This is a genomic window from Pseudomonas sp. K8, assembly GCF_014889455.1.
Lineage (GTDB): Bacteria > Pseudomonadota > Gammaproteobacteria > Pseudomonadales > Pseudomonadaceae > Aquipseudomonas > Aquipseudomonas veronii.
On the sequence record NZ_VJWO01000011.1, the window covers coordinates 1 to 56,984 of the forward strand.

The 56,984-nt window shown below is 62.7% G+C and carries 56 protein-coding genes and 1 pseudogene; 19 read left to right on the forward strand and 38 right to left on the reverse strand.

Annotated features, from left to right (window positions below):
• The 7 genes and pseudogenes from INT12_RS10480 to INT12_RS10510 form a co-directional block, all read right to left on the reverse strand.
• Positions 1-343: pseudogene (locus tag INT12_RS10480) on the reverse strand (GTP-binding protein); the annotation flags it as partial.
• Between the two features lie 112 nt (positions 344-455).
• A complete protein-coding gene (locus tag INT12_RS10485; protein WP_017844560.1) occupies positions 456-755 on the reverse strand; it encodes a hypothetical protein in 300 nt (99 codons plus the stop codon).
• Positions 756-768: 13 nt separating this feature from the next.
• Complete coding sequence (locus INT12_RS10490) at positions 769-1,518, reverse strand: SDR family NAD(P)-dependent oxidoreductase (protein WP_193058843.1); 750 nt, start codon at positions 1,516-1,518, stop codon at positions 769-771.
• A gap of 37 nt (positions 1,519-1,555) precedes the next feature.
• Positions 1,556-2,317, reverse strand: a complete 762-nt coding sequence (locus INT12_RS10495; RefSeq protein WP_193041113.1) for an SDR family NAD(P)-dependent oxidoreductase — start codon at positions 2,315-2,317, stop codon at positions 1,556-1,558.
• Positions 2,318-2,327: 10 nt separating this feature from the next.
• Entirely contained in the window at positions 2,328-3,668 is a 1,341-nt protein-coding gene (locus INT12_RS10500; RefSeq protein ID WP_193058844.1) for an MFS transporter, read from the reverse strand.
• A 160-nt stretch (positions 3,669-3,828) separates the two neighbouring features.
• Positions 3,829-4,707, reverse strand: coding sequence for a polysaccharide deacetylase family protein (locus tag INT12_RS10505; RefSeq protein ID WP_046384579.1), 879 nt, complete (start codon positions 4,705-4,707; stop codon positions 3,829-3,831).
• Positions 4,708-4,719: 12 nt separating this feature from the next.
• A complete protein-coding gene (locus tag INT12_RS10510; protein ID WP_193041114.1) occupies positions 4,720-6,051 on the reverse strand; it encodes an amidase in 1,332 nt (443 codons plus the stop codon).
• Positions 6,052-6,329: 278 nt separating this feature from the next.
• Between INT12_RS10510 and INT12_RS10515 the strand changes: the two genes are divergently transcribed.
• The 6 genes from INT12_RS10515 to cmoB all read left to right on the forward strand — a co-directional run bounded on the left by INT12_RS10515 (position 6,330) and on the right by cmoB (position 12,865).
• Positions 6,330-7,319: a GntR family transcriptional regulator gene (locus INT12_RS10515; RefSeq protein ID WP_046384581.1), complete on the forward strand. Its 990-nt coding sequence runs from the start codon at positions 6,330-6,332 to the stop codon at positions 7,317-7,319.
• Positions 7,320-7,472: 153 nt separating this feature from the next.
• Entirely contained in the window at positions 7,473-9,893 is a 2,421-nt protein-coding gene (gene lon / locus INT12_RS10520; protein ID WP_193058845.1) for an endopeptidase La, read from the forward strand.
• 191 nt (positions 9,894-10,084) lie between these two features.
• Positions 10,085-10,474 carry a protease inhibitor I42 family protein gene (locus INT12_RS10525; RefSeq protein WP_017844552.1) on the forward strand — a complete coding sequence of 130 codons (390 nt, stop codon included), beginning with the start codon at positions 10,085-10,087 and terminating at the stop codon, positions 10,472-10,474.
• Between the two features lies 1 nt (position 10,475).
• On the forward strand, positions 10,476-11,132 hold the full coding sequence (locus INT12_RS10530; protein WP_017844551.1) for a lysoplasmalogenase: 657 nt from the start codon (positions 10,476-10,478) through the stop codon (positions 11,130-11,132).
• A 36-nt stretch (positions 11,133-11,168) separates the two neighbouring features.
• Positions 11,169-11,912, forward strand: coding sequence for a carboxy-S-adenosyl-L-methionine synthase CmoA (cmoA, locus tag INT12_RS10535; protein WP_193058846.1), 744 nt, complete (start codon positions 11,169-11,171; stop codon positions 11,910-11,912).
• The gene (gene cmoB, locus INT12_RS10540; RefSeq protein ID WP_046488593.1) at positions 11,909-12,865 is read left to right on the forward strand and encodes a tRNA 5-methoxyuridine(34)/uridine 5-oxyacetic acid(34) synthase CmoB; all 957 of its coding nucleotides are present in this window, start codon (positions 11,909-11,911) and stop codon (positions 12,863-12,865) included. Before cmoA ends, cmoB begins: the two co-directional genes overlap by 4 nt.
• A 140-nt stretch (positions 12,866-13,005) precedes the next feature.
• Here the strand turns inward: cmoB and tadA are convergent, their stop codons facing one another.
• The 10 genes from tadA to lptF form a co-directional block, all read right to left on the reverse strand.
• Positions 13,006-13,503 carry a tRNA adenosine(34) deaminase TadA gene (gene tadA / locus INT12_RS10545; protein WP_046488595.1) on the reverse strand — a complete coding sequence of 166 codons (498 nt, stop codon included), beginning with the start codon at positions 13,501-13,503 and terminating at the stop codon, positions 13,006-13,008.
• Positions 13,503-14,885: a multicopper oxidase family protein gene (locus INT12_RS10550; protein ID WP_108525932.1), complete on the reverse strand. Its 1,383-nt coding sequence runs from the start codon at positions 14,883-14,885 to the stop codon at positions 13,503-13,505. The genes tadA and INT12_RS10550 overlap by 1 nt, the downstream gene beginning before the upstream one ends.
• Positions 14,886-15,122: 237 nt before the next feature.
• Positions 15,123-15,866 (reverse strand): pyridoxine 5'-phosphate synthase, encoded by a 744-nt coding sequence (gene pdxJ, locus INT12_RS10555; RefSeq protein ID WP_017844546.1) that lies wholly within the window; start codon positions 15,864-15,866, stop codon positions 15,123-15,125.
• Positions 15,867-15,918: 52 nt separating this feature from the next.
• Entirely contained in the window at positions 15,919-16,608 is a 690-nt protein-coding gene (gene recO, locus INT12_RS10560) for a DNA repair protein RecO (RefSeq protein WP_017844545.1), read from the reverse strand.
• Between the two features lie 156 nt (positions 16,609-16,764).
• Positions 16,765-17,667, reverse strand: coding sequence for a GTPase Era (gene era, locus INT12_RS10565; RefSeq protein ID WP_003210432.1), 903 nt, complete (start codon positions 17,665-17,667; stop codon positions 16,765-16,767).
• Positions 17,660-18,349 (reverse strand): ribonuclease III, encoded by a 690-nt coding sequence (gene rnc / locus INT12_RS10570; RefSeq protein WP_026139742.1) that lies wholly within the window; start codon positions 18,347-18,349, stop codon positions 17,660-17,662. Before rnc ends, era begins: the two co-directional genes overlap by 8 nt.
• 147 nt (positions 18,350-18,496) lie before the next feature.
• On the reverse strand, positions 18,497-19,351 hold the full coding sequence (lepB, locus tag INT12_RS10575) for a signal peptidase I (RefSeq protein WP_046488601.1): 855 nt from the start codon (positions 19,349-19,351) through the stop codon (positions 18,497-18,499).
• A gap of 5 nt (positions 19,352-19,356) precedes the next feature.
• On the reverse strand, positions 19,357-21,156 hold the full coding sequence (gene lepA, locus INT12_RS10580) for a translation elongation factor 4 (RefSeq protein WP_017844542.1): 1,800 nt from the start codon (positions 21,154-21,156) through the stop codon (positions 19,357-19,359).
• A 151-nt stretch (positions 21,157-21,307) separates the two neighbouring features.
• Positions 21,308-22,387 carry an LPS export ABC transporter permease LptG gene (gene lptG / locus INT12_RS10585; protein ID WP_017844541.1) on the reverse strand — a complete coding sequence of 360 codons (1,080 nt, stop codon included), beginning with the start codon at positions 22,385-22,387 and terminating at the stop codon, positions 21,308-21,310.
• Positions 22,380-23,498: an LPS export ABC transporter permease LptF gene (lptF, locus tag INT12_RS10590; protein ID WP_193040447.1), complete on the reverse strand. Its 1,119-nt coding sequence runs from the start codon at positions 23,496-23,498 to the stop codon at positions 22,380-22,382. The genes lptG and lptF overlap by 8 nt, the downstream gene beginning before the upstream one ends.
• A 286-nt stretch (positions 23,499-23,784) precedes the next feature.
• Here lptF and INT12_RS10595 point away from each other — a divergent pair, with 286 nt between their 5' ends.
• The 5 genes from INT12_RS10595 (at position 23,785) to rlmF (ending at position 30,368) form a co-directional block, all read left to right on the forward strand.
• On the forward strand, positions 23,785-25,275 hold the full coding sequence (locus INT12_RS10595; RefSeq protein ID WP_017844539.1) for a leucyl aminopeptidase: 1,491 nt from the start codon (positions 23,785-23,787) through the stop codon (positions 25,273-25,275).
• 52 nt (positions 25,276-25,327) lie between these two features.
• Positions 25,328-25,756 carry a DNA polymerase III subunit chi gene (locus INT12_RS10600; protein WP_017844538.1) on the forward strand — a complete coding sequence of 143 codons (429 nt, stop codon included), beginning with the start codon at positions 25,328-25,330 and terminating at the stop codon, positions 25,754-25,756.
• A 7-nt stretch (positions 25,757-25,763) separates the two neighbouring features.
• Positions 25,764-26,168 carry a hypothetical protein gene (locus tag INT12_RS10605; protein WP_017844537.1) on the forward strand — a complete coding sequence of 135 codons (405 nt, stop codon included), beginning with the start codon at positions 25,764-25,766 and terminating at the stop codon, positions 26,166-26,168.
• Between the two features lie 174 nt (positions 26,169-26,342).
• Entirely contained in the window at positions 26,343-29,189 is a 2,847-nt protein-coding gene (locus INT12_RS10610; RefSeq protein WP_017844535.1) for a valine--tRNA ligase, read from the forward strand.
• A 156-nt stretch (positions 29,190-29,345) separates the two neighbouring features.
• Entirely contained in the window at positions 29,346-30,368 is a 1,023-nt protein-coding gene (gene rlmF / locus INT12_RS10615; RefSeq protein WP_079442914.1) for a 23S rRNA (adenine(1618)-N(6))-methyltransferase RlmF, read from the forward strand.
• A gap of 67 nt (positions 30,369-30,435) precedes the next feature.
• On the opposite strand, the gene INT12_RS10620 is transcribed toward rlmF, so the two are convergent.
• Positions 30,436-30,717, reverse strand: coding sequence for an HU family DNA-binding protein (locus tag INT12_RS10620; RefSeq protein ID WP_003188840.1), 282 nt, complete (start codon positions 30,715-30,717; stop codon positions 30,436-30,438).
• Between the two features lie 397 nt (positions 30,718-31,114).
• Between INT12_RS10620 and yejK the strand changes: the two genes are divergently transcribed.
• Together yejK and INT12_RS10630 are read left to right on the forward strand one after the other, a co-directional pair.
• The gene (yejK, locus tag INT12_RS10625) at positions 31,115-32,119 is read left to right on the forward strand and encodes a nucleoid-associated protein YejK (RefSeq protein ID WP_017844533.1); all 1,005 of its coding nucleotides are present in this window, start codon (positions 31,115-31,117) and stop codon (positions 32,117-32,119) included.
• A complete protein-coding gene (locus INT12_RS10630) occupies positions 32,119-32,469 on the forward strand; it encodes a glutaredoxin family protein (protein WP_017844532.1) in 351 nt (116 codons plus the stop codon). Before yejK ends, INT12_RS10630 begins: the two co-directional genes overlap by 1 nt.
• Here the strand turns inward: INT12_RS10630 and INT12_RS10635 are convergent, their stop codons facing one another.
• The 6 genes from INT12_RS10635 to INT12_RS10660 all read right to left on the reverse strand — a co-directional run bounded on the left by INT12_RS10635 (position 32,470) and on the right by INT12_RS10660 (position 37,237).
• Entirely contained in the window at positions 32,470-33,447 is a 978-nt protein-coding gene (locus INT12_RS10635) for a FecR family protein (RefSeq protein ID WP_193040446.1), read from the reverse strand.
• Entirely contained in the window at positions 33,444-34,022 is a 579-nt protein-coding gene (locus INT12_RS10640) for an RNA polymerase sigma factor (protein ID WP_079442912.1), read from the reverse strand. Before INT12_RS10640 ends, INT12_RS10635 begins: the two co-directional genes overlap by 4 nt.
• A 7-nt stretch (positions 34,023-34,029) precedes the next feature.
• Positions 34,030-34,356 carry a DUF3325 domain-containing protein gene (locus INT12_RS10645; RefSeq protein WP_193040445.1) on the reverse strand — a complete coding sequence of 109 codons (327 nt, stop codon included), beginning with the start codon at positions 34,354-34,356 and terminating at the stop codon, positions 34,030-34,032.
• Positions 34,357-35,931 carry a PepSY domain-containing protein gene (locus INT12_RS10650; RefSeq protein WP_046488612.1) on the reverse strand — a complete coding sequence of 525 codons (1,575 nt, stop codon included), beginning with the start codon at positions 35,929-35,931 and terminating at the stop codon, positions 34,357-34,359. It abuts the gene before it with no gap.
• On the reverse strand, positions 35,928-36,230 hold the full coding sequence (locus INT12_RS10655) for a DUF3649 domain-containing protein (protein WP_046384598.1): 303 nt from the start codon (positions 36,228-36,230) through the stop codon (positions 35,928-35,930). Before INT12_RS10655 ends, INT12_RS10650 begins: the two co-directional genes overlap by 4 nt.
• Positions 36,231-36,325: 95 nt before the next feature.
• Positions 36,326-37,237, reverse strand: coding sequence for a LysR family transcriptional regulator (locus INT12_RS10660; protein ID WP_026139741.1), 912 nt, complete (start codon positions 37,235-37,237; stop codon positions 36,326-36,328).
• A 106-nt stretch (positions 37,238-37,343) separates the two neighbouring features.
• On the opposite strand from INT12_RS10660, the gene INT12_RS10665 reads away from it, so the two are divergent.
• A complete protein-coding gene (locus INT12_RS10665; RefSeq protein WP_193040080.1) occupies positions 37,344-38,864 on the forward strand; it encodes an MFS transporter in 1,521 nt (506 codons plus the stop codon).
• A 54-nt stretch (positions 38,865-38,918) separates the two neighbouring features.
• On the opposite strand, the gene INT12_RS10670 is transcribed toward INT12_RS10665, so the two are convergent.
• Entirely contained in the window at positions 38,919-39,329 is a 411-nt protein-coding gene (locus tag INT12_RS10670; protein ID WP_017844524.1) for an HPF/RaiA family ribosome-associated protein, read from the reverse strand.
• A 568-nt stretch (positions 39,330-39,897) separates the two neighbouring features.
• Between INT12_RS10670 and INT12_RS10675 the strand changes: the two genes are divergently transcribed.
• Positions 39,898-40,215, forward strand: a complete 318-nt coding sequence (locus INT12_RS10675) for a DUF3509 domain-containing protein (RefSeq protein ID WP_017844523.1) — start codon at positions 39,898-39,900, stop codon at positions 40,213-40,215.
• Here INT12_RS10675 and INT12_RS10680 read toward each other — a convergent pair.
• Complete coding sequence (locus INT12_RS10680; protein WP_046488615.1) at positions 40,212-40,697, reverse strand: phosphate-starvation-inducible protein PsiE; 486 nt, start codon at positions 40,695-40,697, stop codon at positions 40,212-40,214. The two genes, INT12_RS10675 and INT12_RS10680, sit on opposite strands and share 4 nt — an antisense overlap.
• A gap of 248 nt (positions 40,698-40,945) precedes the next feature.
• On the opposite strand from INT12_RS10680, the gene INT12_RS10685 reads away from it, so the two are divergent.
• Entirely contained in the window at positions 40,946-41,206 is a 261-nt protein-coding gene (locus INT12_RS10685) for a YebG family protein (protein WP_017848679.1), read from the forward strand.
• A gap of 55 nt (positions 41,207-41,261) precedes the next feature.
• Here the strand turns inward: INT12_RS10685 and INT12_RS10690 are convergent, their stop codons facing one another.
• Positions 41,262-42,281: a Leu/Phe/Val dehydrogenase gene (locus tag INT12_RS10690; RefSeq protein ID WP_017848678.1), complete on the reverse strand. Its 1,020-nt coding sequence runs from the start codon at positions 42,279-42,281 to the stop codon at positions 41,262-41,264.
• Between the two features lie 185 nt (positions 42,282-42,466).
• Here INT12_RS10690 and INT12_RS10695 point away from each other — a divergent pair, with 185 nt between their 5' ends.
• Positions 42,467-43,270: a SirB1 family protein gene (locus INT12_RS10695; protein WP_046488617.1), complete on the forward strand. Its 804-nt coding sequence runs from the start codon at positions 42,467-42,469 to the stop codon at positions 43,268-43,270.
• Between the two features lie 15 nt (positions 43,271-43,285).
• On the opposite strand, the gene maiA is transcribed toward INT12_RS10695, so the two are convergent.
• The 3 genes from maiA to hmgA are packed head-to-tail and all read right to left on the reverse strand — an operon-like array spanning position 43,286 to position 46,507.
• Positions 43,286-43,921, reverse strand: a complete 636-nt coding sequence (gene maiA, locus INT12_RS10700; RefSeq protein WP_079442905.1) for a maleylacetoacetate isomerase — start codon at positions 43,919-43,921, stop codon at positions 43,286-43,288.
• A gap of 12 nt (positions 43,922-43,933) precedes the next feature.
• Positions 43,934-45,220: a fumarylacetoacetase gene (fahA, locus tag INT12_RS10705; RefSeq protein WP_193040081.1), complete on the reverse strand. Its 1,287-nt coding sequence runs from the start codon at positions 45,218-45,220 to the stop codon at positions 43,934-43,936.
• 3 nt (positions 45,221-45,223) lie between these two features.
• On the reverse strand, positions 45,224-46,507 hold the full coding sequence (gene hmgA, locus INT12_RS10710; protein ID WP_193040082.1) for a homogentisate 1,2-dioxygenase: 1,284 nt from the start codon (positions 46,505-46,507) through the stop codon (positions 45,224-45,226).
• A 119-nt stretch (positions 46,508-46,626) separates the two neighbouring features.
• On the opposite strand from hmgA, the gene INT12_RS10715 reads away from it, so the two are divergent.
• Entirely contained in the window at positions 46,627-47,406 is a 780-nt protein-coding gene (locus INT12_RS10715; RefSeq protein ID WP_046384607.1) for an IclR family transcriptional regulator, read from the forward strand.
• A gap of 1 nt (position 47,407) precedes the next feature.
• On the opposite strand, the gene dacB is transcribed toward INT12_RS10715, so the two are convergent.
• The 8 genes from dacB to INT12_RS10755 all read right to left on the reverse strand — a co-directional run bounded on the left by dacB (position 47,408) and on the right by INT12_RS10755 (position 55,927).
• A complete protein-coding gene (dacB, locus tag INT12_RS10720; RefSeq protein ID WP_193040083.1) occupies positions 47,408-48,865 on the reverse strand; it encodes a D-alanyl-D-alanine carboxypeptidase/D-alanyl-D-alanine-endopeptidase in 1,458 nt (485 codons plus the stop codon).
• A gap of 130 nt (positions 48,866-48,995) precedes the next feature.
• Positions 48,996-51,410, reverse strand: a complete 2,415-nt coding sequence (locus INT12_RS10725; protein ID WP_193040084.1) for a TonB-dependent siderophore receptor — start codon at positions 51,408-51,410, stop codon at positions 48,996-48,998.
• Positions 51,411-51,521: 111 nt separating this feature from the next.
• Positions 51,522-52,457 (reverse strand): glutathione S-transferase family protein, encoded by a 936-nt coding sequence (locus INT12_RS10730; protein ID WP_193040085.1) that lies wholly within the window; start codon positions 52,455-52,457, stop codon positions 51,522-51,524.
• Between the two features lie 76 nt (positions 52,458-52,533).
• On the reverse strand, positions 52,534-52,809 hold the full coding sequence (locus INT12_RS10735) for a GIY-YIG nuclease family protein (protein ID WP_026140234.1): 276 nt from the start codon (positions 52,807-52,809) through the stop codon (positions 52,534-52,536).
• 36 nt (positions 52,810-52,845) lie between these two features.
• Positions 52,846-53,316, reverse strand: a complete 471-nt coding sequence (locus INT12_RS10740; RefSeq protein WP_046385353.1) for a nuclear transport factor 2 family protein — start codon at positions 53,314-53,316, stop codon at positions 52,846-52,848.
• 100 nt (positions 53,317-53,416) lie between these two features.
• Positions 53,417-54,055 carry a DUF1120 domain-containing protein gene (locus tag INT12_RS10745; RefSeq protein ID WP_226926121.1) on the reverse strand — a complete coding sequence of 213 codons (639 nt, stop codon included), beginning with the start codon at positions 54,053-54,055 and terminating at the stop codon, positions 53,417-53,419.
• Between the two features lie 227 nt (positions 54,056-54,282).
• Entirely contained in the window at positions 54,283-54,918 is a 636-nt protein-coding gene (locus tag INT12_RS10750) for a response regulator transcription factor (protein ID WP_026140231.1), read from the reverse strand.
• A gap of 181 nt (positions 54,919-55,099) precedes the next feature.
• Positions 55,100-55,927, reverse strand: a complete 828-nt coding sequence (locus tag INT12_RS10755) for a response regulator (protein WP_226926128.1) — start codon at positions 55,925-55,927, stop codon at positions 55,100-55,102.
• Between the two features lie 414 nt (positions 55,928-56,341).
• Between INT12_RS10755 and INT12_RS10760 the strand changes: the two genes are divergently transcribed.
• On the forward strand, positions 56,342-56,971 hold the full coding sequence (locus INT12_RS10760; protein ID WP_017848664.1) for a DUF1120 domain-containing protein: 630 nt from the start codon (positions 56,342-56,344) through the stop codon (positions 56,969-56,971).
• Positions 56,972-56,984: the final 13 nt, after the last annotated feature.

A 56,984-nucleotide genomic window follows, 5' to 3' on the forward strand; every position in this document is an offset into this window, starting at 1 on the left:
TGGCGCCCGAGCATGGTTTCGGCCGCTTGCCAGAGTTGATCCAGGCCGATATGAACACGCCCGCGCAGTTGCACGTCGTTGTTGAAGGTCGCGAGGATCGGCGCCGCAGGCTGAGCAATGCGTCTTTAAGTTCGCCGCGAATCGAGCAGCATACGCAGCCGCCGGGCAGTAGCACCGTGTCCGGCGCCACCTCTTCCACCAGCAAGTGGTCGATGCCGACGTCGCCGAACTCATTGATCAGCAGCGCCGTGTCGCCGAGGCTTGCGCCCTGCAGCAGGCGCGTGAGCAAGCTGGTCTTGCCTCTGCCGAGGAAGCCGGTGATGACGTTGAGGGCAATACTCATATGTTACCTCCGCCCCCTGTAGGAGCGAGCTTGCTCGCGAAAATCGTCAACGATGACGCGGGCATCCTGGATGCACGCGGCGTTCTCGGGCTTTTCGCGAGCAAGCTCGCTCCTACAGGGGGCATTCCAAGTGATCGAGTAGTTGCGGGTCGAGGGGATCCAGCTGGCGCCCGAGCATGGTTTCGGCCGCTTGCCAGAGTTGATCCAGGCCACTGGCCAACGCCTGCTTGCCGGTCGCGCCGAGCAGCAGGTACGACGCGCCCTGGAAGTCTTCGACCTTGAGCCGGAACACCGCCAGCACCTGGTTGATCGCGGCGATCCGGCGCAGGCGTTCGCGGCGCCGGGGCAACTCGTCGCCCAGGGGGTCGCTCCAGTGCAGGTCTTCGCCGAGCAGCCCGCAGAGTCCGCACATGGCTATACCCCGCTCATGGCATGACATCGCCGGAGTTCGGGCCCAGGGTCTGGCCGACGAACAGGTTGCCGCCCGGCTCGCTGGCCAGCAGCACAGCGGTCGGCGCCACTTCGTCGGCCAGGCCGAAGCGGCCCAGGGGCAGTTCGGCGGCCTTGGCGCGCTTCCAGGTGTCGCTGATGCCGCCCACCAGCGGCGTTTCGATGGGCCCCGGCGCGATGGCGTTGACCAGCACGTTGTCCTTGGCGACTTCCAGCGCCAGGGATTTGGTAAAGCCAATCACCCCGGCCTTGGCCGCGGCGTAGTGGGTCAGCTCGGCGCCGCCCTTGATCCCCAGTTGCGAGGCGACGTTGATGATCCGTCCCCAGCCCTGCGCCAGCATGTGCGGCAAGGCGCGCTGGCTGGCGACGAAGACGCTGGTGAGGTCGACGCGCAGCATGTCGTTCCACATTTCGATGGAGAGGTCGACGCAGCGCGCCTGGGTGAGCATGCCGGCGTTGTTGACCAGGATATCGATGCCGCCGAAATGTTCGACGCAACGGTCGACACTGGCCTGGGCGCCTTCGACGGTGCCGACATCGGCCAGGCACTCGACCACTTGCGCGCCGAGGTTGCGGCAGGTGACGGCGGTTTCGGCGAGGCTGACGGCATTGCGGTCGGCCAGCAGCAGGCGCGCGCCCTCAGCGGCATAGGCACGGGCGATGGCGGCACCGATGCCGCTGCCGGCGCCGGTGATCACGGCGCGGCGTTTAGTCAGTTGGGGCATACACAAACTCCTGAAAAAACACAGTACCCAGGTGGGGTCAGTCGGGCCAGCGCACGGTCAGGCCACCGTCGATGACGATGCTTTGCCCGGTCAGATAGCTCGACGCGTCACTGGTCAAAAACTGCACCAGCGACGCCACTTCATCCGCCCTGCCCACCCGGCCCAGCGGAATCGCCCGCGCCGCCTTGGCTAGGCCTCGCGGCCCGAGGGAGTTCTGCGCATCCAGCGATTGCGGCGTCTCGATCAAGCCCGGGATCACCGCATTGCAGCGAATCCCCAACGGCGCCAGTTCCACCGCCAGCGAGCGGCACAACCCCGGCACACCGGCCTTGGCCGCCGCGTAATGGCTGTGCTCCTGCCAGCCATATACGCCGCCGGCAATCGACGAAATCGCCACCAGCGCACCGCCTGCGGGCATATGCCGGGTCGCTGCGCGGAAGGTACGCATCACCCCGGTCAGGTCGACATTGAGCATTTCGTCCCACACCTGATCGGTCATTTCCAGCAGCGGCGCCCGACGCAGCAGACCGGCATTGGCCACCGCGTAATCGAGGCGGCCAAAATGCTGCACGGCCTGGGCCGCCAAGGCGTCCACCGAGGCGCTGTCGCCGACGTCCAGCGGCAGCATCAGGCACTCGCCGCCCGCTTGCTCCACCAAGGACACAGTGGTGCGCGGGTCATGGGGATCGGCCGGGTAATACCCGCCCACCACGGCCACGCCGCAACGCGCATAGGCCACGGCGAGGGCTTGGCCAATGCCGCTGGCGGCACCGGTAATCAAGGCAACTTTACGGTTCATCGAACACTCCTTACTGCACGGTTTCCGGGCGCACATGGCGTGCGGCGAACAGCAGCACGCCGGACAAAAAGCACGGCACGGCGCCGAACCACAGGGCGGCGGTCTGCCAGTCGCTGCCGGCGGACAACACTTGCGTCGCGCCGAACCCCGCGACCACCGCACCGATCGGGCCCATGGCATGGATGATCGCGCCGCCGGTGGCGCGGATGCTGGTGGGGAAACTTTCGCTGATAAAAAACAACGCCGCCGAATACGGCCCGATCAGGAAGAACAGGCCCAGGCTGTACAGCCCGACCACCATCGCCATGTTGCTCGGGCCGAACAGCATCCCGGCGAACGACAGCCCGCCGAGCATCCAGCCCAGGCCGATGACATTGCGACGGCCGATCTTGTCGCCCATCCAGCCGTGGCTGAGGTAACCGCAGTAACCCACCAGGTTCGACAGCACGAGGATGATCAGTGAGTTCTCGAACGAGATGTGGTGAACGCTGACGATCACCGACGTGCCGAGCACGCTGAACACCTGGATCGCCGCCCAGTTGAGCAACAGCGCGGCGCCGATCACCAGGGTGGCGCGGCGGGCCGGGCCTCGGAAGGCGGCTTTGAGGCCGGCTTTGCTGTGCTCGTCGTAGTCCACGCCATAGGTCACGGCAACGTTTTGCGCTTCACTCACCGCGCCGCTTTTACGCAGCTCGCTGATGCGCTGGTGGATCTGGAACTGCGGGCTCTCCTTGAGCTTGCGCGCCATGATCGCAATCACGATGGCCGGGATCGCAGCAAAAATGAAGCACCCCTGCCAGCCGATGATCGGCAGCAACAGCGCGGTCAAACCGGCGGCAATCAATGCACCGACCGGCCAGCCGCCCTGCACCAGGCTGTAGATAAACCCGCGACGCTTGGTCAGTCGAGGGTCTTCCGAGGCGCCATACAGCTCGCTCAAATACGTGGCGTTGACGGTTTCCTCGGCATAGCCCAGACCGCCCAACGAACGGATCAGAATCAGCGGCGACTTGCCCCACGCCCCACCGATCGCGGTCAGCGCCGAGCACACTGCGGAACCGGCCACGGTGAAGATGATCCCTTTGCGTCGCCCCAACTTGTCGACGACGGGGCCAATGGCAAATGCCACCACCGCTGTGCCCACGGCCACCCAGGTTGCGATTTCAGCTTGCTCCACCTCGCCCCAGCCGAAGTGCCGGCCGATCTCCGGCAGCAACGTGCCGAACAGGATGAAGTCGTACACCGCAAACACCCAGGCGAAAAACGCGATCCAGGTGGCGAAGCGCACTTCCTGGGACGTCAGTTGCCGGGGTTTCCAGCCAGTCAGGTCAAGCTTGTTGTAGATGGACATGAATCGCGCCTCAAAGGTGGGGGGGCAGCTACGCGGTTTGAACCCATCTTGTAGGAGCGAGCTTGCTCGCGAAAATCATCAACGATGACGCGGGCATCCTGGATGCACGCGGCGTTCTCAGGTTTTTCGCGAGCAAGCTCGCTCCTACAAGGGGTGGGGATCAGGTACGCGGTTGCCGACGGATAAAGTCATCAGCGATTTCGTCGAAGGTGACGAAGCGCACGCCGGCATGGCTCTGGATGTGTTCGATCAAGCGTTCGAGCATCAGCAGCACTTGCGGGCGGCCGGACACGTCGGGGTGGATGGTCATGGTGAACACCGCGTGTTCGTGTTCGCGGTAGACCCAGTCGAACTGGTCGCGCCACATTTCTTCGAGGTGACGCGGGTTGACGAAGCCGTGGCTGTTGGGCGCCTTTTTGATGAACATCATCGGCGGCAGGTCGTCGAGGTACCAGTTGGCCGGGATCTCCACCAGGTCGGTTTCTTCGCCGCGTACCAGGGGTTTCATCCAGGTGTCGGGGTGCTGGCTGTAGTCGATCTTGGTCCAGCTGTCGCCCTTGCGCACGTAGTAGGGGTGGAAGTCGTTGTGCATCAGGCTGTGGTCGTACTTGATGCCTTTTTTCAGCAGCAGCTCGTTGGTGACCTTGCTGAATTCCCACCACGGTGCGACGTAGCCGGTCGGGCGTTTGCCCGTCACTTGGGTGATCAGTTCGATGGACTTGTCGAGCACGATTTCTTCTTGCTCGGCGGTCATCGCGATCGGGTTTTCGTGGCTGTAGCCGTGTACGCCGATTTCGTGACCGGCGTCGGCCACCGCCTTCATCTGCGCGGGAAAGGTTTCCATCGAGTGGCCGGGGATGAACCAGGTGGTGCGCAGGCCGTAGCGCTCGAACAGTTTGAGCAGGCGCGGCGCGCCGATTTCACCGGCGAACAGGCCGCGGGAAATGTCGTCGGGCGAGTCTTCGCCGCCGTAGGAACCGAGCCAGCCGGCGACGGCGTCAACGTCGACGCCGAATGCACAGAGGATGTCTTTAGCCATGGGGGTGTCTCCTTAGATAGTCAGTTGGGATTCGACGGACAGCGCCGCCCGCAACAGGCGTGCGTCTTCCCCCGTCGGGGCGCTGAGCAGCAGCCCGGTGGGCAAGCCCAGGGCGTCGCAGCCGCTGGGCAAGGTGACGCCGGGCATGTCGAGCAAACTGCCGGGCATGGTCAGGCGCAGGGTGGCGAGGTTGGTGCTTGCAAAGCGTTCGTCGTCGACTTCCAGCGCTGCCAGCGCCGGGGCGACATGGGCAACGGTCGGGGTGATCAACAGGGCGCCGTCGAGTTCGTCGACCAGTTGCTGTTGCAGGCGGCGACGCGCGTCGATCAGTTGGAGCAGGCGGCTGGCCGGCAGCGACCGCGCCGCTTCGAGGCGGCGCCGGACACGCGGGTCGAGCCGGGTGGCGTCGGGGCTGTCGAGCAGCGCTTCGTGCAGGGCGAAGGCTTCGAACGCGCCGAGCCAGCCTTGCTGCTGGATCAGTTGCAGGGTGGCCTGGAAAGTGGCGCACGGGCGCACGTCGATCAGCGCACCGGCGGCGTTGAGTTGCTCGACGGCGCGCAGCAGGTTGTTGCGCACCGCCGGTTGCACGTCATCCAGCAGGCGTTGCTCAAGCACCAGGCGCAGGCCCTTGAGGCTGCGGGCGCGGTGGGTTTGCCGGCGGCCGTTGAGCAGGTCGTCGATGGCCAGCACATCACGCACGCTGCGGGTCAGCGGGCCGAGGCTGTCGAGGGTGCGGGCCAGCGGGAACACGCCGTCGCGGCTGTAGCGCCGACTGCTGCTGCGGTAACCGACCAGGCCGTTGAAGGCGGCGGGGATGCGGATCGAACCAGCGGTGTCGGTGCCCATGGCGATGGGCACGATGCCAGCGGCGACGGCCACCGCCGAACCGGACGACGAACCGCCGGGAATCCGCGGCTGGTCACGCCCATGGGGGTTGTGCGGCGTGCCGAAATGCGGGTTCAGGCCAAGGCCGGAATAGGCCAGCTCGCTAAGGTTGGTCTTGCCCACGCTGACCATCCCGGCGCGGCACAACAGGCCCACGCTCGGCGCATCGAGCAAGGCGGCGGGCGCGTCGCGGCGGTAGGCGGCGCCAGCGGTGGTGATGCTGCCGGCCACGTCGAACAGGTCTTTCCAGGCCAGGGGCACGCCGTCGAACACACTCAAGGGCTGGCCGGCGCGCCACCGGGCGGCGGCGGCTTCGGCTTCGCGGCGGGCGCGGTCGGCAGTCAGGGTGATAAACACCGCGGCCGCGCGGCTCGCGTGGTCGAGCGCCTGTTCGAGGGCTTGCACCGGGTCGCTGCGACCGCTGGCGAAATCCTCGGCCATTGAAGTGGCGTCTGACATCAGGTTGACCCTCATAAAACGTACATATTAATAAAATGTACATTTAATAAAGGCAGCTTTCGTGCCAGTCTGTGTCGATGGTCTTTCCGGCGATTGCGCTTTATCGACCAGAGCGCCGGGCTAGATGGTTTTGTAGGAAGCAAAAAAACCTGGCGCGGACTCTGCAACGCACGCCCAAACCAAGTGCCACCGACGTGGCGCGGAGTGACAGGCGCATCTATGAGAGAATCCCCGGCTTCGTCCTACATACACCAGACCTCTTTACCTCAGAGAACACGATGAAAGCAGTGTCCGCCTCGGCCTCCCGTTACGCGATGATTCACCAGCTTTTGCGTGACGCGATCGTCAACGGCACCGCCCGCCACGGCTTGGTCCTGCTCGAAGCGCCGCTGGCCGAATTGTTCGGCACCAGCCGCGTGCCGGTGCGCAAGGCGCTGGACCTGCTGCATGCCGAAGGGTTGATCTGCCGTTTCAACGGGCGCGGTTACCTGATCAACCCCGAGGGCGTGGCCATGGAACCGCTGCGCCTGCCGCTGAGCGCTGCGCACCTGGGCCTGAACGACGAGGACGAGTTGGTGGATACACGGCCGTTGGGCGAGCGGATCGTCGAGGAAATCGGCGCGGCACTGTCCACCTGCATAGCCTTTGGCCATTACCGCTTGGATGAGCAAGCCGCCGCCGACCACTACGGCGTCAGCCGCGCAGTGGTGCGTGAAGCGCTGATGCGCCTGCGCGACCGTGGCCTGGTGGAAAAAGAGCCCTATTCCCAATGGTTGGCCGGGCCGTTGACGGCGCGGGAAGTCACCGAAGACTACGAACTGCGCGCCTGCCTGGAGCCCGAAGCGCTGCGTCAGAGCGCGCCGAACCTTGACCGCGCGCTGCTCGAAGCCATGTTGCAACGCGTGCTCGACGCCCAGGACAGCCCGCAGTGCAGCCTGGAAGCCATCGAGCAGATCGAAGAAGACTTGCACCAACGCTGCCTGGCCGGCCTGCAGAACCGCAAGATCGCCGCGCTGATCCGCCAGGGCCAGAGCCCGATGATCATCAGTCGGATTTTCTATCGCTTGCTGGGGATCGGCGCCGACCCGGCGATGCTCGCCGAACACCGCTTGATCCTTGAATTGTTGCTGCACGGCGCGTTCGATGCGGCGGCGCTGAACCTGCGCGAGCACCTGCAACGGGCGCGGCAGCGGATGTTGCAGCGGTTGAAGGTGTTGTCGGTGTTGCCGGAACAGCCCCTGCCCGCCTACCTGCACAAAATCAGCTGACGGCATGCGGTTAACCTTGTGGGAGCAAGCCCCCTCCCACCTTGACCGGGTCTCTGCAGTAATTTCATGCAATATGTTGCTTCTAGCCCCCGCCATTGAAACCGCCGCTGGCCCGCCCCATCTAACTTGCATACTTCCTGATGCAGGTGCCCCATGAGCGACCAGCAAGATACCCCCGATTACGACGCCAACGAATACGCCGACCCTGAAAACGCCGAGGTTCACTCGTCCAATACCGGCCTGGCCCTGCCTGGGCAGAACCTGCCGGACAAGGTCTACAGCATCCCGATTCACAATCGACCGTTCTTCCCGGCGCAAGTATTGCCGGTGATCGTCAATGAAGAGCCGTGGGCCGAAACCCTGGAGTTGGTGAGCAAATCCGACCATCACTCCCTGGCCCTGTTCTTCATGGACACGCCGCCCGAAGACCCGCGGCATTTCGACACCTCCGCGCTGCCGCTGTACGGCACCCTGGTCAAGGTCCACCACGCCAGCCGCGAAAACGGCAAACTGCAATTCGTCGCCCAGGGCCTGACCCGCGTGCGGATTCGCACCTGGCTCAAGCACCATCGCCCACCGTACCTGGTGGAAGTCGAATACCCGCACCAGCCGACCGAGCCGACCGATGAGGTCAAGGCCTACGGCATGGCGCTGATCAATGCGATCAAGGAACTGCTGCCGCTCAACCCGCTGTACAGCGAAGAGTTGAAGAACTACCTCAACCGCTTCAGCCCCAACGACCCGTCGCCGCTGACCGACTTCGCCGCCGCCCTCACCTCCGCCACCGGCAATGAGTTGCAGGAAGTGCTGGACTGCGTGCCCATGCTCAAACGCATGGAAAAAGTCCTGCCGATGCTGCGCAAGGAAGTTGAAGTCGCGCGCCTGCAAAAAGAACTCTCCGCCGAGGTGAACCGCAAGATCGGCGAGCACCAGCGCGAATTCTTCCTCAAGGAACAGCTCAAGGTCATCCAGCAGGAGCTGGGCCTGACCAAGGACGACCGCAGCGCCGACGTCGAACAGTTCGAACAGCGCCTGGAAGGCAAAGTGCTGCCAGCCCAGGCGCAGAAACGCATTGATGAAGAACTGAACAAACTGTCGATCCTTGAAACCGGTTCGCCGGAATACGCGGTGACGCGCAACTACCTGGACTGGGCAACCTCGGTGCCGTGGGGCGTGTACGGCAAGGACAAGCTCGACCTGAAACACGCGCGCAAGGTCCTGGACAAACACCATGCCGGGCTGGACGACATCAAGAGTCGTATCCTCGAATTCCTCGCGGTGGGCGCCTATAAAGGCGAAGTCGCCGGTTCCATCGTGCTGCTGGTCGGCCCGCCGGGCGTGGGCAAGACCAGCGTGGGTAAATCGATTGCCGAATCCCTCGGGCGGCCGTTCTATCGCTTCAGCGTCGGCGGCATGCGCGACGAGGCCGAGATCAAGGGCCATCGCCGCACCTACATCGGCGCCCTGCCCGGCAAGCTGGTGCAGGCGCTCAAAGATGTGGAAGTGATGAACCCGGTGATCATGCTCGACGAGATCGACAAGATGGGCCAGAGCTTCCAGGGCGACCCGGCTTCGGCGCTGCTGGAAACCCTCGACCCGGAACAGAACGTCGAATTCCTCGACCACTACCTGGACCTGCGCCTGGACCTGTCGAAAGTGCTGTTCGTGTGTACCGCCAACACCCTCGACTCGATCCCCGGCCCCCTGCTGGACCGCATGGAAGTGATTCGCCTGTCGGGCTATATCACCGAAGAAAAAGTCGCCATCGCCAAGCGCCACCTGTGGCCTAAGCAGTTGGAAAAAGCCGGCGTGTCGAAAAACAGCCTGACCATCAGCGACGGCGCCCTGCGCGCACTGATCGACGGCTACGCCCGCGAAGCCGGGGTGCGCCAGTTGGAGAAACAACTGGGCAAGCTGGTACGCAAGGCGGTGGTCAAGCTGCTGGATGAACCGGACGCGGTGATCAAGATCGGCACCAAGGACCTGGAAAGCTCCCTGGGCATCCCGGTGTTCCGCAACGAACAAGTGCTGTCTGGCGTCGGCGTGATCACCGGCCTGGCCTGGACCAGCATGGGCGGCGCGACCCTGCCGATCGAGGCGACCCGCATCCACACGCTCAACCGCGGCTTCAAGCTCACCGGGCAGTTGGGTGAGGTGATGAAAGAATCCGCTGAAATCGCCTACAGCTACGTCAGCTCCAACCTGAAATCGTTTGGCGGTGATCCGAAGTTCTTCGATGAAGCCTTCGTCCACCTGCACGTCCCCGAAGGCGCCACACCGAAGGACGGCCCCAGCGCTGGCGTGACCATGGCCAGTGCGCTGTTGTCGCTGGCGCGCAACCAGCCACCGAAGAAAGGCGTGGCCATGACCGGCGAGCTGACGCTGACCGGGCATGTCCTGCCGATTGGTGGGGTGCGTGAGAAGGTGATCGCGGCGCGGCGCCAGAAGATTCACGAGCTGATCTTGCCGGAGCCGAATCGCGGCAGCTTTGAGGAATTGCCGGAGTATCTGAAGGAAGGGATGACCGTCCACTTCGCCAAGCGCTTTGCGGACGTGGCCAAGGTGCTGTTCTGATCGTCCTTTAGCGCTTGGGCGGGCGTCATCGCGCGCAAGCCCGCTCCCACACTTGACCGAGTACATCCTTTGGAAGGCGGCCAAGATGTGGGAGCGGGCTTGCGCGCGATGGCGTCCGTCGCCGCCCTCTTGTCACACCCTGTCGCATCTTCGGTTATGCTCGCCCTTCGTCGCACATCAACGGAGTCTTCATGACCGCTGCCCGCCTGCTTCTCCCCTTGAGCCTTGCCCTGCTGGCCGCGTGCGCCAGTGCCCCGCAGCAAAACGTCAGCGTGGAAAAACAGAGCGCCTGCCCGCTCCAGCTCAAAAACGGACAAAACCTGATCCTGACCCTGCCAAGCAACCCCACCACCGGCTACCGCTGGGCCATCCAGGATTCCGCCGGCGGCGTGCTGCGCGCCCTGGGGCCCGAGGTCTACAGCAGCACGGAATCCGGCGTGATCGGCGGCGGCGGCCAGTCCACCTGGCGCTTCCAGGCCTTTGCGGCCGGCCAGGGCCGTTTGCGCCTGACCTCCCAGCAACCCTGGGAACCGGAAGCCGAACCGGCCGAGACCTTCGACTGCGCCATCACGGTGAACTGATATGCCATGGCTGATTCTTGCGTTGATGGGCGCCGGCACCTTTATCTACGGCCTGACCGTCCACGCGGCGTTACTGTGCCTGCTGGTCAAACCGTTGCCGGTGCTGGCGCTGCTGGGCTGGCTGCATGACGCGCCGCCGAGCGACTATCGACGCTGGATCAGCCTGGGGCTGATTTTCTCCCTGGTCGGCGATGTGTTGCTGGCGTGGCCGGGCGACTTGTTTATCTTTGGCCTGGGCGCGTTTCTGTGCGCGCACCTGGCGTACCTCAAAGCCTATTTCAGCGACTGCCGACGCTTGGCGTGGCTGCCGTTGGTGCTGGCGCTGGGCGTCGGCGCGATGCTGCTGAGCATCCTGATCGCCCATGGCCTTGGCGACTTGCTGATGCCAGTGGTGGTCTACGCCTTGGTGATCAGCGCGATGCTCTGGCGGGCGCTGGCGCGACTGGGCAGCGCGGTGCCCAAGCGTTCGGCGCTACTGGCGGCGGCGGGGGCCGTATCGTTTGTGGTTTCCGACACGCTGATCGGTATCAATCGCTTTGTGCTGAGCTTCGACGCGGCGCCGTATCTGCTGATCGCCACTTACTGGCTCGGCCAGTGGGGCATCACCGCCTCGGCGTTCCATCAGACAACCCGCGCATCCAAGGAGCAACTTGGCTAAAATGCCCGCCTTTCCCCCCTCGTCGCCGGAACAACCGTGAGCAAAGAACCCGATCGCCTATTCGCCCAGCCCCTGCCCCAGGTGCCGGACTTCGCCTTTAACGAAGACGTGGTGCGGGTGTTCCCGGACATGATCAAGCGCTCGGTGCCCGGTTATCCGACCATCGTCGAAAACCTCGGCGTGCTCGCCGCGCAGTTCGCCCAGCCCAACAGTGTGCTGTACGACCTGGGGTCCTCCCTCGGCGCGGTCACCCAGGCGTTGCGCCGCCACGTGCGTACCGACGGCTGCCACGTCATCGCGGTGGATAACTCGACGGCGATGGTCGAGCGCTGCCGCGAGTACCTCAATGGCCAGGACTCGATGTTCCAGGAGTTGCTGCCGGTCCAGGTGATCGAGGGCGATATCCTCGCGCTGCAGTTCCAGCCGGCCTCGGTGGTGGCGCTGAACTTCACCCTGCAATTCATCGCCCCCGATCAGCGCCTGGCGTTGCTCGGGCGCATCCGCCAGGCGTTGTTGCCCGGCGGTGCGCTGATCCTCTCGGAAAAGCTGCGCTTCAATGACCTTGAAGAACACGCGCTGCTCACCGACCTGCACATCGCGTTCAAACGCGCCAACGGCTACAGCGAGCTGGAAATCGCCCAGAAGCGCAGCGCCATCGAAAACGTCATGAAGCCCGACAGCCTCGAAGAACACCGCGAACGCCTGCTGGCGGCCGGGTTCTCGAAAGTCGTGTCGTGGTTCCAGTGTCTTAACTTTGCCTCGTTGATTGCCTTGCCATGATTGATCTGTCCCCCCTCGCCCGCCATCTGGTCGGCACTCCCCTGGCCGTGTGGGCCCAGGGCCTGCAAGCGCAACTCGATAGCAAGATGGAAAAGGGGCATGGCGACCTGGAGCGCTGGCAGAGCGCGCTGGATGCATTGCCGAAGATCCAGCCCAGCGAAGTCGATTTGCTCAATGGCCTGACCCTCGACAGCGATTGCGACGACGCCACGCGCGCGCAGATGCACAGCGCATTGATGGGCCTGTGCCCGTGGCGCAAGGGCCCGTTCCACTTGTTCGGCGTGCATGTGGACACCGAATGGCGTTCGGACTGGAAGTGGTCGCGGGTCGCGCCGCACCTGGACCTGAAGGGCAAGCGCATTCTCGATGTAGGCTGCGGCAATGGGTATTACATGTGGCGCATGCTCGGCGCCGGTGCCGACAGTGTGATCGGCGTGGACCCGAACTGGCTGTTCTTCTGCCAGTTCCAGGCGGTGCAACGTTACCTGTCGGCGCCGAACGCGTGGCACCTGCCGTTCCCGTTCGAGGACTTGCCGGCGAACCTGGAAGGCTTCGACACTGTGTTTTCCATGGGCGTGTTCTACCACCGTCGCTCACCGATCGAGCATTTGCTGGCGCTGAAAGACTGCCTGGTCAAAGGCGGTGAACTGGTGCTGGAAACGCTGGTGATCGAAGGCGATCAGCAACAGGTGCTGGTGCCGGAAGACCGCTACGCGCAGATGCGCAACGTGTGGTTCCTGCCATCGGTGCCGGCGTTGATGCTGTGGCTGCGCCGGGCCGGGTTCAGTGAGGTGCGCTGTGTGGATGTGAGTGTGACCACGGTTGAAGAACAGCGCGGGACGGAGTGGATGAAGTATCAGTCGCTGAGTGACTTCCTCGACCCGGAAGACCATAGCAAGACGATTGAAGGGCTGCCGGCGCCGATGCGGGCGGTGATCATCGCCAAAAAGTAACCCCGATCCCCATGAAAAAATGGAGATCAATAATGTGGGAGGGGGCTTGCCCCCGATAGCAGTGTGTAAGTCAGCTTATCTATAATTGACCCACCGCCATCGGGGGCAAGCCCCCTCCCACATTTGTTCATCAGTGTTCTTTAGAGGGCTGGTTTGGCTCTGCGGGCCTTGAAGAACTCGCTCAACACCGCCCCGCATTCCTCGGCCAGTACCCCGCCTTCAAACAGCACCCGATGGTTGAGAAAGCCCTGGGTAAAAAACTGCCCCTGGCTTTGCACAATCCCCGCCTTCGGCTCCAGTGCGCCGTAGACCACCCGCGCAATGCGCGAATGCACGATCAGGCCGGCGCACATGCTGCACGGTTCCAGCGTCACATACAGCGTGCTGCCGGGCAGGCGATAGTTGCTCAGCGCCTGGGCGGCGGCGCGGATGGCGACCATTTCGGCATGGGCGCTGGGGTCGTTGCCGCTGATTGGGCAATTGAAGCCACGGCCGATGATCACACCGTCCTGCACCAGCACCGCGCCCACCGGCACTTCGCCCAACGCCGCGCCCTGTGCCGCCAGGGCCAGGGCTTCGCGCATGAAGTCCTGGTCGCGGCTGCGGTCGATGATCGCCGTGGGGCGAAACTGGCGCATCACGCTACCTCGATGGCGGCCATCAGGCCGGTTTCCATGTGGTCGATCACATGGCAGTGGAACATCCACACGCCCGGGTTATCCGCCACTAGCGCGACGCGGGCGCGTTCGTTCTTGCCCAGCAGGTAGGTGTCGGTGAAGTACGGAATCACCGTGTGGCGGTTCGAAGCGATCACCTTGAAGCTCATGCCGTGCAGGTGGATCGGGTGCTGGTATTGGGTCATGTTTTTCAGTTCGAAAATGTAGCTTTTGCCCTTCTCCAGCTTGGCAATCGGGCGGTCGGCGCAGGCCTTGTCGGTGATGTCCCAGGCCTGGCCGTTGATCTGCCACAGGCTCGGCGGTTTGCCGTTGTCGACGTTGACCGACACCGAACCGACCCATTCGAAATTGAAGTTGAGTTTCTCGGCGTTGGCCAGGTCCGGCTCGCTGATCGGATTGGCGGGCAGCGCCGGCGGCCATGCGCTCGGCGCGTCGGCGTTGGCCACCGAACGGAACGTGCCCAGGCGCACCGGGCCGTTGCGGATCGACAATTCTTCGCCCGCCGGCGGGGCCTTGATCGCCAGGCAGAGGCGCATGCCCGGGCCGAGCCAGTATTCCTTGCCCAAGGGGCGCGGCTCGATGGGGTTGCCGTCCAGCGCATAGATCTGCGCGTCGGCGTCGGGAATATTAAGGCGATAGGTCAGCGTGTTGTCGAGGTTGAGCAAGCGCACACGGGTGATCTGCCCGGCCGGCAAATCGATCACCGCCTGGGCCACGCCATTGATGGTCGACAGGCGCCCGGCCGTACCGCCACGCGCCGCTTCACGGGGCACGCTGAAGGCGACAAAGGCGCCCTCTTCGTCGACGTGCCAGCTTTTCAGGCTGAGGGTGCGTTCGTGCTTGAAACCGGTGGGTTCGCGCTCTTCCACGATCAGCGGGCCGACCAGGCCACGGCCGAGTTCTTCGCTGCTGTTCACATGGGGGTGATACCAGTAACTGCCGGCGTCGGGCACGCGGAACTTGTAGTCGAAGTATTCGCCGGGCAACACCGGCAATTGCGAGACGTAGGGCACGCCGTCCATTTCCAGCGGCAGGCGGATGCCATGCCAATGGATGGTGGTGGCGACCGGCAGGTGGTTGATGAAACGCACCCGCAGCCATTCGCCCTGGCGCACGCGCAGCTCGGTGCCGGGGGCCGACGGGCCGAACGCCCAGGCTTGGGTCTTGTGCCCCGGCACCAGTTCCACATCGAGGGGCGCGGCGATCAGTTCGTAGTCGTGTCCCGCCTCGGCCTCGGCGACTTTCCCCAGCCAGTAGCGGTAGCCGCCACCGGCACCGACGCCCACTACGGCCAAGCCGGCAAGACCACCCAGGATTTGTCGACGGGAAAAGGATCGGGACACAACAACCTCACGTATCTGCTGCCGGCCGGGGGCCTGCAAAGGGCAGATACGATACACCTGCGACGGCTAAACAGTAAGACTTCGCATTGCCGCATGCCAAAAACACTGAGGACTGATGTGGGAGGGGCGGTGCGACGATTCGACTTGCTCCCGATTGCGGTGGGTCAGCTATAGATGAGTTGACTGACACATCGCTATCGGGGGCAAGCCCCCTCCCACATTGGATTTTCATTGCTTTTAGTGTTTGGCAGCGGCCAGGATCAGGGCCTTCATCTCGGCGACCGCACCTTTGAAACCGACGAACAGCGCATGCGCCACCAGCGCATGGCCGATGTTCAGCTCGTTGATGCCCTTGATCGCCGCCACGGCTTCGACGTTGTGGTAATGCAGGCCATGGCCGGCGTTGACGATCAGGCCTTCACGCAGACCTTGGGCCACGCCGTCGATAATGCGCTGCAACTCGGCGGCGACTTCGCTCGGCGTGGTCGCATCGGCATAACGCCCGGTGTGCAATTCGATGGCCGGCGCACCGACCCGGTGCGCGGCTTCGATCTGGCGCTCGTCGGCGTCGATGAACAGCGAGACTTCGCTGCCGATCTGCGACAGACGCTCCACCGCAGCCTTGATCCGCGCTTCCTGGCCGGCCACGTCGAGGCCGCCTTCGGTGGTCAGCTCCTGACGGGTCTCCGGCACCAGGCAGATATGCGCCGGACGGATGCGCTCGGCGAACGCCATCATTTCTTCGGTGACGCCCATTTCGAAGTTCATGCGGGTTTGCAGCACGTCCTTGAGCAGCAGCACGTCGCGCTCCTGGATGTGACGGCGGTCTTCGCGCAGGTGTACGGTGATGCCGTCGGCGCCCGCTTCTTCGGCGTCCAGCGCGGCTTTGACCGGGTCTGGGTAACGGGTGCCCCGGGCCTGGCGCAGCGTGGCGACGTGGTCGATATTGACGCCGAGAAGAATGCGATTGCTGGTGGTCACGGAAGCGCTCCTGAAAAGGGGAAAGAAACGCTGCACAGCATACACGGGGTTGTCAGGGCTTTCGAAACAACTCGCGACTGACCAGCGGCCGCCCGCCCAGATGCACGGCCAGGGCCTGGCGCATCAGGCGCTTGGCGGCGGACAAGGCGCCGGGGGCGCTCCAGTCGGCCTCGCTCATGGCCAGCAGCTCGGTGCCCTGGAACAGGCCGGGTTGCAGCAGGTACACACGCTCCAGGCCGGCGTCGACCTGCAGACGATACATGCCGTCGGCGGCAATGGGTTCGCCATGCAGGTCGTTACTCAGTTCGAAGCCATAGCCGAGGTCGTCGAGCAGGCGCCATTCGAACGCGCGCAACAGCGGCTCCAGCGGGCGGCCTTCGGCCAGGGCCAGCAGCGTCGCGGCATAGTGATCGAAGACCGCGGGATGCGGGTCTTCGGCCGGCAGCAGGCGGATCAGCAATTCATTGAGATAGAGGCCACTGAACAGCGCTTCGCCATTGAGCCAGGCAGAGTTGCCGACGCTTTCCAGGCGGCCGACGTTTTTCAGCTCGCCCTTGCCACGAAACTCCACGTCCAGCGCCACGAATGGCCGCGCCAAAGTGCCCGCCTTGCCCCGCGCACTGCGCAACACCGCGCGCAGGCGACCTTGGGGCGTGAGGAAGTCCACCAAGGCGCTGGTCTCGCGGTAGGCGCGGCTGTGCAGCACGTAGGCGGGCTGGCTGGGAGGCGGGGTTGAGGACATGGGTTCTCGTTGCTGGAATGCACTAGTGAAAACGACACAAACCTAATGTGGGAGGGGGCTTGCCCCCGATGGCGGTGGCTCAGTCAAAATATTTAGTGACTGACACTCTGCTATCGGGGGCAAGCCCCCTCCCACATTTTTTGCCCTGCGGTGTTCTTACAGGTCGCCGTAACCCAGGGAGCGCAATGCGCGCTCATCATCGGACCAGCCACCCTTCACCTTCACCCACAGGTTCAGCATGATCTTGGAATCGAACAGCAATTCCATGTCCTTGCGCGCTTCGGTGCCGATGCGCTTGATGCGCTCGCCCTTGTCGCCAATGATGATTTTCTTCTGGCCGTCACGTTCGACGAGGATCAGCGCATGGATATGCAGGGTTTTGCCCTGCTGCTTGAACTCTTCGATTTCGACGGTGATCTGGTACGGCAGCTCGGCGCCCATCTGGCGCATGATTTTCTCGCGTACCAGTTCGGCGGCGAGGAAACGGCTGCTGCGGTCGGTGATCTGGTCTTCCGGGAAGAAGTGCTCGTTCTCCGGCAGGTAGCCGGCGATCACGCGCTCCAGGGCTTCGAGGTTGTGCCCGTGCTGGGCCGAGATCGGCATGATCTGGGCATTCGGCAGTTGTTCCTGCAGCCAGCTCAGGTGCGGCATCAGCTCGGCTTTGTCTTCGATGCGGTCGGTCTTGTTCAGCGCGACGATCAACGGGCCGGTGACATATTGCACACGTTCGAGAACCATCTGGTCTTCGTCGGTCCACTTGGTGCGGTCGACCACGAAGATCACCACGTCGACGTCTTTCAACGCGGCCGAGGCGGTCTTGTTCATGTAGCGGTTCAGGGCTTTCTCGCCGCCTTTGTGCATGCCCGGGGTGTCGACGTAGACCGCTTGTACGGCGCCTTCGGTCTTGATGCCCAGCATGTTGTGGCGGGTGGTCTGCGGCTTGCGTGAGGTGATCGCAAGCTTCTGGCCGAGGATGTGGTTGAGCAGCGTGGACTTGCCCACGTTGGGACGGCCGACGATGGCGACATAGCCACAGCGTGTTGCGGTTGAATCAGTCATGGCCATTCTCCACGCCCAGGGCAATCAGTGCTGCAGCGGCCGCTACCTGTTCGGCAATACGACGGCTCACACCCTGACCTCGGCTTTTTTCATTCAATAAGGTGATTTCACATTCCACGAAAAAGACGCGGCAATGGGGCTCACCCTGGATATCCACCACTTCGTAGCGTGGCAGTTCGCACCCGCGGGACTGCAGGAATTCCTGCAGGCGGGTCTTGGGATCTTTGTTGGTATCGACCAGGGTCAGGGTTTCGATCTCGGACGTCAGCCAGGCGGTGACGCGCGCCTTGGCCGCTTCCATGCCCGCATCCAGATAGATGGCGCCGATCAGCGCTTCAAGGGCGTCGGCCAGGATCGACTCGCGACGGAAACCGCCGCTTTTCAACTCACCGGAGCCCAGGCGCAGGTACTCGCCCAGGCCAAAACCACGGGCCAGCACGGCCAGGGTCTCGCCCTTCACCAGCCGCGCACGCAAGCGCGACAACTGGCCTTCACGGGCTTGCGGGAAGCGTTCGAAGAGCGCTTCACCGGCAACGAAATTGAGGATGGCGTCACCGAGGAATTCCAGGCGTTCGTTGTTACGCCCAGCAAAACTGCGGTGTGTGAGGGCAAGGACCATCAGTTCCTGGTCCTTGAAGGTGTAGCCGAGCAGGTGCTCGAGACGGCTTAGAGAAACGCTCACGGTTTACCCATATCTGTTTGGTGGCACCGGCGGCCATCGACGATTGACGCAGTGTTCAAATTCAAATCCTGATTGGTGCTGCATGAGGCCGGAAATTGTCCCAGCCCCAGAAAAGCATTCGGCGCTGTGATCACAGCGCCGTCTGTATTACTTGATCAGCCCGACCCGCGAGAAGTTCGGCAGGTGGCTGAGCTTGGGTTCCGGCCAGCTCATCCAGACCGCGAAGGCCTTGCCGACGATATTCTGGTCGGGAACCATGCCCAGCAGTTCCTTGGGAATGGTGGGGTCATCCCAATAGCGGCTGTCGTTGGAGTTGTCGCGGTTGTCGCCCATCATGAAGTAGTGCCCGGCCGGCACTTTCCATTCGCCATCGGGCATTGCGCGGTAGCGACTCATTTCCTTGCGGATTTCGTGCTCCACCGCACCGAGTTTTTCCTGATACAGCTCGGCACTGCCCAGGGTGTTCGGCTCGGTGCCCAGCAGCTTCTCGGCCACCGACTCACCGTTGATCAACAGCCGCTTGTCGCTGGTGTAGCGAATCACGTCACCCGGCAGGCCGACCACACGCTTGATGTAGTTGACGTTCGGATCGCTCGGGTAGCGGAACACCATCACATCGCCGCGCTGCGGGTCACCGATCTCGATGACTTTCTTGTCGATCACCGGCAAGCGGATCCCGTAGGAAAACTTGTTCACCAGGATGAAGTCGCCCACGTCCAGGGTCGGTTTCATCGACCCCGACGGAATCTGGAACGGCTCCACCAGGAACGAACGCAGTACCAGCACGATGAACAGCACCGGAAAGAACGATTTGCCGTATTCAACCAGCAAAGGCTCTTTGTTCAGCTTCTCGATCACCACGACATCGGGCTGGCTGACGCTGCCCTGATAGGACGCGATAGCCGCCCGCCGACGCGGGGCGAAGAACACCAGATCGAGCAACGCCAGGAGTCCGCAAACGGCAACGGCGATGACCAGCAACAGCGGGAAATTTAGCGACATAGGACCTAACTATCCAACCTGAGCACCGCAAGGAAGGCTTCTTGTGGAATTTCCACGTTGCCCACTTGCTTCATGCGTTTTTTACCGGCCTTTTGCTTCTCAAGCAGCTTGCGCTTACGGCTGACGTCGCCACCGTAGCATTTGGCCAGTACGTTCTTTCTGAGTGCCTTGACGGAAGTCCGCGCAATGATCTGCCCGCCGATGGCGGCCTGGATCGCGACGTCGAACATCTGGCGCGGAATCAGTTCTTTCATCTTCTCGGTCAACTGTCGACCTTTGTAGTGCGCGTTGTCCTTGTGCACGATCAGTGCCAGGGCATCGACCTTGTCGCCGTTGATCAACACATCCAGTTTCACCAGATTAGCCGATTGGTAACGATCGAAATGGTAATCCAGCGAAGCATAGCCGCGACTGGTGGATTTGAGACGGTCGAAGAAGTCCAGGACCACTTCGTTCATCGGCAAATCGTAGGTCACTTGTACCTGGGTTCCGAGGAACAGCATGTCGTGCTGGATGCCGCGCTTCTCGATACACAGGGTAATGACGTTGCCCAGGTGCTCCTGCGGCACAAGAATATTGGCGCGCACGATCGGCTCACGCATGTCTTCGATGGAAGACAGGTCCGGGAGCTTGGACGGGTTGTCGACGTAAATCGTTTCACCGTTTTTCAGCAACAGCTCAAAAATAACGGTTGGCGCGGTGGTGATCAGGTCCAGGTCGTATTCGCGCTCAAGGCGCTCCTGGATGATCTCCATGTGCAGCATGCCGAGGAAGCCGCAACGGAAGCCGAAGCCCAGGGCGTCGGAGCTTTCCGGGGTGTACTGCAACGACGAGTCGTTGAGGGTCAGCTTCTGCAGGGCTTCGCGGAAGTCTTCGAAGTCGTCGGAACTGACCGGGAACAGGCCGGCGTAGACCTGCGGCTGGATGCGTTTGAAGCCCGGCAGCACGTCGACGTCAGGGGTGCTGCTCAAGGTCAGGGTGTCACCCACCGGCGCGCCGTGGATGTCCTTGATGCCGGCGATGATGAAGCCGACTTCACCGGCTTTCAGATCAACGGTGGCAGTATGTTTCGGGTTGAACACACCGACGCTGTCCACCAGGTGGATCTTGCCGGTGGACTTGACCAGGATCTTGTCGCCTTTCTTCACACGGCCATGGCGCACGCGCACCAGGGAGACAACCCCCAGGTAGTTGTCGAACCAGGAGTCGATGATCAACGCCTGCAGCGGATCTTCGATGTTGCCGGTAGGCGCGGGGATGGTCTTGACCAGGCGCTCGAGCACTTCGTCGACGCCCAGGCCTGTCTTGGCGCTGCACTCGACGGCGTCGGTGGCGTCAATGCCGATGATTTTTTCGATTTCTTCCTTCACGCGGTCCGGATCGGCCTGCGGCAGGTCGATCTTGTTCAGCACCGGCATGACTTCCAGGCCTTGCTCGATGGCGGTGTAGCAGTTGGCCACGGACTGGGCTTCGACGCCCTGCCCCGCGTCCACCACCAGCAGCGCGCCTTCGCAGGCCGCCAGGGAACGGCTGACTTCATAGGTGAAGTCGACGTGGCCGGGGGTGTCGATGAAGTTCAGCTGGTACTTGATACCGTCTTTGGCGGTGTAGTACAGAGTCACGCTGTGGGCCTTGATGGTGATCCCGCGCTCGCGCTCGAGGTCCATGGAGTCCAGTACCTGGGCTTCCATTTCACGCTCGGCAAGGCCGCCGCACATCTGGATGAATCGATCGGCCAGCGTCGACTTGCCATGGTCAATGTGGGCGATGATGGAGAAATTGCGGATATGACTCAAATCACTCACGGATCAACACTCAAAAAGGCTGCAGGCAGACTGCCCGCTGAAAAATAGCCGGGAATTGTACCTGATGCTCGGGCAGGACGTCATCTTTGCTGACCAGAACAAAAATGCCCCGATCTCTCGAACGGGGCATTTTTTGCTCATAAGCGCAGGCTCACCCGGCGCGGCGCAGCAGCCAGAACCCGGCCAGGGCGCAGATCGCGGTCGGCACCAGCACCGCAAACAGCGGCGAGAAGCCGAACACCAGGCTCGACGGGCCAAGCAAATCCTGGGCAATACGGAAGGCAAAGCCCACCAGCACGCCGGTAAAGACCCGCTGACCGAGGGTCACGGAGCGCAACGGGCCGAAGATGAATGAGATCGCCATCAGCACCAGCGCGGCGGTGACCACCGGCTGCAGCACCTTGACCCAGAACGCCAGCCAGTAGCGACCGTTGCTCAGTCCCTGGTCCTTGAGGTAGTGGATATAGCTCCACAGCCCGGAGATCGGCAGGCTTTCCGGGATCATCACTACCGTATTGAGCAGTTCCGGCTTCAGGGCGATGTCCCATTGCTCGGTCGGCACATTGATCACTTCGGTGCTGGCCTTGGTGCCCTGGCCGACATTGCGGAAGTAGGTGGTGGTGACGTCGGTCAGTTGCCATTGCTCGGCGCTGTATTGGGCGCGCTTGGCGAAACTGGAGGACAACATGTGGCGTTCTTTGTCGAACGTGTAGCGCGTCACACCAATCAGCAGGCCGTCGGGCTGCACGGCGTTGATGTGGATGAATTCATCACCCTGACGGTGCCACAGGCCGTGCCTGGCGCTTTGCGCATCGCCCGAACCCTGGGCCAGGGCACGATTGGCCTGGGCAGTGGCTTCGGACGGTGGCGCCACGTACTCGCCGATCAGCACGCTGCACGCCATCAGCAACAGCATCGGTTTCATGACGGCCCAGACGATACGGCCGATGGAAACCCCGGCCGCACGCATGATCGTCAGCTCGCTGTTGCTGGCCAGGCTGCCGAGGCCGATCAGGCAGCCGATCAGCGCAGCCATCGGCATCATGTCGTAGAGACGACGCGGCGCGGTCAATGCCACGTAGCTCAGCACGTCCCACACGGTATACGTGTCGGTGACGTTACCCACTTCATCGATAAAGGCGAACAACGACGCCAACCCTAGAATGATGCCCAACACCGCCAGGATGGCGATCAGTACGCTGCTACCAATGTAGCGATCGAGCTTAGCCACGAGCCAACTCCTTCTGGCCAAGACGGCTCTTCATTTTCAGACGGATAGGTTCCCAATAGAGCAGCCCGAGGCCGATCATCAGGAAGATCCCGTGTACCCACCACAGGCCCAGGGTCGGTGACAGCTTGCCCTTTTCCAGGGAGCCACGGGCGGAGATCAGGATGGTCAGGTAGGCCATGTACAGCAGGATCGCCGGCAGCAGCTTGAGGAAGCGGCCCTGGCGCGGGTTGACGCGGGACAACGGCACGGCCATCAGGGTCACGATGAACACCAGCAACGGCAGGGAAATACGCCATTGCAGCTCGGCGATGGAGCGCAACTCCGTGCTGCCCAACAGCGCCTGGGTCGGGATCGCATCGCGGTCGGTGACCTCGTTGCTGATGTCCGGGCGGGCGAGCATCACGCCATAGGTGTCGTACTTGATGGCGCGGTAATCGGCCTGGCCGGGGCTGCCGTCATAGCGATAGCCGTTTTCCAGGATCAGGTATCGGCTGCCGTCGGGGCGCACTTCCTGGCGCCCGGAATCGGCGACCAGGACGGAGATGCCACGGTCTTTCTTGTCCTGCCCCAGGCGTTTCTCGGAGATGAACACCCCGCCGAGGTTGGCGCGGTCGTCAGTGAGGGTTTCGGTGTAGGTCACCCGTGTACCGTCACTGAGTGCCTGGAAGCGGCCCGGTTCGAGGGTGTCGAACTCGGTCATGGCGTCCTGTTTGTTCAGCACCAGTTCGAACTGCATGGCGCCCTGGGGGGCCAGGCTCAGGCTCAGCCAGGCGACGATCAGCGCCACGCCGGCGGCCGGGATCATGGTCATGCCCAGCAGGCGTTGCTGGCTCATGCCGGTGGCCGAGAGCACGGTCATTTCGCTTTCAAGGTACAGCCGGCCATAGGCCAGCAGAATCCCGAGGAACAGGCCCAACGGCAGGATCAGTTGCAAAAAGCCCGGCAGACGAAAGCCCATGATCAGGAACAGTGAGCCGGGGTCCAGAGCACCGGAAGCAGCCTGGGCCAGGTATTTGACGAAACGACCACTCATGATGATGACCAGCAATACCGCGCTCACGGCACTCAGGGTCAACAGGACTTCGCGGGACAGATAACGGAAGACAATCAAACCAGACACTCCAGGGTTGTCAGGCTAAGGCGGCCAAACAAGCAAGCATAACGAGTCGGCCCGTTTAAACAGGCCGGCTAAAAAGATTGCGCATTATCCTGTGATTGACCGCGCCTGTCACGGAGCTTACTCATGCGCGTACACAAAGCCTGCGGCAAGGGTTGTCAGGCTCCGCCGCCGAGGTTCAAACTGCGGCCTTTGTCGCTGGCGGTTTACACGGCTGCCAGGCTTTAAAAGCCGGAGCACACAGACTCCAGGCTCACAGACCTTTATAAGGGACCCGAACATGGAATTGGTTGTAAAAAGCGTTAGCCCCGAAACGTTGAAAACCGCCACCCTCGTGGTCGCTGTCGGCGAAGGCCGCAAGCTCGGCGTTGCGGCCAAACAACTCGACGAACTGAGCGGCGGCGCCATCAGCGCGGTCCTCAAGCGCGGCGACCTGGCCGGCAAGGTCGGCCAGAGCCTGCTGCTGCAAAGCCTGCCGAACCTGAAGGCCGAGCGCGTATTGCTGGTGGGCGTGGGCAAGGACGCCGAACTCGGCGACCGCCCGTTCCGCAAGATCATCAGCGGCATTCTCACCACCCTCAAGGGCCTGGGCGGCAGCGACGCGACGCTGGCACTCGATGAAATCGTGGTCAAGGGCCGTGACAGCTACGGCAAGACCCGCCTGCTGGCCGAAAGCCTGCTCGACGGCGGCTACATCTTCGACCAGTTCAAGAGCCAGAAAGCCGAACCGCGTGCTTTGAAGAAAGTCACCCTGCTGACCATCAAGGCCGCCCAGGCCGAAGTCGAACGCGCCGTGAGCCACGCCCAGGCCATCGCCGCCGGCATGTCGTTCACCCGCGACCTCGGCAACCTGCCGCCGAACATCTGCCACCCGACCTACCTGGGCGAGCAGGCCAAGGCGCTGGGCAAGGAATTCAAAAGCCTGAAAGTCGAAGTGCTGGATGAGAAGAAGATCAAGGAACTGGGCATGGGCTCGTTCTATGCGGTCGGCCAGGGCAGCGACCAGCCGCCACGCCTGATCGTGATGCAATACAACGGCGGCAAGAAGGCCGAGAAGCCTTACGCCCTGGTCGGTAAAGGCATCACCTTCGACACCGGCGGCATCAGCCTCAAGCCGGGCCTGGGCATGGATGAGATGAAGTACGACATGGGCGGCGCCGCCAGCGTGTTCGGCACCCTGCGCGCGGTGCTGGAGCTCAAGCTGCCGATCAACCTGGTGTGCATCCTGGCCTGCGCCGAGAACATGCCGAGCGGCGGCGCGGCCCGTCCGGGCGATATCGTCACCACCCTGAGCGGCCAGACCGTCGAAATCCTCAACACCGACGCCGAAGGCCGCCTGGTGCTGTGCGATGCGCTGACCTACGCCGAACGCTTCAAGCCACAGGCGGTGATCGACATCGCCACCCTGACCGGTGCCTGCATCGTCGCCCTCGGCTCCCACACTTCGGGCCTGCTGGGCAACAACGACGAGTTGATCGAGCAACTGCTCAGCGCCGGCAAGGCCGCCGACGACCGCGCCTGGCAACTGCCGCTGTTCGATGAGTACCAGGAACAGCTGGACAGCCCATTCGCCGACATCGCCAACATCGGCGGCCCGAAAGCCGGCACCATCACTGCAGCCTGCTTCCTGTCGCGGTTCGCCAAGAACTTCAACTGGGCGCACCTGGACATCGCCGGCACCGCCTGGACCAGCGGCGGCAAGGACAAGGGCGCTACCGGCCGTCCGGTGCCTCTGCTGACCCAGTACCTGCTGGATCGCGCCAAGGCCTGAAAACCGTGACTCCGGGGCGGCGTTACCGCCGCCTCGGGCTCCAGGAACCGCAATGACCCAAGTTGACTTCTATATACTGCCCAGCGCCGATCCGCTCGCGCGCCTGGACTTTGCCTGCAAACTCACCGAAAAAGCCTGGCGCATGGGCCACCGCATCTACCTGCATTGCAGCGATGCCGCCCAACGCGACGAGCTCGACGCACGCCTGTGGCGCTTCAAGGGCGAAAGTTTCGTGCCCCACGGCCCCGCAGAAGCTGAACCCGACGGCCAGGTGGTCCTGGGCGTGGGCGACAGCTGCGGCGATCACCATGACCTGCTGGTCAACCTCGACCTGAAAGTCCCGGCCTTTGCCAAGGCGTTCGCCCGTGTGGCGGAAGTGGTGGTGGAAGATCCGGCTATTCGTCAGGCCGCGCGGGAGAGTTTCCGTTTCTATCGCGAACAGGGCTATCCTTTGCAGGATCACCGGCTACAACGACTTTGAGTGCATGATGGACACCCCGAACACGATAAAAAAAGACGGCCACCTGTTGGACGACCTGGAGTCGATCCGTCAGTTGCTGGGTGATGACAACCTTCAACCGCCGTTATTGACAGAAACCGTCAATGGCGACGTGCAGATCCCCTTGTTGTTCGACATGGTCGGCGCCAAGCCGGTTGAACCGCTCGAACCGCAACCTGCGCCGGCCCCACCGGTTGTCGAAGCGGCACCCGCTGCCGCGCCTGCCGAAAAAACCCCGGATGCCTTGCTGCTGCACCTGGACAACGAACTGCGCGCCGCCGCGCAACTGATCATGCAAGACGTGATCGACGACTTCGCCCCGCATATCGAAACCGAGATCAAGCGCCGGATGGATGCGCGGATGGAGCGGTTGCTCAGCCAGTACCAGAATTAGCGCCCCTGTAGGAGCGAGCTTGCTCGCGAAAATCGTCAATGATGGCGCGGACATCCTGAATGAACGCGCGGCCCTTCAGGTTTTCGCGAGCAAGCTCGCTCCTACCCCTCGCCCCTATCCCCCGTTATACTTGCCGGCTTTCCTGAATTAATGCCAACTAGGGTCCCGCCGCGCATGGATAAGACCTACCAGCCGCACGCTATTGAAACTTCCTGGTACCAGACCTGGGAGTCCGAGAATTATTTCGCTCCGCAAGGCGCGGGCGATTCCTACACCATTATGATTCCGCCACCGAACGTCACTGGCAGCCTGCACATGGGCCATGGCTTCAACAATGCGATCATGGATGCGTTGATCCGTTTCCGCCGCATGCAGGGCCGCAACACCCTGTGGCAACCGGGCACCGACCACGCCGGTATCGCCACGCAGATGCTGGTGGAGCGCCAACTCGAAGCCACCGGCCAGAGCCGTCACGACCTGGGCCGCGAGAAATTCCTGGAGAAAGTCTGGGAATGGAAGGATCAGTCCGGCGGCAACATCAGCCGTCAGATCCGTCGCCTGGGTTCGTCCGTCGACTGGAGCCGCGAGCGCTTCACCATGGACGACGGCCTGTCGGAAGCCGTGAAAGAAGCCTTCGTGCGCCTGCATGAAGACGGCCTGATCTACCGCGGCAAGCGCCTGGTCAACTGGGACACCAAGCTGCACACGGCGATTTCCGACCTCGAAGTGGAAAACCACGACGAGAAAGGCTTCCTGTGGAACCTCAAGTACCCGCTGGCTGACGGCGCCAAGACCGCTGAAGGCCACGACTACCTGATCGTCGCCACCACCCGTCCGGAAACCATGCTCGGCGATGCCGCCGTGGCCGTGAACCCGAACGATGAGCGCTATCAGGCCCTGATCGGCAAGTTCGTCGAGCTGCCGCTGGTCGGCCGCCGCATCCCGATCATCGCCGACGACTACTGCGACCCCGAATTCGGCACCGGCTGCGTGAAAATCACCCCGGCCCACGATTTCAACGACTACGAAGTCGGCAAGCGCCACAACCTGCCGCTGCTGAACATCTTCGACAAGAATGCTGCCGTACTGCCGGCCTGCCAGGTCTTCAATCTGGACGGCACGCTGAACGAGAGCATCGACGGCAAGATCCCGGCCGAATACGTCGGCCTCGACCGTTTCGAAGCGCGCAAGCAGATCGTTGCCGCCTTCGACGCCGCCGGCCTGCTGGTCAGCGTCGACGACCACAACCTGAAAGTGCCGAAGGGCGACCGCTCCGGCACCATCATCGAACCGTGGCTGACCGACCAGTGGTACGTGTCTACCAAGCCGCTGGCCGAGCCTGCGATTGCAGCCGTGGAAGATGGCCGCATCCAGTTCGTGCCTAAACAGTATGAAAACATGTACTTCTCGTGGATGCGCGACATCCAGGACTGGTGCATCAGCCGTCAGCTATGGTGGGGCCACCGCATTCCGGCCTGGTACGACGAGTCGGGCAAGGTCTATGTCGGCCGCGACGAAGCCGAAGTGCGCGCCAAGCACAACCTCGGCCCGGACGTAGCGCTGCAGCAGGACAATGACGTACTGGACACCTGGTTCAGCTCGGGCCTGTGGACCTTCTCTACCCTGGGCTGGCCGCAGCAGACCGAGTTCCTGAAGACATTCCACTCCACCGACGTGCTGGTCACCGGCTTCGACATCATTTTCTTCTGGGTTGCCCGGATGATCATGCTGACCATGCACCTGGTGAAGAACGAAGACGGCACGCCGCAAGTACCGTTCAAGACCGTGTACGTCCATGGCCTGGTGCGTGATGGCCAGGGCCAGAAGATGTCCAAGTCCAAGGGCAACGTTCTGGACCCGCTGGACATCATCGACGGCATCGACCTGGAAACCCTGGTGCAGAAACGCACCTCGGGCCTGATGCAGCCGAAACTGGCGAAGAAGATCGAGAAGCAGACCCGCGACGAGTTCGCCGACGGCATCGCCAGCTACGGCACCGACGCCCTGCGCTTCACCTTCTGCTCGCTGGCGTCCACCGGTCGCGACATCAAGTTCGACATGGGCCGCGTCGAAGGCTATCGCAACTTCTGCAACAAGATCTGGAACGCGGCGCGCTACGTCCTGGATAAAGGCGAAGACTGCGGGCAGAACGGCGAAGAAGTCGAACTGACCCTGGCCGACCGCTGGATCATCTCGCAACTGCAGCGTACCGAAGCCGAAGTGACCCGCCAACTCGACCAGTTCCGTTTCGACCTGGCTGCACAGGCCTTGTACGAGTTCATCTGGAACCAGTATTGCGACTGGTACCTGGAACTGTCCAAGCCGGTGCTGTGGGACGAGAACGCGCCGATCGAACGTCAGCGCGGCACCCGTCGCACCCTGGTGCGCGTCCTCGAAGTGGCACTGCGCCTGGCGCACCCATTCATGCCGTTCATCACCGAAGAAATCTGGCAGCGCCTCGCGCCGCTGGCCGGTATCCAAGGCAAGACCATCATGCTGCAACCTTGGCCGGTGGCCAACGAAGCCCGCATTGATGAGGCTGCCGAAAGCGATATCGAATGGCTCAAGACCCTGATGCTCGGCACGCGCAACATCCGCGCCGAGATGAACATCGGCCCGGGCAAGCCACTGGCGGTGTTCGTGAAGAACGCCAGCGCCGAAGACCAGCGTCGTCTCAGCGAGAACGATGCGCTGCTCAAGAAGCTGGCCAAGCTCGAATCGATCACCGTATTGGCGGATGACGCCGAAGCGCCACTGTCGGCGACCGCACTGGTCGGCGACATGGAAGTGCTGGTGCCGATGGCCGGCCTGATCGACAAAGGCGCAGAACTGGCCCGTCTCGACAAGGAAATTGCACGCCTGCAAGGCGAAGTGCAGCGGGTCGGCGGCAAGCTGTCCAACGCGGCATTCGTCGACAAGGCACCGGCTGAAGTAATCGACAAAGAACGCGCCAAACTGGCCGAGGCCGAACAGGCCCTGGGCAAGCTGGCGGAGCAACATGCGCGGATTTCCAGCCTGTAAGGGCTAGCCGTGTGAAAAAAGAGACCTGCGGGTCTCTTTTTTTTCCTTTGCAAACCCGATCAATGTGGGAGGGGGCTTGCTCCCTTCCACATTTGATCGAGTTGACCTCAGGATGTGTGACAATGCCCACCACTTTGAGCCAACACCAGAATCAACATGACCGCCCCCAGCACACCGAAACCTCCGCGCAAGAAGCCCAAGACCGCCACCACGGCCAAACCCGTCGTGCCGCGCAAAGAGGCCAGCCTGCACCCGCGCAACCGCCACCAGGGCCGTTACGACTTCCCGGCGCTGATCAAGACCACGCCGGAACTGGCGCAATTCGTGATCATCAACCCCTACGGCAAGGAAAGCATCGACTTCGCCAGCCCGGACGCCGTGCGCGTGTTCAACCGGGCGCTGTTGAAGTCCTTCTATGGCGTGCAGCATTGGGACATCCCGGCGGATTACCTGTGCCCGCCGGTGCCGGGGCGTGCCGACTACGTCCACTTCCTCGCCGACCTGCTGGCCAGCGTCAATGACGGCGAAATTCCCCGCGGCGCGCCGGTCAAGGTGCTGGACATCGGCATGGGCGCCAACTGCGTCTACCCGCTGATCGGCTACAGCGAATACCGCTGGCACTTCCTCGGCTCGGAAGTCGACCCTACTGCCGTCGCCGCCGCCAAGGCCATCGTGCAGTCCAACGGCCTGAACAAGGCGATCCAGCTTCGCCAGCAAAGCAACCCCAAACAGATCCTGCTGGGCCTGCTGGAACCGGGCGAGCGCTTTGACCTGACCATGTGCAACCCGCCGTTCCATGCGTCCATGGACGAAGCCACCAAAGGCAGCGAACGCAAATGGCGCGCCCTGGGCAAGGCTGACCCAAAACGCAAGTTGCCGGTGCTGAACTTCGGCGGCCAATCGGCCGAACTGTGGTGTGAAGGCGGTGAAGCGCGCTTCGTGACGCAATTGATCGCCGAGAGCGCGCACTTTGCCCACAAGGTGTTGTGGTTCAGCACCCTGGTGTCGAAAGCCTCGAACCTGCCCGCGATCGAGACCGCGCTGAGAAAAGCCGGCGTGCTGCAAAGCCAGGTGGTGGAAATGTCCCAGGGCCAGAAACAGAGCCGCTTTGTCGCCTGGACCTTCCAGACCCCGTCCGAGCAGCAGGTATGGCGCCAGCGCTGGGCGCGCAAAGACTGAGCCTAAATCCCGGGCAACAAAAAACCGTGCCCGGATCGCTCCGGCGCACGGTTTTTTTTGCTGCGTCTTACTTGTTAACAGCGTCGGTCAGGCCTTTGGCCACAACCAGCTTGATAACTTTCTTGGCAGCGATTTCGATGGCAGCGCCAGTCGAAGGGTTACGGCCAGTACGGGCAGGACGCTCGGTCACTTTCAGTTTGCCAACGCCTGGCAGAGTGATTTCGCCGCCGTTTTCCAGCTGATCAGCAACAACTTGGCTCAGTTGGTCCAGCAGAGCGCGCACGGTGGTTTTCGGTGCGTCTACTGCTTCAGCCAGGTCAGCGATCAGTTGGTCTTTAGTAATAGCCATTGTGGTGTTCCTTCCCTATCAAATTCATATGGATTGCAGAGTGCAGTGTCAGCCGTCGAGCCCGACCGTCAAGGCCTGGCATCCCCGGCTATAACCTCGGAGATCGGGGTTATAGATGCTTGAAACGAGGATTGGTTCGACCTGACAAATACTGAATGCACGCTTAACGCCGAGTCTTGGGCGTAAGACCGGGCAAAACTAGCACAGAGACGGGGAAATATCCGCTTCTACCTACCCATTTGGTCAGCTTTATCGCTCTAAACCGTGAAAAAAAGGCATATGGCCCGTCAGAGGCCTTCCAAAACACCTTCGAAGCACGTCTTGGCCAATGGGTGCGGTACACTGGGCGACTTTTCGGGGAGGCCAACCGCTCCCCTATCAACCAGCCGAGAAGCCTATGCCGATCCGTCATTGCATCGTCCACCTGATCGACAAAAAACCCGACGGCACACCCGCAGTTCTCCACGCCCGCGACTCCGAACTTGCCGAGTCGGCCGCGATCGAGAACATGCTTGCCGACCTCAACGAGAGCTACAACGCCAAACAAGGCAAGGCCTGGGGTTTCTTCCATGCCGAGTCGGGCGCGCACCCGTTCAGCGGCTGGTTGAAGGAGTATTTCGACGGGGGCCAGGATTTCACCACGTTCAGCCGCACCGCCGTCGAACACCTGCAGAAGCTGATGGAAGAGTCCAACCTGTCCACCGGCGGCCACGTGCTGTTTGCCCACTACCAGCAAGGCATGACCGACTACCTGGCCATCGCCCTGCTGCACCACAGCGAAGGCGTGGCGGTCACCGACGAACTGGACGTAACGCCATCGCGCCACCTGGACCTGGGCCAGTTGCACCTGGCGGCGCGGATCAACGTGTCCGAGTGGCAGAACAACAAGCAGTCCAAGCAGTACATCTCGTTCATCAAGGGCAAGAACGGCAAGAAAGTCTCGGAGTACTTCCGCGACTTCATCGGCTGCCAGGAAGGCGTCGACGGCCCGGGCGAAACGCGCACCCTGCTCAAGGCGTTCAGCGACTTCGTTGAAAGCGAGGACCTGCCGGACGAAACCGCCCGCGAAAAGACCAAGACCCTGGTGGACTACGCCAGCAGCCAGGCCAAGCTCGGCGAGCCGATGGGCCTGGAAGAACTGTCGGGTCTGATCGATGAAGATCGGCCTAAGGCGTTTTATGACCACATCCGCAACAAGGACTATGGGCTGTCGCCGGAGATCCCGGCCGACAAACGCACCCTCAACCAGTTCCGCCGCTTCACCGGGCGCGCCGAAGGGCTGTCGATCAGCTTTGAAGCGCACCTGCTGGGCGACAAGATTGAGTACGACGAAGCCGCCGGCACCTTGATCATCAAGGGCCTGCCGACCCAACTGACCGACCAGCTCAAGCGCCGCAACTGATGCTCGGCGGGGTCCTTAAAAAAGTCCTGCTGGTGTTGCTGGTGGTGGTGGCGATCCAGAACTGGGGCAAGGTCGAACGGCTGTTCAACCCGTCCCAGGTGGTCCCGGAGCAAACGCGGGCTTCGGCGCGCGTGGTGCTCTACTCCACCGAGTGGTGTGGCTACTGCAAACAGATCCGCCGCTTCCTCGACCAGAAAGGCATTCCGTACCAGGCGCTCGATATCGAAAAAGACGCCCAGGCGCGCAAGGCCTATGAAGCGTTGGGCGGCGGCGGGATTCCGTTCGTGGACGTGAATGGCACGTTGATTCGCGATTACAGCCCCGAGAAGATCATGGCGGCGCTGAAGTAATCAGCGCACCACGATCAGCCGCCCCAGCAGCGTGTGCTGCTCGAACCCCAGCACCGCTTGCAAGCCATTCAGCACGGCTAGCGGATCGTTGCTCGGGAAGCTGCCGCTGACACGCCGGGAGCCCACTTCGTCGTTGAGCAGCAGGATGCGCCCAGGGTAGTAACGCTGCAGATCCTCGATCACCTCGGCCAGCGGTGCCTTGTAGTAGTTGAGCCAGCCGTCGCGCCAGGCCAGGCGTGATTCGCTGTCGACCGCGTGCAGGGGCTCGGCCACGCCCTCGGCGTAGCTCATTTGCTGGCCCGCCGTAAGAATTTGCTGCGCACCCTGCTTGGCCGGCGTGACGCCAACCCGCCCCGACAACACTGTCACCTGCGCGCCCGCCGGTTGCAGACGCACTTCGAACTGCGTGCCCAGCACCCGTGTTTCACCACTGCCCGCGCCCACCACAAATGCCGCGCCGGTGTGAGTCACGCTGAAAAAGCCCGCGCCGCGCCGCAGTTGGACATGCCGCTCACCCTGGCTGAAATCCACGGCGATGGCGCTGTCGGCATCCAGGGTGACGCGGGATTGATCGGCCAGGGTCACGGTTTTCACCTCGCCCGGCGCCGTCACGTAGTCCGCCCCCAGGTCATCGACCCAGCGCGACGGTTGCCAGCCGCCGCCCATGCACACCATCAACACCAGGCACGCGGCTATGGCCAGGGCACCCACCCCGCGCATGGCCCGTGAGCGCTGCGAGGTGTGCATCGCATTCAGGTAGCCCTGTAAGGCCAACGCGTCTTCGTCCGCCAGTTTACGCGCCGGCACTTCGCTCAACTCCCATAGCACCTGGGCCTGGGAATAGGCCTCGACGTGTGCCGGATCAGCCCGCAGCCAAAGGCTGAAGGTGGCCTGGTCGCCGCTGCTGGGCTGGTCGTGCAACAGGCTCAGCCAGGCCAGTGCGGCCTGTTGCTGGTCGGGCGTGGGAGTGACGTTCACGGTGCTTTCCCTGGCGTGCGTGGAGGCAATGGCTCGCGAAGGCTGGCTTTGCAGGCTTCGAGGGCACGCATCATATGTTTTTCCACGGCACTTTGGGACAGCCCCATGGCCTTGGCGATTTGCGCGTATTTGCGGCCATGGATGCGGTTGAGCAGGAAGATCTGGCGGGTGCGCTCGGGCAAGCTGCGCAAGGCCGCCTCGACGTGGCGCAGGTCGTTGCCGGCCTCCAGTGCAGCCTGGGGTTCGGAGCCTTGATTGTCCTGCTGCTCGGGCAACCAGCCTTCGTTGCTGCGCACCCGCGCGCCTTCGCTGCGCAGGTGGTCGATGGCGATATTGCCGGCGCAGCGCAGCAGGTACGTGCTGAGTTCTTCGACCTGCACCAGCGGCCGGCGCCAGAAGCGCAGGAACAAGTCCTGCACCAGGTCGGCTGCAGTGGCACGACAGCCCACGCGCCGGCTGACCAGCGCTTCCATCTGCGAACGCTGGGACAAAAACACCTGCAGGAAATGCGCGCGCCCACCCGCCGCGTCCGCGTGCGGGCTGTCCTGGGGTTCCGGTGGCGTACTGATCATCATGCGCGGCTCACAGGGTGGCAAAGGCTGCGACGGGACCGGCCAGCAGGCCGACGCCCGCCAGGCTCAAGACCAACCTCGGCCAATACGGCAACAGCAGCACCAGCAGCAGCGCGCTGAGCATCAACACCGCGCACCACTCCACCAGGCCTTGGGCCCACCCCGAGGCAGCCACCGCTGGCCAGATCGATAGCGTCAAGCACCCCCCGCCGACCGCGCGCAACCCCAGGCGGCGGCGCGGCGACGGCTTGCTGCGCAGCAGTTCGCCATGGTGACGGTCGGTGGACAGGCACAGTGCGGTAAACCCGACGTAGCACATCAGCCATGCAAGCAGCATTCAATGCGCCTCCGGTTTGAGAGTGAGCGCGCGCGCCCGTTCGGCCCTGGGCTGGGGCGCCGTGCGGTGGTGCATCTTCCAGGCGGCCCAGGCGAGGAATACCCCGCTGCCCAGGCACGTCAGGTCGAAGCCGGCCATGGCCCAGTCGCCCGTCGCCAGTGACACGCCCAAGTGGTGCGAGGTGGTCAGCGCGTTGAGCGCAGGGATCGCGCCAAACAACAGCGCGCCAACGCTCAGTTGCTCGACCCAGGCCTGGCGCCCTCGGCGCAGCATGGCGTGCAACAGGCTCAGGCCCCACGCGATAAAGAACATTTGCACTTCCCAGTCGGCGCGCTGGGCGAAGCTCACCGGCAACAAACGGTTGGCCCAGAAGAACGCCGCGATGGCGATCAACAACCCGGACATGCTGGCAATATTGAGCACTTCGACCAGGCGCAGCTCAAACGGCATGCCGCCGGTTTTGGCGTGCTTGAGCTGGCGCTTGCCGAGCCAGATCACCAGGCCGGTGCCGATCATCGCGGTGCCCGCCAGCCCACAGATAAAGTACAGCCAGCGCAACACCGGGCCGGCGAAACGGCCCATGTGCAGGCCATAGAAACTGCCACCGATCGCCGCCGGCAGCGATTGCTCGGCGCTGACCCGCAGCCGCTCGCCGGTACTGCCGTTGAACGACACGGTGCTGCCGAAATCATGCACCACGCGGTCGGCGCCGGCGCGGACCACATTGACCGAGGCATTCGCATCACTCGGGTTATTCACCACCAAGCGCCCGACATGCCCGCCCGCCCACTGCGCCCGCGCCTGTTCGTACATCGGCAGCAACGGCAACAATGTGCCGGGCTGGCCCAGCGCCGGGGCGTTGTCGGTGGCGGGGAACACCTCGTTGAAGAAGGCCCGGCTGTCGTTGCCGTAAGAGGCCACGATCGGGGCCGGCATGACCATGCTCATGAAGATCACCAGGCTGCTGTAGGTGATCATCAAATGAAACGGCAGCACCAGCACGCCCACGGCGTTATGCCCATCGAGCCAGGAGCGCTGGCCCTTGCGGGGGCGGAAGGTGAAGAAGTCCTTGAAGATTTTTTTGTGGGTGATGATGCCGGTGATCAACGCGACCAACATCACCATCGCGGCGAAGGTGGATAACCAGCGGCCCCAGGGGTACGGCATTTGCAGCTGGAAGTGGAAGCGATAGAAGAACTCGCCGCCCATGCTTTCGCGGGCTTGCACGGCTTGGCCGCTGACCGGGTCGAGGACTTTCTGGATGAAGTTGCCGCGCTTGCCCGGGTCGACCTTGTCTTGCCACATCACCGACAGGCCAGGGTCGCGGCTGTTCGGCAAGGTGATAATCCAGCGCGCGGCGGTGGGCGCCTGCTGCTGCAGGTAGGCTTGGGCCACCGCGAGGCTGCGCCCATCGTCCAACGGCCTGGCCTGCACTTCGGGCTGGGTCCAATGGCTGATTTCATCCTTGAAATACGACAAGGTGCCCGTCAGGAAAATCGCAAACAGCAGCCAGCCAAAGATCAGTCCGGCCCAAGTGTGCAACCAGGCCATGGCCTGGCGGAATCCTTCTTTCATGTGCGTGCCATCCATACACCCACACCTGCCAGGGTCGCGAACAACGCGCTCGGCAGCATCACGCCACACCAGGCACGCCATGCGGTGCGGCAGGCAAAGCACCACAGCACCGCCAACAGGTAGAACACAAACGAACTCATCATCCCGGTGATCACTGCGTCGGCGCGGGACGTGGGCAGCCACAGCGCCAGGCAGACGGCGGCCAGAGACGCCATCAGATAGCCGCCGACCACAGCGGCCAATGCGCGTGACGTGACAGCGAGGCGGTAAGCGGCGGGAAGCGAGGTTTTGCTTTTCATGCGGGGAGCGCCAGGTTCATCAGAGCGCAATATTAATGATAAATATTCTCATAAGCAAAAGAGAACGAATGAATCACCTGCTCGAAGGCGTAGATCTAGCTGCCCGCCAGGCAACTCGGGGTGCCCGCGACCAGGGCGTCGATGGCGCAGCGCGTCTTGGCCGGCATGTGCGCCGCGGTGGGCCAGATCACATGAATCGGCGCGGGTTGCTCGCGGTAGCTCGGCAGTACCGCTTCCAGCTGCCCGCGCAGCACATAGTGCGCGATCAGCCAGCTCGGCAACCAGGCCAGGCCCACGCCAGCGATGGCGGCATCGGCCACGGCCTGGAGGTCGTCCATCATCAGCGGCGAGGCGACCCGCGCACGGTGCGGGCGGCCTTGGGCATCATTGAGTTCCCACTCCAGGCGCGGCGCATTGCAGCGGTAGGCAATGCCGCGGTGCCCGGCCAAATCCTCGAGACACTCGATTCGACCGACGCGGCGCAAATACGCCGGCGCCGCCGCCAGGCCGATGGCCTGTTCGCCCAGGCGCCGGGCGCTCAAGCGGTCAGTGTCGGGTAACGCGCCGATTCGCACCGCCAGGTCGAAGCCTTCCTGGGCCACGTCGATCAGCCGGTCAGAAAACGAAATATCAATCTCCAACTGCGCAAAACGGTCCAGCAAGCCCCACAACGCCGGCGCCGCGTAGTGATGCCCGAAAGCCAGCGGCAAGCTCGCCCTCAAGCGCCCGCGAGGCTGCTGCCGACCGCTTTCGAGCACGGATTCGGCCGCTTCCAGCTCGGCCAGCGCGCGCAGGCAATGCTCGTAATAAGCCTGCCCGTCCTCAGTCAACCGCTGGCGGCGGGTGGAACGCTGCAACAGGCACGTGCCCAGGCGCGCCTCGAGGCGCGCCAAGCCTTTGCCCACGGCCGAACGGGTGAGGTTCAGCCGTTCGGCGGCTTCGGTCAGGTTGCCGCTCTCGACGATCTGCAGAAAGAGTTCAACGCCATCAAAACGTGGGGTGGCCATGCTGTAATTGTCGCCTTTGATTCCCTGATTGAAGGAAAATTTGTCACGAATAAAGAATCTACTTCCCGCGAGAATGACACGCTCCACCTCTCGAAAGGAAGACCCCATGCCTCCCGCCGTCGCTGTATCGGCTGTCAGCCCATCAAGCTCCGCCAGAAACGCGCTCGCCCTCACCGCCGTGTGCCTGGTGGCGCTGATGTTCGGCCTGGAAATCTCCAGCGTGCCGGTGATCCTGCCCACGCTGGAACAACAATTGGGCACGGGTTTCCAGGATGCCCAATGGATCATGAACGCCTACACCCTGGCCTGCACCAGCGTACTGATGGCTGCCGGCACGCTGGCCGACCGCTTTGGCCGGCGACGCATGCTGGTGCTGTGCCTGTGGCTGTTTGGCTTGGCCTCGCTGGCCTGCGGGCTGGCTGAAGACGCGTCCCTGCTGATCACGGCGCGTTTCGTCCAGGGCATGGGCGCCGGGGCGATGATGATCTGCCAGTTCGCGATTTTGTCGCACCAGTTCCGTGAACCGGCGGCGCGGGCGCGGGCTTTTGCGGTGTGGGGCGTGATCGCGGGCCTGGGCCTGGGCTTCGGGCCGATGGTCGGGGCGTTGATCCTGGCGGTGGCGGACTGGCGCTGGGTGTTTCTCGTACATGTGCCGCTGACCTTGCTGACTCTGGTGCTGCTGCATGTCAGCGTGCAGGAGTCGCGCGACCCGGCCAGCCATCGCCTCGATATCGCCGGCATGCTCACCTTGACGCTGTCGGTGTTTGCGTTGGTTTATTTCATCACCCAAGGCACCGAGAATGGCTTTGGCGCACCGGCCATGCTGGGCTGGGCCGGCCTGTCGCTGGCAGCGCTGCTGCTGTTCAGCTTGATTGAGCGGCGCAGTGCCCATCCGATGTTCGATTTTTCGGTGTTTCGCATCCAACGCTTCAACGGCGCGTTGATGGGGTCGATCGGCATGAACTTCAGCTTCTGGCCGTTCATGATCTACCTGCCGTTGTACTTCCAGGCGGGCCTGGGCTACGACACCCTGACCACCGGCAGCGCCCTGCTCGCCTATACCCTGCCCACCTTGCTGGTACCGCCGCTGGCCGAACGCCTGGCCCTGCGCTACGGCGCCGCACGCATCATCCCGCTGGGCCTGGGGGTGATGGGCAGCGGTTTTCTGGCCATGGCCGCCGCCAATGGCGCCGCGCATCCAAACATCGTGCTGGTGCTGTTCAGTTGCGCGATGGCCGGCGTGGGCTTGGCGCTGACCAACTCACCGACTACCAACACCACCACCGGCTCGGTCTCGGCGGATCGCGCCGGCATGGCCTCGGGTATCGACCTCAGTGCGCGGCTGATCACCCTGGCGCTGAATATTGCGCTGATGGGTTTGGTGCTCTTGCTGGGGATCAGCCATCAACTGGCCGAAGTGCTGCCCGAAACCAGCGCACTGGATTGGCCCGCGATCAGTCAGCACATTGCAGCGGGCAAGCTGGAAGTGCTGAGCTCGATGGGGCTGGCGCGCGCGGATGCCCAAGCGGCGCTGCGCCACGGCGCAGGTTGGGCGATGTTGTTTGCGGGCGTAGGGGCGTGTGGGTTGGCGTGGTTGAGCGGGTATTTTTTCCGACGCAGCAGGTAAACAAAAACGGGCCTGCATCTGCAGGCCCGTTCTCAGTGGGGAATGAAAAAACTGTCAGCTGTTAATTGCAGCGTTTTCGTTTTCCAGGAATTCCTCTTCAAGCGCGTCATCATTCACTTTGTTGGCCGGCACATTTTTCGCGGCAGCGCGTGGCTTGCCTTGCAGTTTGCCGAACAAGTGTTCCAACGCATGGTCCAGCTTGGTCGCGGCACCGTCGATCGCCAGTTCCAGCGTATCGGCTTTATGCAGCACCGAAAGCGGTTGATGGCCCTTTGGCCGTGCTTCCAGGCGGCAGCTTAAATCGTGGGGACCGGGCTTGTCGCCGTTCTCATCCCGCAGGTAGACCTCAACGCGGGTCAGGTCTTCGTCATAACGTTCGAGCGTGCTTTCAATGGTATTACGTACCCACTCCTCCAGTCGGATGCTGCTTTCAATATGGTTATCGCTATTGACTTGGATTTGCATAGTTCTTCCCTTATTTCAGCTAGCTCGCGAGAGGTCACAAACTGCAACACCGGGGTGGTGAAACCATGACCTCTTGATTACACAATTGAGCAGTCAGAGAAACAATTCAACCCCTTTGCAAAGATAAATCCCACATTACAAATTAACCCTGACTACAAGCAAAAACGCTGGTAGGGTGGGGAGTTAGTTACATCTTCCTACCCCCCGCAATCTTCATCGTTGCCCCGCGCGCGCCTGCTTGCGCCGCCGACCAATCATGCACCGCATTCTCGCTATTGCCCTGAAACAAAGCACGACGCCAACCCATGTGGGAACCGGCTCGCCCGCGATAGCCGTCTCTCAGCCGAGGATTCATCAGTTGATCCACCGCAATCGCGGGCAAGCCCCCTCCTACAGGTGATTCCAGCGTCAGACAGGTCGCTGTACGGCACGGCCCTTGCTGTACAACTGATGAGGCAAACGGATGTTGTGAACCCTCAGCGACGGAGTGGCCGGTGGTCAGGCAACGCGAACTAATCCAGACCTCGGTCGTCAATGACTGCATGTTCTTATCAGGCGGTAACGCACCATGGACAATCCTTTTCAGATCATCACCGACACCTTCACCCCACAATACCGGGTCAACCTGAGCATCCAGCGCCTGGATGGCAGCATCATGCTGACCCTCTCGAATGAGCAGGGCGTGGTGGTCAAGCGCATGATCAGCGCCGCACAACGCAACGACCCGCAACGGCTCAAGCGCCTGGTGCAAAGCATTCAGTTCGGCATTGCCATCGAGCAGGGCCACAGCGCCATGGAGATCCTGGCGGTGATGACGGACGGGGACAGTCACAAGCTGTTGCAGCGACCGCCCACCCGCGCCCTGCCCTTGAGCGTCAGGCTTTAAAGCTCGCCTTTCTCTGTTTCAGGGCTCTCGCCCTTGCGGTGCGGGCCTTGCACCTTCACCGAGGGAAACGCCGACGACGCGTAGCGCACCACCAGAATCGAGAACGCCAACAACAGAATCCCGCCGCACAGGTAAATGATGCCGATGTCCGGCGGGTTGTGGTGGGACACGTTGGAGATCAGCAGACGCGTCAGCGCGGTGATCGCCACGTAGATCAGGAAGCGCACCGGCATGTGGTTGGTCTTGAAGTAAATCCCGACCATGGCGCCCAATTCCAGGTAGATGAACAACAGCAAGATGTCATCGATCTTGATGTGCCCGTTCTCCAGCATCCCCAGAAATTCCATCACCGCCGCCCAGGCGGTCACCGCACCGATGGCGAACAACGCCAGGTAGTGGAACGACTCGACAAACAGATTGCCCAGCGACTCGGCCAGCCCGTGGACATTCTGACGCAGCTTTTCGGCCCAGTTGATTTTCACGATGATGCTTCCTTAGGTCGGCTCGACCGGATAATGCGGCTTGGACGTGACGGTTGTTCTGCATGCAGAAAAAAGGCCAGAGGTAGAGATAAGATGATGGCAGGGTGACATGGGACACTCCAAACCTGTATTTCCGGGCTACATTAAAAAACTGCTACCCAAACCCCACGGTTTGGCTTACCCTTTTAGCTGTATATAAATACAGTAGTCGAAAAAGACAACTATCGTGAAGGCATGTGAGGTGGTGAATGGCCGTCGAAGTGGTATACCGCAGCAGCCGAGATCTGGAGCGTTTGTTCATGGATAAAGCCGAAGCTGACCGTCATGACAAGATGCTTGAACTCGCTGAGTTGCTCGCAGAAGTGTTGCAAAAAGCCGTGCCGTCGTTGAGCGAGCAGCAGGTTGAAGAGGCCGGGATCTACATGGCGAAAAACCGCGATGTCTTTGCCAAGGCGTTCAGGAGCCAACCGGACGCGCTGTCCGAGTTGCTGAACCCGCCGGCGGAATAAAGCCCGAATTGAACAGGCCCTGAATCGATGATTCAGGGCCTTTTTAATGCGTGGGCTAGCGGTAAAGCAGGCGCTCGGCCAGTTCATCGGCGACCCGTGCAGGGGAGCGTTTTTCGGCCTGGGCGTGGGCGAAGATTTCGGTCAGGCGCGTGCCGATGTTCGACAGGTGCGCGGTGATGGTCGGCAGTTCGGCGCCGCTGTGCTTGAGGGCGACGTAGATCAGGCCACCGGAGTTGATCACATAGTCCGGGGCGTAGAGGATGCCGCGCCCTTCCAACTGGTCGGCGACTTGCAGGTTGGTCAGTTGCGCACTGGCGGAACCGGCCACGGCGGCGCAGCGCAGTTGGCCGACGCTGTTGCGATTGAACACGGCGCCGAGACCGCAGGGCGCGAGGATGTCGCAGGGGGTGCTGAGCAAGGCGTCATTGGCGATCGGGTGTGCGCCGAGTTGCTCCATGGCCAGTTGCACTTTGCCTTGGTCGATGTCGCTGACCAGCAGTTCGGCGCCGGCGGCATGCAGTTGTTCGGCGAGGGCGTAACCGACGTTGCCCAGGCCCTGGATCGCCACGCGCAAGCCTTCGAGATTGTCGCTGCCCAGGCGCGCCATCGCGGTGGTGCGGATGCCGGCGAATACGCCCATGGCGGCATGGGGCGCAGGGTCGCCGGCGGCGGTGGTGCTGGTGACGAAGCGGGTTTGCTGGGCAATGCAATCCATGTCGGCCACCGAGGTGCCACTGTCGATGGCGGTGATATAGCGGCCGTCAAGTTGCTCGACACATCGCCCGAAGGCTTCAAACAGGGCTGCGCGGCTTTCCACATGGGCGGGGCGCAGGATCACGGCGCAACCACCGCCCACCGGCAAACCCGCCAGGGCGGCCTTGTAGCTCATGCCTTGGGCCAGGCGTGCGGCGTCGGCCACCGCGCTTTCGTCGTCGGGATATGCGAGGTAACGACAACCACCCAGGGCAGGCCCCAGGCGGCTGTTGTGGATGGCTATGATCGCCTTCAACCCGGTCGTCGGGTCGATGCTTAGGTGCAGCGATTCAAGGCGGGTGCTGTGCATGAGAGCAAACATCGTCAAGCTCCCGAATCACTTCTGGTGTCGCCAAGTATAGGCCTGCGGCAGAAAACTGCCGAAGTGCGCGGGAATAAGCCACCCGGTTTTGCGGGGCCTGCGACATAAGCAAGTAGGATATCTCTCAAGCTACTGGACGAAAATTCTCAGCAAGGCTAAAACGGGAGCATCCGCCGGAGAATGCAATGAACCCCCGTCACGCCTTTTTCGCCTGCCTGGAACGTTCGCCCCCTGCGCTGTTTGAAGCTGCGCTGTGGATTGCGGCCGAGCATGACCCAACGGTGCAACCGCTGTTGATCCTGCAGGAGCTCAACGTGCTGCAACAGCAGGTCAGCCTGGGCATGCCCCTGTTGCCGGCGGATGAGCTCGGCCAGCCGTTGCTGCGACGCCTGAATGACCTGGGGTTCGCCCAGGATGACTTCACCCCGCTGCGCCCCGCCGCCGCGCTGCTGGACAAGGTGTTGCAGCGCAAGCGCGGACAACCCCTGGCCATGGGGCTGATCGCGATGGAACTGGCGCAACGCCTGAATATCCCGATGGTCGGCGTCAACTTCCCCGGCCACTTCCTGCTGCGGGTACCCGGCGCCGATCACCTGCTCGACCCTTGCGGCGGCCGACGCCTGTACCCCAACGATTGCCGCGAACTGTTGCAACGCCAATACGGCCCTGACCTCAAGCTGCAGGCCGACCACCTGCGCACCGCCAGCCCACGCTCGATCCTGCAACGACTGTCGCGCAACCTGCGCCAGTTGTACCTCTCCAATGACGACCCGCTGGCCGCCCTGGTCGACGCCGAGCGCGTGCTGGAACTGGGCCATGCCAGCGCCGCCGATTACCTGGCGCGGGCCAGCCTGTATCAACGCCTGGACTGCCCAAGCGCCGAGCGTTTCGACCTGGAGCACGCGCTGCTGCTCAGCGAAGACCCGATCCAGCGCCTGCGCCTGACCCAGCGGCTGGGCCACTTGCCGCCCAACTCAGTGATTCACTGAACACAACGAGCGCGTCTAGGGTGTATCAGGCTGGTTGGCAGGGTGCGCCTGGATAAACGCCGGATGCTGCGCCGCCAAAGCCGCCACCCGCCCGATACGCGGATACCCCGCCAACGCCACCTTGAAGCGCTCGGCGGCATACAGCTGCGGAATCAGAAACGCATCCGCCAGCCCCGGCTGCTCGCCAAAGCAAAACCCGTGATCGCCAATCAACTGCTCGACCGCGTCCAAGCCCTGGCTGATCCAATGACCGATCCAGGCCAGCACCTGGGTTTCATCATGGCCCCACTGGCGCAGCAGGTTCTGGGTGCTGGAGTTGTGCAGCGGGTGAATGTCACAGGCGATGATCGACGCCACCGCACGCGCATGGGCGCGGGCTGCCAGGTCCCGGGACAGCAGCGGCACCTGTGGATAACATTCCTCCAGGTATTCGATGATCGCCGACGACTGGATCAACAGTTCGCCGTCATCGGTACGCAGCGCCGGGACGCGACCTTGTGGGTTGATCGCCAGGTACTCCGGCTGGCGATGGGCGCCGCCCGCCGGCGCCACAAGGTTGACTGGCACGGCGGTGAAGTCCAGGCCCTTGAGCGCCAGCGCGATCCGTACCCGGTACGACGCAGTGGACCGATAGTAAGTGTAAAGTTCCATCGCCCCGCCCCCTCAGCGCGCCGCGACCACCGTGCCGCGGCATTCGCCGAAGCCGATAGAGGCAAAACCATCACGGCTGCAACGGCCGCGCAGGATGATTTCATCACCGTCTTCGAGAAATTTACGCACCTCGCCCGACGCCAGTTCAATCGGCTTCTTGCCACCCTCGGTGATCTCCAGCAGGCTGCCGAACTGCCCCGGCTGCGGCCCGGACAAGGTGCCCGAACCGAACAGATCGCCGGCCTGCAACTGGCAGCCATTGACGCTGTGGTGCGCAACCATTTGCGCCACGGTCCAGTACATGTACTGGGTGTTGCTCAGGGTCAGGCGCTGGGCCGGCAGGTTCTGTTCACGCATCGACGCCGTGGTCAGCAGCACCTCCAGCTCGATATTGAACGCGCCCGCCGCCTGATCGCCTTGATCCAGCAGGTACGGCAGCGGCTGCGGATCGCCTTCGGGACGTGCCGGTTGTGCCTGGCGGAACGGCGCCAGCGCTTCGGCCGTCAGCACCCACGGCGAGATGCTGGTGATAAAACTCTTCGACAGGAACGGCCCCAGCGGCTGGTACTCCCAGGCCTGGATATCCCGCGCCGACCAGTCGTTGAGCAGGCAGAAACCGGCAATGTGCTCGGCCGCCTCGCCAATGGCAATCGAGTCGCCCATGGCATTGCCCTGGCCGATCCAGATGCCCAGCTCCAACTCGTAGTCCAGCCGCGCGCAGGGGCCGAAGCTCGGCTCGGTCTGGCCGGCCGGCAGGGTCTGGCCTTTGGGGCGGCGCACCTCGGTGCCGGACGGGCGAATGGTCGATGCACGGCCGTGATAACCGATCGGCACGTACTTGTAGTTGGGCAGCAGCGGGTTGTCGGGGCGGAACAGTTTGCCGACGTTCTGCGCGTGTTCGATGCCGACATAGAAGTCGGTGTAGTCATTGATCTTGGCGGGCAGGTGCATCTGGCAATCGGCGGCGCGGTGCAGCACTTCGGCTTCGCGTGCTTGCAGCGGGCTGCCCTCCCCGAGCAATGCCAACAGGCGCTCGCGCAAGGCCACGCGCGGGCCACGGCCCAGCTCGAAGAACGCGTTCAACTGCCCGCCGGCAGTGGCATCGACGGCGCGCAGCGCTTCACCGTCAAACGCATCGCGGGCGGCCAGCAGGTCGAGAATGCAGTCGCCGATCGCCACGCCACTGCGCGGCGCCGAGCCGTTGATGCTGAACACCCCCAGCGGCAGGTTTTGCAGGGGAAAATCACGATGACCGTTGGCGCTGGTGACCCAACTGCGGGCGAGCGTTGATTGCGTCATGGGTTATCTCCGGTTCGGGTCGAAGGTGACGGGCAGCGAGGCCCAGCACGCGTCATAAGCAGATTGTAGTTGCGGGCAGTCCAGGGCGAAGCGCGTCGGGCGCAGCACTTGGCTGGTCTCGAACATGAACGCCATGGTGTCGTCGATCTTGTGCGGGGTCAGCTCGACATTGATCGCCTTGGTGCAGGTCTCGCCATCCGGGCCGTGGGCGCTCATGCAGCTGTGCAGCGACGCGCCGCCGGGCAGGAAGCCTTCGGCCTTGGCGTCGTAGGCACCCTGGATCAGGCCCATGTATTCGTTCATCAGGTTGCGGTGGAACCACGGCGGCCGGAAGGTGTTCTCGGCCACCATCCAGCGCGGCGGGAAGATCACGAAATCGAGGTTGGCCAGGCCATGCACGCTGGTGGGCGAGGTCAATACGGTGAAGATCGACGGGTCGGGATGATCGAAACTCACCGTGCCGATCGTATTGAACCGACGCAGGTCGTATTTGTACGGCACGTTGTTGCCATGCCAGGCCACGACGTCGAGGGGCGAATGGTCGAGTTCGCAGGCCCACAGTTCGCCGAGGAATTTCTGCACCAGGGTCGTCGGCTGCTGGCGGTCTTCGTAGTGGGCAACCGGGGTCAGAAAATCACGCGGGTTGGCCAGGCCGTTGCTGCCGATCGGGCCGAGGTCCGGCAGGCGCAGCGGGGCGCCGTGGTTTTCGGCGACATAACCGCGCGCCTGCGCATCCAGCAGTTCGACGCGGAATTTCAGGCCGCGTGGCAGCACGACAATTTCCAACGGCTCGACCTCCAACACCCCGAGTTCGCTGGCGATACGCAAGCGGCCCTGCTCAGGCACGATCAACAGCTCGCCATCGGCGTTGAAGAACACGCGCTGCATCGAACGGTTGGCGCCGTAATGGTAAATGCTGATGCCCGACGGTTGCTCCGCCCCGGCATTGGCCGCCATGCCAACCAGGCCATCGATGAAGTCGGTCGGCTCGCTCGGTATCGCCAACGGGTCCCAACGCAGCCGATTCGGCGTCACCGCGCCCAGCGGCCCACCGGCCAGTTGCCGCTCCAGTTTGACGAACGCCGGATGATGGGCCGACGGCTGGATGCGATACAGCCAGGTACGGCGCGCTTCACTGCGCACCATGGTGAAGGCCGTGCCGGAGAAGAGTTCGGTGTACAGGCCGTAAGGCGCTTTTTGCGGGGAGTTCTGGCCGACCGGCAGCGCGCCGGGCAGGGCTTCGCTGGCGAATTCATTGCCGAAGCCCGAGAGGTATTCGAGGTTCATGGATCATCCTCTGACGGAAGTTGTTTTTATCGTAATCCAGTTACGCATAACGTAATTTGATCACTGTCGACCGTCAAGCTATAAAGACGCCCACTCATCTCTCGGATTCCCGTTGCCCAATGGAAAAGCCCCGCGACACCGGTAAACAGAAAGTCCGCTCGGCCGAAGTGGGCACCGACATCCTCAAGGCCCTGGCCGAACTGTCGCCCTCCACCTCGCTGTCGCGCCTGGCCGAGCATGTGCAGATGCCGGCGAGCAAGGTTCACCGCTATCTCCAGGCCCTGATCGCGTCGGGCTTCGCCGAGCAGAACAGCGCCACCAACCATTACGGCCTGGGTCGCGAAGCATTGCGCGTGGGCCTCGCCGCACTGGGCAGCATGGACGTGCTCAAAGTCGGCGCCCTGCCCCTGGCCGAGCTGCGCGACGAGTTGAATGAAACCTGCTTCCTGGCGGTGTGGGGCAACCAGGGTGCGACCGTGGTGCAGATCGAACCGGCGGTGCGCGCGGTCACCGTGGTGACGCAACTGGGCTCGGTGTTGCCGCTGCTCAGTTCATCCACCGGGCTGGTGTTCAGCGCCTTTTTGCCAGCGCGGGAAACCATCGAATTGCGCGAGCGCGAGATCCAGGCGGGCATCGCCCACGCCCTGGCGGACGACCAGGCCTACGCCAGCGCCTGCGAACAGATCCGCGCGCGTGGCTTGCACTTTGTGCATGGCCTGCTGATGCCGGGTGTGGATGCGTTGTCGGCGCCGGTGTTCAACGCGGTCGGCCAGGTGGCGGCGGTGATGACCGTGGTCGGCCCCACCTCGCTGTTCCATGCCGATGAAGACGGCCCGGCGGCGCAGCGCCTGCTGGCGGCGACCCGGGCGGTGAGTTGGCGGATGGGCTACCAGCCCTGAGTCAGTCGCGCCATTGCGTCAGGGCGACCGCCAGGCGGTTCTCCAGAGCGCGGACCGGTGCGGCGTCGCTCAGGTAGTTGTTGCTGATCATCGAAAACACCAGGCGCCGCCCGTGGGCGTCGGTGAGGTAACCGCTCAATGACGACACGCCGCCCATGGAGCCGGTCTTGGCATGCAGGTTGTCTTGCGCCGGCGTGCCGCGCAGGCGATAACGCAGGCTGCCGCCGCTCATGCGCGCGGGGTTGCCGGCAATCGGCAAGGCGTTGTACCACGCGTCGAACCAGGGTTGCCTGGACGTCGCCAGCAGCAAGTCGGTGAGCGTCTGCGCCGACACCAGATTGCGCCGCGACAACCCCGAACCGTCCACCTGATTCAGGCTCGCCGGGTCCAGCCCCTGGCGCCGCATGAAGGCCGCCACCGCCGCCACGCCCGCCTGCGCGGTTCCGACGTTCGCGGTCTGGCGGCCCATGGCCTTGAGCAAGGCTTCGGACATGTTGTTGTTCGAAAGTTTGAGCAGCGGCGTGATCAGTTCCTGCAACGGGGCCGATTGATGCTCCGCCAGCAGCCGCGCCGTCGCCGGACTGCTGCCCCCGATCACTCGACGGCCCAGCACCTGGATGCCCTGCTGCGCCAGCGCCTGTTCAAACAGATTGGCCACCAGTTGCGTCGGTTCCCACACACTCACCCATTGCCGGCTGTGCTTGCCCGGCGCCAGCGCGCCCGTGAGTTGCAGCAGGTTGGTGCCGTGCTGGCGCGTGATCCCATAGCTGTTGCCGGGGCCGCTCACCGCGCGGTTGCTCAGTTGCACGTAATCGGTGGCCGGGCTGATCGCCACACTGACCGGCTGGCCGGGGCTCATGGGCGCGGTGGCGGTGACCATCAAGGTGCCCGCATCAAAATCAGAATTGGGTGACACGGTCAGCGCCGAAATCTGCGCGCCGTAGTAGGTGCTTTCATCGTCCTGAGCCCAATCCACGCCGAGGCGCTGCGCATCGAACCAGCTGTCGTCGAACACCAGGTCGCCCTGCACCTGACGCACGCCCTGGCTCGCCAGTTGCGCGGCGAGTGCCTGGTAATCGGCGAACTGCGTGGTCGGGTCGCCCAGGCCGCGCAGGTACAGGTTGCCGTTCAGGCGCTCGCCTTGCTGCGCGCCGTTGCTCAGCAGTTGGGTGGAAAACCGATACTGCGGGCCCAGCACGTCCATCGCCGCCGCAGTGGTCAGCAGCTTGAGGTTGGAGGCCGGCACCAGCCGCGTGCGCGGGTTGTGTTGATAGAGCGTGTTGCCGCTGCGGGCGTCGCGCACCACGAGTGAAACCGTGGCGCCATTGAGGGCCGGGTCGGCCAACAGGCGGTCCAGGGTTGAAGGGCCGGCGGTCGGCGCAACGCTGGCGCAGCCCCCCAATAAAACGCTCAAGCCGACCAGCATCGCGCTGGTGTGTAACCCTCGTGCAAACCGCATCAGTACCGTTTTCCGCAAAGCCGTCAGTGGCGGCAACGCTAACAGCTCATGCCGTTTGTGGCGAGAGAGCGTGCTCGCGCTGGAGGGCGAAGCGCCCCTGACAGGCTCGACCACCGCCCTCGCCGCCGGCTCAGAACTCCAGCGTGCTGGACACCGACACCTGCCGCGCATCCCCCATCGACACAAACACCCGGCTGGCCGCCGAGGTGTAGTAGGTGCGATCGAACAGGTTCTTCACGTTGACCTGGAACTTGACCTTCTGCCCGTCGATTTTGGTGTTGTAGGAGGCGAACACATCGGCCACGGTATAACCCGGCAGATTGAAGCTGTTATTCGCATCGCCTTCGCGCTGGCCGACGTAACGCGCACCGGCACCGACGCGCAGATCATCGCCGCCAAGCAGGCTGCCGACGTCGTACACCGCCGACAACGAACCGGTGTGTTTGGCCACGTTCTGCAGGCGCTTGCCTTGCAGCGCCGGGTCTTTGGTGACTTCGGCATCGGTGTAGGCATAGCTGCCGATCAGGCTCCAGCGGTCGCTGAGCTGGCCGCTGGCGTCCAGTTCCAGGCCACGGGAGCGCACTTCGCCGGCCACGCTGTAGACCGTGTCGACACCGGAGCCGACGGACACCAGCACGTTGCGCTTGGTGATATCGAACAGCGCCGCGCTGGCGGTGATGCGCCCCGGTATGTCGAGCTTGGTCCCCAGCTCCCAGGCCTTGGATTGCTCCGGCTGCAGGTCGCCCTGAAGCACGCTGCCATCGTTCAGCGCGGCAATGGTCGAGTTGGGTTTGAACGACTCGGTGTAGCTGCCGTAAAACGACAGTTCGTCGGTGTAGCGGTACACCAGGCCGGCACGCGGCACCCATTTCTGGCCATTGCCGTCGGTATTGGCCTTGAACGGCACGCCTTTGCCGGCGTATTGGTCGTACATCTGATAGCGCGCGCCACCCACCAGAATCCACTGGTCGGTCAGGTGAATCGCATCCTGGAAGAACAGTGAGTCACTGCGCAGCAAGTCGGTCTGCGCGCTGTCCTTGGCGCTCACCGTGGTGCCTTGCACATCGTTGCCATACACCGGGTCGACGTAGCTGAAGGCACTGCGCTGCGCCTGGCGGATCAGTTCGGCGCGATAGATCTTGCGGTACTCATCGTCGAGGCCGAACACCAGGTCATGCTGCATGCCGCCCAGCTTGACCTTGCCTTCCAGGCTCGCCGTGGCGAAGCGGTCGGTGGTCAGCGCACCACGCGTGCCGTCCATGCTGCGGGTCAAGGTGCCGTTGCTGTTGACCGAGGCGATACGCACCTGGCTGGCGTCATAGGTTTCGCGGTTCCAGCTGTAGCCGACGTGCGCCTTCCAGTCGTCGTTCAGGTCGTGATCGGCCTCCAAGCGATACAGGTCAGAGCGGCCTTCCATGTTATTGAACGGCTCATCCAGGCGCCGGGTGGCGGGGATGTCCAACGGGTGATTGGTCTTGGGGTCGATGGCGGTACCGCGGTCGAACGGCGAGAGAAACTCGCGGTGTTCGTAAGCGAACACCACCTGGGTGGTGTCGCCATACCAGGCCAGGGATGGCGCGATCAGGCTCTCGCGGTGAGTGCCGTAGTTGCGCCAGTAGTCTTCGTCCTCGTGGTCGACGATCAGGCGATACGCCAGCCCGCTGTCGCCGATGGGCCCCGTGGTGTCGAGGTTGCCGCCGCTGCCGTTCTTGCCGTTGCCGAAGGTGGAGCCACGGACGGTCAAGGAGGTGGACTGCAGCAACTGCGGCTTTTTGCTGACGATATTGACCACGCCGCCCGGGTCCTGGATGCCATACAGCAGCGACGACGGGCCCTTGAGCACTTCAACCCGTTCGGCCGTAGCGTTCAGCGCCCGGCCCTGCACCACGGGCATGCCGTCCTGCATGATCGAACCGTTACGGTTGTCGCCAAAGCCGCGCAGCATCACCGCATCCTGGGTGCTGCCGAGAGTGTTGGCCTGGGTGATGCCGCTGATATTGGCCAGGGCGTCATCCAGGTTGCGCGGTTGTTGATCACGCAGCACTTGGGCGGGCACTACGTTGACGGTTTGCGGGGTCTCCAGCAGCAGGCTACGGGAACGCATGACCGAGCTGGTGGGTGGCGGCTGGTAGCTGGTGCTGTCGGCGGGTTCGGCGACCGCGCTGATAGTGGTGGCGCCCAGGTTCAGCGCGCCGTCGCTGGGCACGGGCTCCAGGGCCAGGGTGCGGGCGTCGATCTGGCGGAAGGTAAAACCGGAGCCGCCCAACAGGCGTTGCAGGGCCTGGGTCGCGCTCATCGGGCCGCTGACGGCCGGGGCATTGAGGCCGTAGGGGGCTTCGTCGGTATAGATCACACTGAGCCCGGTGACCCGGCTGAAATCACTGAGCGCCTGGGGCAGTGGCTTGGCCGCCAGGGCAAAGTTGAACTGGGCACTTTGTTGTTCCTGCGCCTGCGCCACACTCAGGGGCAGCAGTGCCAGCCCCGATACCGTCAAGACCGAGGCTCCCAGCCACTGTTTAACCCAACCGCCCGCCGTCGATTTCATGCTTGTGAGCACCCGTGTAGAAAACGCTGTTAATGCGAATAGATCGCAGTTTCAAGCACTACACGGATGGGCGTCGGGTTTACCTCACCTCCGGTTGAAAATAATCCGGTTTTATTGCGCCTGAATGCAAAAGCCCAGGCGCGGGAAGTGAACATGCACGGTGCCGCCACGTTCGTCGGTACGGCGCAGGATCAGTTCTTCGCGGCCGGCAAACAACAACTCACCGAGCACCGGGTCGGTGCCGTAGTCGGTGGCCGCAATGCTCACCTGCTGGCCGGCCGTGAAGCCATTCAAGTCCTCGAACACTTCAGCGGGCAACGCCGCCGGGGTGGCGTGACGCGCTACGTCAAGGGCTTGCTCGGTGCTCATCTCGGTGGCGGTGCCATGGCCAAAGCTCAGCACCCGGTCGAGCCAGGTGGCAACGGCGGGATGTGCGTCAACCAACGGCGCGGTCACCACCGAGCCTTTGAGGAACCACAGCGGATGGGCCAGGGCAAAGTCGGCAATCGAAGGCTCACCGAACAGAAAATCTCCCTCTTGGTGCTGCAATTGCTGGTCGATGCGGCTGATGATCGCCGGCCATTGATGCTTGGCCTGCTCAAGATGCAGACGGGCTGCGGTGCCGCCGCTGAACAGCTTGGCACGATCGGCCACCAGCACTTTGAGCATTTCGGACGGCACTTTGGCGAACTTGGCCGCCAGGGATTCGGGCTGGAATACCAACGCCACGGCATGGGCGAACACCACCGAATCGGCCCAGGTGGCGAACCCCTGGGCGACCAGTTCCAGGCCTTGGGGAAACAGCGCCGGCCCGGCTTTTTCCTGTTCCAGGCGGTGCGCGATCAGTGCTGTGTCACAGTAGATGTCGGCGCCGATCTGCAGCACCGGAGTCTTGCGATAGCCGCCGGTGAGGGCGATCAGGTCAGGCTTGGGCATCACTGGCGAGATCAGCACCGAGCGCCAGGACAAGCCCTTGAAGCCCAGGAGCAGGCGGGCTTTTTCCGCGAAAGGGGATTGCGGGTAGTGGTGCAGGATCAACTCAGACATGCCAGGCTCCGCTCAATTAAATGAGCATTCAGCTTAGCCTGCAAAATCACGCGTGGGTGAAATAGGCGCCCATCAATCAGGTCAATGAGCCACTCGCCGCCAGGCATTCCTTGGCGCTCTTCTTCAATTTCTTGATCAAGCGTTCCTGGCGCAGCGCCTCGCCCTTGCTCGCACACTGCTCGGTGTACACCAGCGCGACGGCGGGGCTGGAGAGGAAAAACCGCGCGCCCTTGCCGCTTTGATGGGAGGCAAACCGGCGCAGCGGATCATTGCTGATGCCGCAATACAGTGAGCCGTTGGCGGCACGCACCAGGTACACGAACCAGGGCTTGGGTTCAGGAAGATCAGTCACGGGTCGATTCGGCAAACCAGAGGAGCGCCAATCTTATCAACGACTGGCCTGGAATGCCCTCAGGCCTTTGAGCGCCTGGGCGCGCACGGCGTTTTTCAGCGCGGGCGACCAGCCCAGCAGCAACCCCTTGAGGCCCAGGGCCTGGCGCGACCAGCGCCACAGGTCGAAGTGGTCGTGGTGTTCGCAGATCTTGCCGTCGCGAAACACGAAGCGCGCGCCAATGTCGTTGACCACCGTGTTGCCGGTCGCGCTGAACAGGTACGTTGCCACCCAATGGGCGCTGCCAGTACTGTCATCACTGCGCACGTGGTCGAAGGTCAGGGAAAAGTCCTTGGCCCGCGTGGTGAGCATGCGCCACATATCCCCGGCATCGCGCCCGCGCAGCTCGCCGAACGCCGGGTCGCTGAACACCACGTCGTCGGTGTAGCAGGCGGCCATGGCTTCGGCATCCAGATGTTGGAAGGCCGTATAGAACTCGGTGATCAGGACGTTGTGGGCATCACTCATGGGCAACATTCGCACGATGGTCAGGGGTGCTGAACGATAATCCTCGTAACACGGGAAAGCCATGGTTATTCATCACGAGAATAAGTGATACCTGGCGGGGTTAAAGGTAGATAACGTCCAAAGTGGCGCTGCCGTCTATCTGGATTTCTTCCTCACCCGGCAGAGAGTCTTTGGGCGCGAGGACTGTACTCAACATCAGGTCTGTCTTAAGGGTCGTCACTGCCACGGGAATTATATTACCGTTACTCACGGTGCGCAGCCAACGTGGTTGCCACATTGCGTTATCGGCAGCAAACCACGTCTCTTTATCGATGGACTCAATCACGGCTCTCGGTTGTTCGTCGGCTGTCACATCGTTCATCTTAAGTTCGTACCTGCCGATCTTTTGCCCACCACTTGCCAAGCCCAAACCATACACGGTGAGCGGGTCATGTGAAGGTGATTGAACAGCCGCAGTTCCGGCTCGATTGTCCAGACTCCTGACTGCCATCAAAGTCGGCGCGTCACAAGTAACCTCCAAGTTTATCGTCGCCGCTGGCAGTACCATCTCCCCCAGTCTAGGAAAATCGTTGATCGAGATCTTCCCATAATCCACCGTACCGGCATCAGATAAAGTTGGCGTACAGGCCGACGGAATGATAGTACCGACCACGCTGATATCCACACTGGATGCGGCCATTACATTAGAAACACCGGCCAGCAAAAACGCGGCGGCAACAAGTACACGGGACGGTTGCATAATAGGCTCACTTTCGGTCATTACTTGATGAGCCAGGCAAGCGCACAGACGCGCTTACTTTAACTCGTCAGCAAGACAAAACTATTAGAATGAAGTGTATGCCCCGACCAAACAATGCCAGGACAACCATCACAAGTTAAGGGATAACTCATTCAAACTTAATACAAGTAATACGATACTCAGCCACTGCCTGACTCACTCTAGCACCGTCATGAAACTGCAACTTTCTACGGCACCATGCCCGCCGCACGCGCATAAGCGAACAAATCCACATCGGTGGAGATGCACAGCCGGGTCATCGCCGTGCTTTTCTGCTTGCTGATGGTCGAGATGCTGCGGTTGACCCGCGCCGCGATCTGGCTGACGGTCATGCCGCTGGCGAGCATCCGCACCACTTCGCGCTCTTTGCCGGACAACTGCGGCACGGCTTGCTGATTGCCCGTCCCGGCCTCCGCCAGTTGTGCGCGCAGACACTCGCTGACGAAGGTGCGCCCTTCACTGACGGCGGCAATCGCCAGGGGCAGTTCGCGGGCCGACGCGCTTTTGGCCAGGATCGCCCGCGCGCCCTGGGCAAACGATTCGCGCAACGTGGCGACATTGGCAAACATGGTCACCAGAATCACCGGCAAGTCCGGGTGCCGGCGCCGCATCAGGCCGAGCAAGCCATAGCCGTCGGCTTGCTGGTTACCCGGCATGGCGAAGTCCGTCACCAGGATATCGCACGGGGTGCTGTCCACCAGCGCCAGCAACTGATCCGGGCCGTCGGCCTCGGCGACAACTTTGCACCGGCCATTGGCTTCTATCACCACTTTCTGCCCGATACGCACGATGGGATGATCGTCAGCAATAATTACGCGAAGCATGAGCACCACCATGATGGCAACTTGAATCCGCGCAAAATACTCCCGGATCGGATCGGCAACAACCGCCCCCAAACGCCGTAATGGCAGATAGCCCAGCAATCCCTGGGAGCAGAATTTTACCCCACAGAAAAAAAGGAAATTGCCCACTCTGAAGACCTACAGAAGCCATCGGTCTTAGCTGTCATCCTTTTCCTAATAGCGACAAATATTTCAGATACCCCATCAAGTCGCTGCGCAAGGCGAGCAAGCGCTGAAGGTGCATGGCCACGCCGTCGCGGTTGATCGCCTCGATCAACTGATGACCGCGCATTTCCAGCGGTGTGGCGCCGAAGAACGCCACGCTGCCGATCAAGCGGTGCAAATGCTCGACCGTGGCCTGCGCTTGCAGGCCGTCGGTGGCCTGGGCCAGCGCATGCAGATCGAGCTCGGCCTCGTACACCAGGCTCGCCAGGATGCCGGGCAGCGCCTCGCTGCAGCCGAACAGTTGCCCCAGCCGGCCGCGACTCGGCCAGCGCCCCTCCACCGTCGTGACCGGCTGCGCGGTCTCGCTGATACGCGGGCCGGGCAGCCAGTCGCCGAGGACTTGGCGCAGTTGTTGAAAGGTCACCGGTTTGGCCAGCCAGGCATCCACGCCCGCAGCCTGGCACTGCTGGATTTCGCGCGCGCCCAGCTTGCCGGTGAACGCGATGACCGGCACGCGCTCCGCGCCGTCGCGCAGTTCGCGGCGGCGCAGCTCGCGGGTCATGGCATAGCCATCCATCACCGGCATTTGGCAGTCGCTGAAAATCAGGTCGGCGCGGCTGACGTCCAGAATCGCCAGGGCAGCCTGGCCGTGCGCGCACACTGCAAATGCCAGCCCCAACCGCTCCAGCATCGCGCCCATCAGCAGGCAATACGCGGGATGATCGTCTACCAACAACACCTTGAGCTCACGCCAATGCCGGGTTGACGCCGGCTGTGCGGCCAGGTCATCCCCTGCTCGGTCGCCTGGGATAGGGCCTGATGACATGACTACCTCAAATTCAATAAGCGCACGGCGCGGGGATCGGCAACCTCAATGGCCGACAGAACATCCGCCGACATAGGTACCGGGTACGGCACGCAACACGCCTGGCTGTTCGAATGTGCTGTGAAGATGTATCGGCCGGAACGCTATTTGAATTAGGCCGCCTGCGCGATACAACAACTACGAAACCCTTATATTTCCTACACACAAAAAAACGAGTTCCGACAAGTCGATTGGGCGTGTGCGACATCCGCCCATTGTCGTATTTGTTGTATTTGCCCGACGCCCTCCCCCCGATAGATTGCCCGGCATCCCCAGAGCGGGACGCGACCGGCCACTCCAGGCGGTCGCCACCTAGTTACCGACGGGTCCCCCCTTGCCCCTCGGCAATCAGTTTTGCATCGGAAGCTCGATCACATGAAAAAGCCCTTAGCCGCATTCACCGCCGTCATCGCCCTTGTCGGCAGCGGCATGACCTTCGCCGCCAGTACCGTGGAATTGACCGTCAAAGGCGTGATTACCCCAAGCGCCTGTACACCGACGTTGTCCGCCAGTGGTGTGGTGGATCACGGTAAGGTCTCGGTAAAAGACCTCAACCTCGACAGCCCGACCAGCCTGCCCACCGCCAGGCTGCAACTCAATGTGGACTGCGAGGCCGCAACCCTGTTTGCGTTGCGCACCACCGACAACCGCGCCGGGTCGTCAATCTACGGCTTCGGCTACGGCCTGGGCCTGATCAACAACCTGCAGAAAATCGGCACGTTCTGGCTCTCCCTGAGAAATCCGGTGGCCGACAACGTCGCCGTCGAGCCCATCGAGTCATTGGATGGCGTGAGCTGGCAAGCCATTGACGATGTGGTTTGGCAAAACCCGTACATGGCGGCGTTTGGCGACAGGTCGAACGGTCAGGATCCCAAGCCGATCCCGATCAAGAACGTGATCAGCGAGCTGGTGATCGACACCCAGATCGCCGCCGCCAACAGCCTGGACTTGAGCAACGAAGTGCTGATCGACGGCTCCGCCACGATCGAGGTCAAGTACCTGTAACTCATCATCCACG

Coding starts and splice junctions, on each gene's coding strand:
- maiA (WP_079442905.1), bottom strand. CDS start 43,921: ATGGAACTTTACACTTACTATCGGTCCACTGCGTCGTACCGGGTACGG.
- yejK (WP_017844533.1), top strand. CDS start 31,115: ATGCCGATCCGTCATTGCATCGTCCACCTGATCGACAAAAAACCCGAC.
- INT12_RS10495 (WP_193041113.1), bottom strand. CDS start 2,317: ATGAACCGTAAAGTTGCCTTGATTACCGGTGCCGCCAGCGGCATTGGC.
- lepB (WP_046488601.1), bottom strand. CDS start 19,351: ATGTCGCTAAATTTCCCGCTGTTGCTGGTCATCGCCGTTGCCGTTTGC.
- recO (WP_017844545.1), bottom strand. CDS start 16,608: ATGTCCTCAACCCCGCCTCCCAGCCAGCCCGCCTACGTGCTGCACAGC.
- INT12_RS10595 (WP_017844539.1), top strand. CDS start 23,785: ATGGAATTGGTTGTAAAAAGCGTTAGCCCCGAAACGTTGAAAACCGCC.
- dacB (WP_193040083.1), bottom strand. CDS start 48,865: ATGCGGTTTGCACGAGGGTTACACACCAGCGCGATGCTGGTCGGCTTG.
- INT12_RS10645 (WP_193040445.1), bottom strand. CDS start 34,356: ATGCTGCTTGCATGGCTGATGTGCTACGTCGGGTTTACCGCACTGTGC.
- INT12_RS10760 (WP_017848664.1), top strand. CDS start 56,342: ATGAAAAAGCCCTTAGCCGCATTCACCGCCGTCATCGCCCTTGTCGGC.
- INT12_RS10715 (WP_046384607.1), top strand. CDS start 46,627: ATGGAAAAGCCCCGCGACACCGGTAAACAGAAAGTCCGCTCGGCCGAA.
- INT12_RS10660 (WP_026139741.1), bottom strand. CDS start 37,237: ATGGCCACCCCACGTTTTGATGGCGTTGAACTCTTTCTGCAGATCGTC.
- INT12_RS10485 (WP_017844560.1), bottom strand. CDS start 755: ATGTGCGGACTCTGCGGGCTGCTCGGCGAAGACCTGCACTGGAGCGAC.
- INT12_RS10630 (WP_017844532.1), top strand. CDS start 32,119: ATGCTCGGCGGGGTCCTTAAAAAAGTCCTGCTGGTGTTGCTGGTGGTG.
- hmgA (WP_193040082.1), bottom strand. CDS start 46,507: ATGAACCTCGAATACCTCTCGGGCTTCGGCAATGAATTCGCCAGCGAA.
- INT12_RS10655 (WP_046384598.1), bottom strand. CDS start 36,230: ATGAAAAGCAAAACCTCGCTTCCCGCCGCTTACCGCCTCGCTGTCACG.
- INT12_RS10530 (WP_017844551.1), top strand. CDS start 10,476: ATGCCATGGCTGATTCTTGCGTTGATGGGCGCCGGCACCTTTATCTAC.
- INT12_RS10610 (WP_017844535.1), top strand. CDS start 26,343: ATGGATAAGACCTACCAGCCGCACGCTATTGAAACTTCCTGGTACCAG.
- INT12_RS10690 (WP_017848678.1), bottom strand. CDS start 42,281: ATGTTTGCTCTCATGCACAGCACCCGCCTTGAATCGCTGCACCTAAGC.
- lon (WP_193058845.1), top strand. CDS start 7,473: ATGAGCGACCAGCAAGATACCCCCGATTACGACGCCAACGAATACGCC.
- era (WP_003210432.1), bottom strand. CDS start 17,667: ATGACTGATTCAACCGCAACACGCTGTGGCTATGTCGCCATCGTCGGC.
- INT12_RS10695 (WP_046488617.1), top strand. CDS start 42,467: ATGAACCCCCGTCACGCCTTTTTCGCCTGCCTGGAACGTTCGCCCCCT.
- INT12_RS10670 (WP_017844524.1), bottom strand. CDS start 39,329: ATGCAAATCCAAGTCAATAGCGATAACCATATTGAAAGCAGCATCCGA.
- INT12_RS10725 (WP_193040084.1), bottom strand. CDS start 51,410: ATGAAATCGACGGCGGGCGGTTGGGTTAAACAGTGGCTGGGAGCCTCG.
- INT12_RS10620 (WP_003188840.1), bottom strand. CDS start 30,717: ATGGCTATTACTAAAGACCAACTGATCGCTGACCTGGCTGAAGCAGTA.
- INT12_RS10490 (WP_193058843.1), bottom strand. CDS start 1,518: ATGCCCCAACTGACTAAACGCCGCGCCGTGATCACCGGCGCCGGCAGC.
- INT12_RS10605 (WP_017844537.1), top strand. CDS start 25,764: ATGGACACCCCGAACACGATAAAAAAAGACGGCCACCTGTTGGACGAC.
- INT12_RS10755 (WP_226926128.1), bottom strand. CDS start 55,927: ATGTCATCAGGCCCTATCCCAGGCGACCGAGCAGGGGATGACCTGGCC.
- INT12_RS10740 (WP_046385353.1), bottom strand. CDS start 53,316: ATGAGTGATGCCCACAACGTCCTGATCACCGAGTTCTATACGGCCTTC.
- INT12_RS10505 (WP_046384579.1), bottom strand. CDS start 4,707: ATGGCTAAAGACATCCTCTGTGCATTCGGCGTCGACGTTGACGCCGTC.
- INT12_RS10675 (WP_017844523.1), top strand. CDS start 39,898: ATGGACAATCCTTTTCAGATCATCACCGACACCTTCACCCCACAATAC.
- INT12_RS10750 (WP_026140231.1), bottom strand. CDS start 54,918: ATGCTTCGCGTAATTATTGCTGACGATCATCCCATCGTGCGTATCGGG.
- INT12_RS10525 (WP_017844552.1), top strand. CDS start 10,085: ATGACCGCTGCCCGCCTGCTTCTCCCCTTGAGCCTTGCCCTGCTGGCC.
- INT12_RS10600 (WP_017844538.1), top strand. CDS start 25,328: ATGACCCAAGTTGACTTCTATATACTGCCCAGCGCCGATCCGCTCGCG.
- rlmF (WP_079442914.1), top strand. CDS start 29,346: ATGACCGCCCCCAGCACACCGAAACCTCCGCGCAAGAAGCCCAAGACC.
- INT12_RS10500 (WP_193058844.1), bottom strand. CDS start 3,668: ATGTCCATCTACAACAAGCTTGACCTGACTGGCTGGAAACCCCGGCAA.
- INT12_RS10515 (WP_046384581.1), top strand. CDS start 6,330: ATGAAAGCAGTGTCCGCCTCGGCCTCCCGTTACGCGATGATTCACCAG.
- INT12_RS10685 (WP_017848679.1), top strand. CDS start 40,946: ATGGCCGTCGAAGTGGTATACCGCAGCAGCCGAGATCTGGAGCGTTTG.
- INT12_RS10665 (WP_193040080.1), top strand. CDS start 37,344: ATGCCTCCCGCCGTCGCTGTATCGGCTGTCAGCCCATCAAGCTCCGCC.
- INT12_RS10510 (WP_193041114.1), bottom strand. CDS start 6,051: ATGTCAGACGCCACTTCAATGGCCGAGGATTTCGCCAGCGGTCGCAGC.
- INT12_RS10650 (WP_046488612.1), bottom strand. CDS start 35,931: ATGAAAGAAGGATTCCGCCAGGCCATGGCCTGGTTGCACACTTGGGCC.
- tadA (WP_046488595.1), bottom strand. CDS start 13,503: ATGCGCCAGTTTCGCCCCACGGCGATCATCGACCGCAGCCGCGACCAG.
- INT12_RS10640 (WP_079442912.1), bottom strand. CDS start 34,022: ATGATGATCAGTACGCCACCGGAACCCCAGGACAGCCCGCACGCGGAC.
- INT12_RS10730 (WP_193040085.1), bottom strand. CDS start 52,457: ATGTCTGAGTTGATCCTGCACCACTACCCGCAATCCCCTTTCGCGGAA.
- cmoB (WP_046488593.1), top strand. CDS start 11,909: ATGATTGATCTGTCCCCCCTCGCCCGCCATCTGGTCGGCACTCCCCTG.
- fahA (WP_193040081.1), bottom strand. CDS start 45,220: ATGACGCAATCAACGCTCGCCCGCAGTTGGGTCACCAGCGCCAACGGT.
- INT12_RS10745 (WP_226926121.1), bottom strand. CDS start 54,055: ATGCAACCGTCCCGTGTACTTGTTGCCGCCGCGTTTTTGCTGGCCGGT.